This window comes from Streptomyces sp. NPDC051180, from assembly GCF_040689545.1.
Lineage (GTDB): Bacteria > Actinomycetota > Actinomycetes > Streptomycetales > Streptomycetaceae > Streptomyces.
Genome location: NZ_JBFBBC010000026.1, coordinates 1 through 41,651 on the forward strand (window position 1 = coordinate 1; position 41,651 = coordinate 41,651).

A 41,651-nucleotide genomic window follows, 5' to 3' on the forward strand; every position below is an offset into this window, starting at 1 on the left:
CGCCGAATACCTCGGCGCCGGCTTCGCCGACCTCGTCAACCTCTTCCAGCCCGAACGCATCCTCGTCGGCGGCTGGGCCGGCCTCCAGCTCGGCAGCCGCTTCCTCGACACCGTCAAGGGCTACGCCACCGAGTACGCCCTCGCGTATCCGGCGGCGCGGGTGAGCATCGGGATGGGCAGGCTGGGGCCCGACGCGGTCACGGTCGGCGCGGCGATCCTGCCGCTGGACGACTTCTTCTCCCGCGGCGGACGGCGGCCCGGGACCGAGGGGGAGGCCGTCGGCGAGCAGCCGGCCTGGGCCTCGAACGTGCGGGACCGGACGGCGCGCTGAGAGGCGCGCCGCCCGGTCCGTCACACGGTGCGGGTCACCGGGGAGCCGCGGTGCGGATCACCGGCGGGGACCACGGGTGGATCAGGGGTACGAGACCACGGTGGACGGCACCGTCGAGGTGCCCGAGGTCGGGGCGCCCACGTTGTTGATCACGTGCTCGTACTGGCCGTTGCCGCCGAGGGAGACGACCAGGAGGTCGTGGAACTTGACGCCGGGCTTCACCGGGGCCCGGAACCCGTGGTCCTGACGGATCGTCGGGTCCACGTTGTAGTAGCAGTAGCTGCCGAGTCCCCAGCCCTCGTGGGTGGTGACGGAGTCGTCGACGCGGTAGGCGGCGTAGCCCTTGTAGGGCCCGTCCTGGACGGCGGCCTGGTTCGGGGCGTCGTACGCCTTCTCGTTCTGGAAGAAGATCGTGCGTCCTCGGTCGCCGAACCACTCGACGTCGTACTTGTTGAAGTGCTCGACGAACAGGCCGGTGGCCAGGACGTCGTCGCCGTACACGCGCACGCCGTAGTCGGAGCGGTTGGTCTCCCAGCCGACGCCCTCGCCGTGGTCGGCGCGCCAGACCCAGGTGTGGTCGACGATCGTGTCGTCGCTGTGGACCGCCATGGCGACGGTGGCCTTGCCGGGGCCGGCACCGCCGACGCGGAGGTACACGTCCTGGACGGTGGTCGGGTTGGCGGCGTGGTCGGCGGCGGAGTTCGGCGCGCCGACCTCCAGCAGGACCGGGGAGTTGACCGGTCCGGCGTCGATGAGGAAGCCCGCGAGGCGGACGCCGTCGACGTCGGCGACCTTCATCGCCGTGACCCCGTTGTCGGGGATGATCGTGGCGAGGCCGAGGCCGAGGACGATCGTGTCGGCGCGGTCGACCTGGATCGGCTGGTCGACGTGGTAGACGCCCGGGGTGAAGAGCAGGTGGAGGCCCTGGCGCAGGGCCGCGTTCATGGTGGCGGCGGTGGTGCCGGGCTTGACCACGTAGAAGCGGCTCAGGGGGAGGGACTGTCCCTGCGTGGCGCCCGAAGCCCAGCTGGTGCCGCGGGCGTTGACCCGCTTGGCGGGGGCGAAGACCTTGAACTCGCCGCCCTCCCAGTAGATGAAGGGCTTCTCACGGGAGACGGGCGTGGTGTCGAGGGTGGTGTAGCGGGGCTCGGGGAAGCCCTGCGCCGGGGCGCCCTCGACGCCGGAGAAGACCTGGTTCCACACGCTGTTGGACCAGCCGCCGATGGCGCTGTCGCGGGTGTACCACTGCTGCTGCGAGTAGTTGCCGACCTGGCCGTCGATCTTGGAGTCGGCGATGTAGCCGCCGCTGGCCCAGCCGTACCCGTCGGGCGCGAGGTTCAGCCCGCCCTTGACGTGCATGCGGCGGAACGAGGACGCCTGTGAGACGGCCCAGCGGTCGGTGCCGCTGACCGGGTTGAGGGCGAGGTTCTCGGCGGCACGCCAGAAGTTCTGGGTGGCGTTGCCGTTGAACCAGCCGGCGTCGACGGTGACGTCGCCGTTGATGGTGGTGTCGTCGGGACGCAGTCCGAGACCGGCGATCTGGGTGTAGAAGCCGATCTGGGCGTTCAGGCCGTTGTACGTGCCGGGCTTGAAGAGGAAGGCGTGCCGGCCGGTGCCGAACTGGGCCGACTCCTGCTGGGTGAAGACCTCGTCGAGCTTGGCCTGGATGCCGGGCGTGGACGGGTCGAAGACGTGCACGTTCGGGCCGAGGTCGCCGCCGCCGGGCAGGACCGGGCCGCCGTCGGTGGAGCCGTACACCTGGAACTCCCAGAGCGAGTAGCCGTACCCGGTGGCCCGGGCGGTGCCGTACACGCGGACGTAGCGGGCGGTGCCGGTGACGGGCAGCGACTCGTTGCCGCCGGGGCTGTTCGCCGTGGTGTACGCGCTCGTCCAGGTGGTGCCGTCGGTGGAGAGCTCGATGCGGTACGCCTTGCCGTACGCGGTCTCCCAGCGGAGGTCGACCCTGCTGAGCGCGGCGGGGGCGCCCAGGTCGACCTGGATCCACTGGGGGTCGGCGAAGGCGCTGGACCAGCGGGTGCCCTGGTCGCCGTCGACGGCGGCACTGGCGGGGGTGCCTCCGTTCTCCTGGCTGGAGGCGGTAGCGGTCTTGCCCTGGGAGAGGAGGACGGGGGCGGCCGCGGCCGGGGGCGCCGCGACGAGGGCGAGGAGGCCCGCGAGGAGTGCGGTCACCAGGGCGGCCGCGGTGGCCCTGCGGGGAGCGGGGCGGGGAACGGGGTGGTGCGCGGGGCCTGGCGGCGGTGGGGCTGGCGCGACACGGGTGCCGGCTGCGGGCATGGGTCGATCTCCTCGGGGATGAGGGGGAGTTGGAGGAGGAGCGCGCTCTCCGCAGCAGATGGTTGCGGTTGGGCCCGGTGAGGGTCAAGGCATTCGACAAGACTTTTCTTTTGGCCTGCATTAAGTACCGAGAAACACAGGACGCGTGCGGACGACATGTTCCGGGCGTAACGGAGGGGGAAACGGGACCGGCCCCTCCCCCGCGACACGCGGGGTGGGGCCGGGAGGGACGGGACGGGATCAGGCGACGGAACCTATGCGCCCGGCGGGCTCGCGGGGGCCGTCGTGGTGGATCGGCGTGTGCGCCCCGGTGAGGGAGACACCACTGCCGCCTCGCCGGTTGGCGACGATCTCGGCGCCGATCGACAGGGCGGTCTCCTCCGGCGTACGGGCACCGAGGTCGAGCCCGATCGGCGAGCGCAGCCGGGCGAGTTCGAGCTCCGTCACCCCGACCTCGCGGAGCCGCTTGTTGCGGTCCTCGTGCGTGCGGCGGGAGCCCATGGCGCCGATGTACGCGACGGGCATCCTGAGGGCGGTGTGCAGCAGCGGCACGTCGAACTTGGCGTCGTGGGTGAGGACGCAGAGCACCGTACGGCCGTCCACCTGCGTGGACTCCAGGTAGCGGTGGGGCCACTCGACGACGATCTCGTCGGCCTCGGGGAAGCGGGCCGGCGTCGCGAAGACGGGCCGCGCGTCGCACACGGTGACGTGGTAGCCGAGGAACTTCCCGACCCGGACGAGGGCGGCGGCGAAGTCGATGGCGCCGAAGACGATCATGCGGGGGGCCGGGACCGAGGACTCGACCAGCAGCGTCAGCGGCTGTCCGCAGCGGCTGCCGTCCTCGCCGATCCCGACGGTGCCGGTACGGCCCGCGTCGAGCATCGCGCGGGCCTCGCCGGCCGCGGTGCGGTCCAGCTCGGGGTGACCGCCGAGCCGGCCCTCGTACGAACCGTCCGGGCGGACCAGGAGGGCCCTGCCCCGCAGCTCCTCGGGGCCGTCGACGATACGGGCCAGGGCCGCCGCCTTCCCCGTGGCGGCGGCCGCGACCGCGGCGGGGAAGACCCCGCCGCGGACCGGCGTGACGAGGATGTCGATGATGCCGCCGCAGGTCAGACCGACCGCGAAGGCGTCCTCGTCGCTGTATCCGAACCGCTCGACGACGGTCCTGCCGTCTTCGAGGGCCTGGACGCAGAGGTCGTAGACCGCGCCCTCCACACACCCGCCGGAGACCGAGCCGATCGCCGTGCCCTCGCTGTCGACGGCGAGGGCGGCGCCCGGCTGCCGGGGCGCGCTGCCGCCGACGGCCACCACGGTGGCGACGGCGAAGGCGCGTCCCTGCTCGACCCACCGGTGCAGCTCTTCGGCGATGTCCAGCATTTCGGTCTCCTTGGCTGTGTGGGGAGGGCGGCGGACCGGCGTCAGCTGACGCCGAGCCAGCCCTCGATCGGGTGAAGGGCGAAGAACACGATGAATATCGCGGTCAGGCACCACATGAACGCGCCGACCTCGCGGGCCTTGCCCTGCGCCACCTTGATGACGGTGAAGGCGATGACGCCGGCCGCGACGCCCGGGGTGATGCTGTAGGTGAACGGCATCAGCACGACGGTCAGGAAGACCGGGATGGCGACCGAGCTGTCGCCCCAGTTCACGTGCTTGGCGTTCATCATCATCATCGCGCCGATGACGACCAGGGCGGCGGAGCCGACCTCGCGGGGCACGATCTGGGTGATCGGGGTGAAGAAGAGGCAGGCCGCGAAGAACAGGCCGGTGATCACCGAGGAGAAGCCGGTACGGGCTCCCTCGCCGACGCCGGTGGCGGACTCCACGAAGACGGTCTGGCCGGAGGCACCGGAGACGCCGCCGATCGCACCGCCCGCGCCGTCGATGAACAGCGCCTTGGACAGGCCGGGCATGCGGCCCTTGTCGTCGGCGAGGTTGGCCTCGGTGCCGACGCCGATGATGGTGGCCATCGCGTCGAAGAAGCCGGCGAGGACCAGGGTGAAGACGATCACGCCGACCGTGATGTAGCCGACGTCGCCCCAGCCGCCGAAGTCGACGTCGCCCATGAGCGAGAAGTCGGGGGTGGAGACCGCGCTGCCCTTGAGCTCCGGGGCGCCGTTGGCCCAGGAGCCGGGACCCTTGGCGGGGACGTCCGCGACCGCGTTGACGATCAGGGAGATGATCGTGCCGCCGACGATGCCGATGAGGATCGCGCCGGGGATCTTGCGGGCCTGGAGGGCGAAGATGGCGAGCAGGGTGACCGCGAAGATCAGTACGGGCCAGCCGATGAGTTCACCGCCGGAGCCCATGGTGACGGGCGGGCCGAACTGCGGACCGGCGCCGACGAAGCCGGCCTTGTTGAAGCCGATCAGCGCGATGAAGAGGCCGATGCCGATGGTGATGCCGTGCTTCAGCGGAAGCGGGATGGCGTTCATGATCATCTCGCGGAGACCGGTGACCACCAGGAGGCAGATCACCAGACCGTAGACGACGCACATGGCCATGGCCTGCGGCCACGTCATCTGGGGCACGACCTGGGTCGCGAGGACACCGGAGACGCTGAGTCCCGCCGCGAGGACGAGCGGCACCTTGCCGACGAAGCCCATGAGCAGGGTCGTCACCGCGGCCGCGAAGGCGGTCGCCGTGATGACGGCGGAGGAGGCGAGGACGTGCTTGTCGACGTCGGGGCCGCCGAGGAGGATCGGGTTGAGCAGGAGAATGTACGCCATCGCCATGAAGGTGGTGACGCCGCCGCGGATCTCCGTCGCGACGGTGGATCCTCTCTCCGAGATGTGAAAGTACCGGTCGAGCCAAGAACGGCCGGCGGGGACGTTGGAGCCGGAGCCCGCGTCCTCCGATGCGGTCTTGGGCTCCACGGACGACTGGGTCATGGGGCCTACTCCCAAGGTTCAAAGGGGCACCCGCGTCAGACTTCGAAGGGCTTCTGATCTGGTGAAGCTGCGGGATTTGGGATGCTGCGTGGGCTGCACGACCCGGGGGACGGCCCGAGACGAACGGGATGAATCGCTACTGCGGGTACTGCCGGTACTGCCGGTACTGCGGTGCTACGGGTGTCGCTGGTACTGCGGTTACCACTGGTGTTGCTGGTACTGCGGGGGGGAAATACTCCGGGCGGTACGGGCGGGGAGGTGTGACGTTCCCTGGAGGCACGGACCGCCCGGAGAGTCCTACAGCGTGCCGGTGAGCGCCTCGGGGCGGACCGGCGTCTTGTTGAGCTCCAGGCCCGTCGCCGCCCGGATCGCCGCGAGGACGGCCGGGGTGGACGACAGGGTCGGGGCCTCTCCGATGCCCCGGACGCCGTACGGCGCGTTGGGGTCGGCCAGCTCGAGGTAGTCGACCGGGATGGTCGGCGTGTCGAGGATGGTCGGGATCAGGTAGTCCGTGAAGGAGGGGTTGCGCACCTTCGCGGTCTTCGGGTCGACGATGATCTCCTCCATCACCGCGACGCCCAGGCCCTGGGTGGTGCCACCCTGGATCTGGCCGATCACGGAGAGCGGGTTGAGCGCCTTGCCGACGTCCTGGGCGCAGGCCAGTTCGATGACCTTGACCAGGCCGAGCTCGGTGTCGACCTCCACCACCGCGCGGTGCGCGGCGAAGGCGTACTGGACGTGTCCATTGCCCTGGCCGGTGACGAGGTCGAAGGCTTGGGTCGGACGGTGCCGCCACTCCTCCTCGACCTCCACGGCCTGGTCCTCCAGGACGTCCGCGATGCTCGCGAGGGCCTCGCCGTTGTCCGTGACGACCTTGCCGCCCTCCAGGAGGAGTTCGGCGTTGGCCCACGCCGGGTGGTACGAGCCGAACTTGCGCCGGCCGATCTCCAGGACCTTCTCGCGGACGATCCCGCAGGAGTTCTTGATGGCGCCGCCGGTCATGTACGTCTGACGGCCCGCGGAGGTCGAACCGGCCGAACCCACCTGGGTGTCGGCGGGGTGGATGGTGACCTGCTGGACGCCGAGCTCGGTGCGGGCGATCTGCGCGTGGATCGTGACACCGCCCTGGCCGACCTCCGCCATGGCGGTGTGGACCAGCGCGACCGGCTCGCCGTTGATGACCTCAAGGCGGATCTTGGCGGTCGAGTAGTCGTCGAAGCCCTCGGAGAAGCCGACGTTCTTGATGCCGACGGCGTAGCCGACGCCCCGGACCACTCCCTCGCCGTGCGAGGTGTTGGACAGGCCGCCCGGCAGCGCGCGGACGTCCGCGCCCTCGCCGGCGGTCTCCCACTGGCGCTCCGGCGGCATCGGGCGGGCCTTGACCATGCGGAGCAGCTCGGCGACGGGCGCCGGGGAGTCCACGACCTGGCCGGTCGGCATGATCGTGCCCTGCTCCATGGCGTTCAGCTGCCGCAGCTCGACCGGGTCCATGCCCAGCTTGGCCGCGAGCTTGTCCATCTGCGCCTCGTAGGCGAAGCACGCCTGGACCGCGCCGAAGCCGCGCATGGCGCCGCAGGGCGGGTTGTTGGTGTAGAGGCCGATCGCCTCGATCTCGACGTCGTCGATGACGTACGGGCCGACCGAGAGGGAGGAGGCGTTGCCGACGACCGATGCCGTGGAGGACGCGTAGGCGCCTCCGTCCAGCACGATCTTGCACTTCATGTGCGTGAGCTTGCCGTCCTTGGTGGCGCCGTGCTCGTAGTAGAGCTTCGCCGGGTGCCGGTGGACGTGCCCGAAGAAGGACTCGTACCGGTTGTAGACCATCTTGACCGGCTTGTCGGTGCGCAGGGCGAGCAGCGAGGCGAGGATCTGCATCGAGATGTCCTCGCGGCCGCCGAACGCGCCGCCGACGCCGGCCATCGTCATGCGGATCTTCTCCTCGGGCAGGCCGAGGCAGGGGGCGATCTGCTTGAGGTCCGAGTGCAGCCACTGGGTGGCGACGTACAGGTCCACGCCGCCGTCCTCGGCCGGTACGGCGAGGCCGGACTCGGGGCCGAGGAATGCCTGGTCCTGCATGCCGAAGGTGTACTCGCCCTTGACGATGACGTCGGCGCGCTTGGCGGCCTCGTCGGCGTTGCCGCGGATGATGGGCTGGCGGTGCACGATGTTGGGGTGCGGGACGTGACCGGAGTGGTGGTCGTCGCGGCCCTCGTGGACCAGGATCGCGTCCGGGGCGGTGGCCGACGCCTCGTCCGTGATCACCGGGAGCTCCCGGTACTCGATCCGGATCTTGGCCGCGGCGCGGCGGGCGGTCTCCGGGTGGTCGGCGGCCACGAGGGCGACCGGCTCACCGTGGTGACGGACCTTGCCGTAGGCGAGGACCGGGGTGTCCTGGAACTCCATGCCGTAGTTCTTCGCGGCGGGCAGGTCCTCGTGCGTCATGACGGCGTAGACGCCGTCCATGGCGAGGGCCTCGGAGGTGTCGATGGACACGATCTCGGCGTGCGCGACGGTGGAGCGCAGGACCTGGCCCCAGAGCATGTCCTCGTGCCACATGTCCGAGGAGTAGGCGAACTCGCCGGTGACCTTGAGGGTGCCGTCGGGGCGGAGGGTGGACTCGCCGATGCCGCCCTTGACGTGGTTCTGGGTGACGTCGCGGGGGATGCCCGTGGTGGTTCCAGCCATGATCAGACCGCCTCTCCCTGACGGGCGGCCGCGAGGCGGACCGCGTCGAGGATCTTCTCGTAACCGGTGCAGCGGCAGAGGTTGCCGGAGAGCGCCTCGCGGATGTCCGCGTCCGTCGGGGACGGGTTGCGCTCCAGCATCTCGTCGGCCGCGACGAGCAGGCCGGGGGTGCAGAAGCCGCACTGCACGGCGCCTGCGTCGATGAACGCCTGCTGGATCGGGGAGAGTTCGACACCCTCGCCGGTCTGGGAGTCCTGGCCCGGCTTGGCCTGCCACTTCTTGGCGGCGTCCAGCGAGGTGCCGCAGGCGCCGGTGGCGCAACCGGAGTGCTCCGCGCGCTCCTTGGCGAAGTCGGCGAGACCTTCGACCGTGACGATGTCGCGGCCCTCCGCCTGGCCGGCGGCGACGAGACAGGAGCAGACCGGCACGCCGTCGAGGCGGACCGTGCAGGAGCCGCACTCGCCCTGCTCGCAGGCGTTCTTGGAGCCGGGCAGACCCAGGCGCTCACGCAGGACGTAGAGGAGGGACTCGCCCTCCCAGACGTCGTCGGCTTCCTGCGGACGACCGTTGACCGTGAAATTGACGCGCATGGTTATGCAGCTCCCTCAAGCGTGCGGCCGGTGCCGCGGTACTGCTCCCAGGTCCAGCCCAGCTGGCGGCGGGCCATGATGCCGACGGCGTGGCGGCGGTACTTGGCGGTGCCGCGGACGTCGTCGATCGGGTTGGCGGCGCCCGAGCAGAGGTCGGCGAACTGCTTCGCGATCGACGGGGTGATGATCTTGCCGTTGTCCCAGAAGCCGCCCTCCTCCAGAGCCGCGTTGAGGAAGTTCTCGGCTTCCTTGGCGCGGATCGGGGTCGGCGCGGCGGAGCCGATGCCGGTGCGGACGGTGCGGGTCTCCGGGTGGAGGGCCAGGCCGAAGGCGCAGACCGCGATGACCATCGCGTTGCGGGTGCCGACCTTGGAGTACTGCTGGGGGCCGTCCGCCTTCTTCACGTGGACGGTCTTGATGAGCTCGTCGGGCTGCAGCGCGTTGCGCTTCACGCCCGTGTAGAACGCGTCGATCGGGATGAACCGGCTGCCTCGCACGGACTCGACCTCGACCTCGGCGCCCGCGGCGAGCAGGGCGGGGTGGGCGTCACCGGCGGGCGAGGCGGTGCCGAGGTTGCCCCCGACGCCGCCGCGGTTGCGGATCTGCGGGGAGGCGACCGTGTGGGAGGCGAGCGCCAGACCCGGCAGCTCGGTCCGCAGGTTCTCCATGATGCGGGTGTACGGAACGGAGGCGCCGAGCCGGACGTTCTCCTCGCCGACCTCCCAGTCGCGCAGCAGCTCGATACGGTTCAGGTCCAGGAGGTACTCGGGCCGGCGGTGGTCGAAATTGATCTCGACCATGACGTCGGTGCCACCCGCAATGGGCACGGCCGTGGGGTGCTCGGCCTTGGCGGCGAGCGCCTCCTCCCAGCTGGCGGGGCGAAGGAAGTCCATGGTGGCTCTCTTCTAGTGATTCTGGTTCGGGGGTCGAACTGGTGGGTCCGGGGGGACGGCCGGCCCTCGACATCGTGTTCATGTGCTGTTCACGCGGTGTGTGGCCTAGTACACAAGCCACGATCGCCCCAGTGCAGTCACCGAAAACATGAAGGAGTTGGCTGGTGCCCTTCGTCGTCTTGTAGATTCGAACGAAAGGCGGGGAACGGAAACCTCGCTGTTTTCCCCTGGAAACGGTGGCACCACCCCACCGTCGACAACGCGACACTTCACCATCCCCGAACCAAAGAACGGCGGCGACACGATGCGGCTGCGCGCACTGCTGGAGAACGACGCGCTGGGCCTGCGGCTGCTCGGCGGCGAGGACGAGCTCGACCGCACCGTCCGCGGTGTGATGACGACGGACCTCAAGGATCCCAGCCGGTACCTCTCGGGCGGCGAGCTGGTCCTCACCGGCCTCGCCTGGCGGAACGACCCGGCCGACGCCGAGCCCTTCGTCCGGATCCTGGCCGCCGCCGGAGTGGCCGCCCTGGCGGCCGGCGAGGCCGAGCTGGGCGACATCCCGGACGATCTCGTAGCGGCGTGTTCACGCCATCGGCTGCCGCTCTTCGCGGTCAACGAGTCCGTTGCGTTCGCGACGATCACCGAGCACGTTGTTCGACAGGTCTCCGGCGAGCGGGCGGGCGACCTGGCGGCCGTCGTGGACCGGCACCGCCGGCTGATGACCTCCGGCCCGGCGGGCGGCGGCCCCGAGGTCGTCCTCGACCTGCTCGGCTCGGACCTCGATCTGCGGGCCTGGGTGCTCTCCCCCACCGGGCGCCAGATCGCGGGCGCCGGAGAGCCCCTGGAGGGCGGTCTGGCCGCCACGCTGGCCGGGGAGCACCTGGCCGCCACCCGGACGGGCCGGCGGGGCCCGCACCGGCTGAACACGGCCGGTTCGACGTACTCGCTCTTCCCGATCCGCAACAGCGGCCGCGGCGCCGCCCCGGCCTCCCGGGACGTGCGCGAGACGGTGCTGTCGGACTGGCTGCTCGCCGTCGAGGCGGACGCCGGGGAGTGGCCGGCCGCCCGGCTGGACCTGCTCCAGGGCGTCACGCAGCTGATCGCCGTCGAGCGGGACCGGCGCGACGCGGCCCGCACGGTGCGCCGCCGGCTGGCCCAGGAGGTCCTCGAACTGGTGCAGACGGGCGCGGCGCCGGCCGAGATCGCGGCCCGCCTGCGGGTCGCCGCCCCGGTGCTGCTGCCCGGGCTCGGCACCGCCCCGCACTGGCAGGTGGTCGTCGCCCGCGTGGAGTGGGAGCAGGAGGCCGGTCAGGGCGCCGCGGTGGAGACCGGGCCGGTCGCCCAGGCGCTCCTGGAGGAGATCCTCGTCGACCCGGCGACCGTGGGCGCCGAGTCCGCCGACCGGATCGCCGTCGCGCACAGCGGCGACGAGGCCATCGCCCTGGTCCCGCTGGCGGCGGGGCCGCTCCCGGACAGCGAGGACGAGGGCCCGGCGACCGCGCTGGGCCTGCACGCGGACGCCCTGCTCGCCGCCGTGCGGACCCCGCTCTCGGCCGGTCTCGCGGACGACGGGCGCCTCACGCTGGGCGTCAGCGCGGCCGTGCACTCGGCGGAGGGGCTCCGGGGGGCCCTGGAGGAGGCCCGGCACGCCCGTCGGGTCGCCGCCGCCCGCCCGGGCCGGGTCTGCGCGGCCGGCCACCACGAGCTGGCCTCGCACGTGCTGCTGCTGCCGTTCGTCCCGGACGACGTCCGCCGCGCGTTCACGGCCCGGCTGCTCGACCCGCTGCGCGACTACGACCGGCGGCACCGGGCGGAGCTCATCCCGACCCTGGAGGCGTTCCTCGACTGCGACGGCTCGTGGACGCGGTGCGCGACCAGGCTGCACCTGCACGTGAACACCCTGCGGTACCGGGTGGGCCGCATCGAGCAGCTCACCGGCCGCGACCTCTCCCGTCTGGAGGACAAGCTCGACTTCTTCCTGGCCCTGCGGATGAGCTGATTCCGCACGGTGCGGATTCACCCTTTCGATGGAGTCCGAAGGAGTGACGTCCGGGCTGGTGGGGGCCTGTCGGCGCGGTGTGCCGACGGGCCTCGCCGGGGCCCGATCCCGGGCCCGGCGGCGATCTGACGGCCTGTCCGCGGCCCCGGGGGCGGCGACGCCCGCACGGCGGGGACTCTTGTGAATTCTTTCACCTGACCCCTATGCCAGGTGCTGCCCATGTGCTGAGATGCGGGTCTACTCAACAGCTCAATGGCGCGCTCGGGGAGGGCAATGTGGCGGATACCGCCATGTCTGGTTCCGAATCAAGGGGTGGCGAAGATCCGTCCCTCGCCTATGGCAAGGAGACACCCGTGGAGACCGCCATATGGCGGCTCCGCTCCCGTGGCTGCTGGACGGACGCGGCCGCGCTGCTCGCGCCGCACGCGGCCGAACCCGCCGCCGCACTCGAACGGGCGGCGCTGCTGATCGAACGCTGCCTCTACACCGAACAGGGCTGGGCCGACGCCGAGGACGCGCTCCGGGCCGCCGAGGCGGTCGCCCGGACCGACGAGGAACGCGGGGCCGCGGCCTGTGAACGCGGTTATCTCGCCTACGCCTCAACCCTGTTGGGGGTGCGCGACCGAGCGGACGAGGCGCGGATGGCGCTGGGCCGGGCGGCGGCGCTGATCGCCCCCGACGCCCAGGGCCGGCCCCTGCTCGACTTCCGGCGCGGGCTGATCGCGCAGAACCTGGGCGACTCACCCCAGGCGGCCCGCGCCGCGTACAGCAGGGCACATGCCGGCGCGACCGCCCTGGGGGACTCGCTCCTGCTCTCCTTCACCTGGCGTCACCTCGCCGGACTGGCTTTACGCGAAGGGGAGTTGGCGGAGGCGCGACACGGCTTCGCCGAGTCGCTGCGGATCCGCGAGGAACTGGGCTATCTGGTCGGCACGGCCCCGGCGCTCACCGCCCTGGCCGACACCGAGACGGAGCCGGAGGCCGGCCGGCTGCGCGCCGAGGCCCGCCGCCTCTTCCACCTCCTGGGCGGGGTCCCCACCTGGCTCTCGGCCCAGCTGATGCCTCGACCGGCGACCTGAAGTCCGCCGCCATTGGCCGCCCCTGACGGATCGTCAACATTCTGACGGGGAAGCGGGGAAGCGGGGAACCGGTCCCGTGCCGCGTCCGACCGAGAGGTCAGGACGCAGCACGGGGCTACGCGTTCCGGTCGGCGGGTACGAGGCAGATCAGGCTCTCGTCGGTTCCGACGACCAGCGACCCCGCTCCGGTGACCGCGACCGCGCGGATCGGCGGGCCGGGACGGAAGGAGAGCGTCCGGCCTCCCTCGGGGCGGTGCAGCTCGACGAGGCCGTCGGCCCAGGCGGCGGCGACCAGGGGGCCGTACGGGGTCTCCGTCGCGTGCAGGGAGACGACCGGGGACGGACGCTCGGCGAGCGGTTCGGGGCGCGGGTCGCGGCCCGGGGTCCAGAGCCGCACCGTACCGTCCGCGCCGCCGGAGCAGACGAACGGCGTCTCGGAGTCGACCGCCGAGACCGCCGTGACCCGGCCGCTGTGCGAGGCCGCCTGGTGCAGTCCGGTGAGGCCGAAGGCGTGCACGGAGCCGAGCCGGTCCCCCACCACCACGGAGCCCGCGATCGCCGCGAGGGCCGTGCCGGGGTGCCGGGCCAGGGTCGCCGAGACGGCCTCCGTGAGGCGCTCCAGGTAGGGCGGGCGCGGCGTCGTGCCGCGGACGACGTGGAGCCGGCCCCGGTCGTCCAGGAGCAGCACCGTCCCGTCGGGCGCGGGCGCCAGCGCGGTCACCCGGCCGGGGACGGTGTGCGCGAGGCGCCCGCCGGGACTCGCGTCGGCCTCGTGGAGGAGCCGTACGGCGCCGGTGCGGTCGCCGACCAGCAGCGTGCCCTCCAGCGGTCCGCCGGCCGAGCCGAGGACGGTGACCGGGCCGGGCCAGGGCGGCGTCAGATCGCCGCGGTGGCGGGCCCACCGGAGGCGCCAGGGCGTGCGCCGGACGAGGTCGGCCAGCGCCGGGCGGAGGCGGGGGTCGGCCCCGTCGCCGAGGGCGGCGAGGAGCACCAGGGCCCTCTCCGAGGGGTCCTGTGCGCGGCAGAGCGACTGTCCGGCCCGCATCCAGGCGGCGCGCAGGCCGCCGTGGTCGTCGGCGCCGGCCTCGCCGGGATGCGCGGGGGCCTCGGGGCCGTCGAGCGTGCCGGGCACGCCGGCGGGGGCGGCGCCGGTGACGTACGCCGTGGTGACGAGGACCGGATCGGCCACGCAGACCGCCACCGGGTCGGAGAGGTCGGGCTCCGGCCGGGCGGGGGGCTCGGCGGGCGCCCGGCCGCCGGGCGCGGGGTCGCCGTCGAGGTCCACGACCGTCACGCGGCGTTCGGCGCGGAGCTGGCCCGGGGCCGGGCTGCCGCTGCGGGCCTCGACCACGAGGCGGATCCGTCCCACCCCCGCCAGCTCGCCGATCAGCCGGGTGATCCCGGCCGGTTCCGCCGCGGCGTGGAGATCGGTCAGGAGGAGCACGGCGCGGCCCGCGGGCCGCGCCTCGCTCGTCGCGAGGGCGTCGACGAGGTCTCCGGGGGACTTGGCCACCACCCCGAGCCGGTCGGCTATCGTCCACGCCGCTCCCAGCACGCTCTGTCCGGCCAGCGGCACCAGGACGCGTGCGGTGCGGCGGCGCGGCCGCCCGGCCCTGGGGCCGTACGCGGCGAACCAGCCGAGCAGCGCGGTCTTGCCGCTCCCCCGCTCGCCCGTCACCACGCAGAGCCGGGGCGCCTCGGGATCCGTGAGCCAGCCGAGCAGCGCCGCCGCCTCGGCTTCCGTGCCGATGGCGGGTCGGCGTCCGTCCCATGCCGGGGACGGGGTCGCGGACGGCATGGGGCACCTCACGGGCGACACGGTACGGGCGTGCTGACGCCCCCGACTTTAGTCGCCCCGGCGGCCGGTGGAGCCTTGTCGATCAGGCCGGATCGAGGAGGCTGCCGGAAGGGGCCCTGGGAGGCGTCAGGCCGTCCGACCCCGCGAAGTGCTCGCGCACGAGCGACCGGACGACCGTGAGGTCCTGGGCGACGAGGGCGTCGAGGAGGGCGGTGTGCTCGGCGGCGTCGGCGACGAGGTCGCCGTGGCGGAGGACGGGGGCGCTGATCAGGGGCCACTGGGAGCGGCGGTGGAGGTCGTCGGCGACGGCGAGGAGCTGTTCGTTCCCGGCGAGGGAGAGGACCGCGCGGTGGAAGGCGCGGTCGGTCTCGGCGTAGTGGGCGCGGTCTCCCCGGGCGGCGGCGGCCGCGGTGGCCTCGGCGAGCGGCCGCAGTTCGCTCCAGCGGGCGGCCGGCACCGTGCGGGCGAGCCGCAGCATGACGGGGACCTCGATGAGCGCGCGGACCTCGGCGAGTTCGGCGAGTTCGCGGGGGGTGCGCTCGGTGACGCGGAAGCCGCGGTTGGGCACGACCTCGACGGCTCCCTCGACGGCGAGGCGCTGCATGGCCTCGCGGACGGGCGTCGCCGAGACGCCGAAGCGCTCGCCGAGGGCGGGGGCGGAGTACACCTCGCCGGGCACGAGTTCGCCGCCGACGAGGGCCGTGCGCAGGGCGTCGAGGATCTGGCCGCGCACGGAGTGCCGCACCACGCGGGGCGCGGGGCGCGGGGGCCGGGGGACCGAGTCCTCGCCGTGGGTGTGCTCGCCGCGGGCGGGCGCGGCGGCGCCGGTCCGCGCGGGGCCCGGGGTGCGGGCCGTGGGGCGGGAGTCCTCCGCCGGGCGGGTGTACGCGGCGCGGGCCGCCTGGCCGGCGGCGGGGGTCCGGGCGCGGCCCTGCTCCGGGACGCGTGCGGAGTCGCCGGAGGGCGGGGACGGTCGGTCCGTCGCCCGCTCGCGCGCCGCGCCCTGCTCCACCCGGGTCCTCCTGGGGCCTCGTGCCGGGCCCGGCTCGCGTGACCCGGGTCCTCTGTGCACCATAGGCGAACGGACGGACACGGCGGGAGCGAGGGCTGCCCCGCAGGTGGCGGCGGCGACCGGTGGTGAGCACCGACCTCGAATCGGGTAAGGTAAGGCTAACCTGCCTACGAACGCGATTCGGTGGTCCGCATGACCGTCCCCGCCTTGCTGCCCGCTCCGCCCGCCTCGCCCGTCGCGGCCTCCTACGCGCGACTCGCCGAGGCCCTCTCCGGCCTGCGGATAGAGGAAGCGACCCCGGGTGAACGGCTGCCGCGCGGTGCCGGCTGGGTCGGCGCGGACGAGCTGGCCGCGGGCGGCCCCGCCCTCGACGCCTTCCTCGCCTGGGACAACGCGCAGGTGCTGCGGGACTACGGCACCCAGGCCCGCCCCGACGTCGTCGCGAGCTTCGGACTCCACCGCTACGCCTGGCCCGCCTGCCTCCTCGTCACCGTGCCGTGGTTCCTGCACCGCCGGGTGCCCCGGCTGCCCGCCCGCAACGTCGCCTTCCAGCGCGCCCTGGGGCGGATGTCGGTGCGGGTGGAGGAGTTCGCGTGCCTGCCGGACGACCCCGCGGCCGCCCTGCCCGGCGCCCGGGTCGTCGCCGACGAGGAGGCGCTGCGGGCAGAGGTCCGCGCCTCGCTCGCCGAGCACTTCGAGGCGATCCTCGGGGGCTTCGGGCCCCGCATGAAGCGCGGCCGCCGCGCCCTGTGGGGCATGGCGACGGACGAGATCGTCGAGGGCCTCTGGTACGTCGGCGCCCTGCTCGGCGAGGAGGGGCGGGCGATGACCGAGCTCGACCTGCTCATGCCGGGCACCGCCAAGCCGTACGCCGGCGCCGCGGGCTTCCGCGAGCTGCCCGGGGCCGAGGACGCCGAAGGCACCCCGCGCGCCACCCGCGACCGGGCGACCTGCTGCTTCTTCTACACCCTGCGCCCCGAGGACACCTGCCTCACCTGCCCGCGCACGTGCGACGCCGAGCGCGTCCGCCGGCTGACCGCGACCGCCTGAGGCTCCCGGACGATTACGCCACCCGCACGGGTGGCGTCGATCGAACTCGATTCCCCCTGACCGCATGCGCGTTCGACCAGATCGCACCTATTCGTATTCCCTGGGTCCCCGATGGCGTGCTCTTGCCCGGAAACCCCGTGAGCGCCGCACGGGGTCGGCCAGTATGGGCCGCCAAACGCCCTACTGCGATGCAAGGGACACCGCATGAGACTGACCGACATATCGCTGGACTGGCTGCTTCCGGGCGGCGTGATGGTGGCCGGAGTCCTGACGGCGGTGGCGGTGCTCGCGCGCGGGAAGCGCGCCGGTGACCAGGCCGCGGCCGAGGACTCCTGGGAACGCAGCGAGGAGCGTCGCAGACGCAAGGAGGCGGTCTACGGCACCGCGTCGTACGTCCTCCTCTTCTGCTGCGCCGCGGTCGCCGCGGCGCTCTCCTTCCACGGACTGGTCGGCTTCGGCCGGCAGAACCTCAACCTCGCCGGGGGCTGGGAGTACCTCGTCCCCTTCGGGCTCGACGGCGCGGCGATGTTCTGCTCCGTCCTCGCGGTGCGCGAGGCCAGCCACGGCGACGCGGCCCTCGGCTCGCGCCTCCTGGTCTGGCTCTTCGCCGGTGCGGCGGCCTGGTTCAACTGGGTCCACGCGCCGCGCGGTCTGGGCCACGACGGCGCCCCGCAGTTCTTCGCGGGCATGTCCCTCTCGGCCGCGGTCCTCTTCGACCGGGCGCTGAAGCAGACGCGCCGGGCGGCGCTGCGCGAGCAGGGCCTGGTGCCCAGGCCGCTGCCGCAGATCCGCATCGTCCGGTGGCTGCGGGCTCCCCGGGAGACCTTCGCCGCCTGGTCGCTGATGCTCCTGGAGGGCGTGCGGACGCTCGACGAGGCCGTCGACGAGGTGCGGGAGGACCGGAGGGAGAAGGAGCAGAACCGGATCCGCCGGCGCGACCAGGTCAAGCTCGACCGGGCGCGGCTCAAGGCGATCAACCGTCAGCACCGCGCGTTCGGGCGGGGCGGCGGCCGCCAGGTCGAGGTGGCGGCGCTCAACGCCGGCGCCGCCGCGGGCCCGGGTCCGGGCACCGGTGCGGGCTCCGCGACGGCCGCCGTGCAGGCCGCCGTCGCGGAGCCCGCCATAGCGGATCCCGGACAGCTGCCGCTTCGACCCCGGCCCTCCCTGCAAGCCGTGAGGGGCGCTGAGTCCCGCACGGCCGACTCCCGGACGGTGGACCTCACCGCCGAGGACGACACCCAGACGCTGCCCCGGCTCGACTCCCTGGAGCGCAAGCTCAAGGACCTGGAGCAGCAGTTCGGCTGAGCCCGCGTCCGCGGGAACCCCGTGAAACCGGTGGGGCCGCCTCTCAGGCGGCCCCACCGTTCAGTTCGAACCACACGACCTTGCCCACGCCGTTGTCCTCGACGCCCCAGGAGTCGGCCAGGGCCTGGACGAGGACGAGCCCTCTGCCGTGCGTACCGTCGTCGGCGGGCGGTGCGTCCGGCGTCTCCAGGCCGGGGACGAAGTCCCGTACCTCGACCCTGAGCTGCTCGGGGACGACCGTCGCGGTGACGACGGCGCCGTGGTCGGTGTGGACCAGGGCGTTGGTCACCAGTTCGCTGGTGAGCAGCTCGGCCACGTCGGAGGCGCCGGGCCCGCCCCACTTGCGCAGCATCTCGCGTAAGGCGCGCCGTACCTCCGGCACCGCGGTCAGATCCGCTCCCCCCACCTTCCTGAGCAGTTGAGTCGGCTGTCGCGCCTCCCCGGCCATATCCCCCACCAAGCGTCGTCGAACAGGCTCACGGGGATGCATGCCCCGCCGGGGCGCCCGCATTCCCTCAGGGGCGGGGCACGTTCCGCAGGTTGGAGCGGGCCATCTGGAGCATCCGTCCCACCCCGCCGTCGAGGACGATCTTGCCCGCCGAGAGGGCGAAGCCGGTGACCATCTCGGCGCTGATCCTGGGCGGGATGGAGAGCGCGTTCGGATCGGTGACGACGTCGACCAGGGCGGGCCCCTTGTGCCGGAAGGCGTCCCTGAGGGCGCCCGCGAGCTGCTTGGGCTTCTCGACCCGGACGCCGTAGGCGCCCGCGGCGCGGGCGATGGCCGCGAAGTCGGGGTTCTTGTTCGTCGTGCCGTAGGAGGGAATCCCGGAGACGAGCATCTCCAGCTCCACCATCCCGAGCGAGGAGTTGTCGAAGACGACGACCTTCACGGGCAGGTCGTACTGGACCAGGGTGAGGAAGTCGCCCATCAGCATGGAGAACCCGCCGTCGCCGGAGAGCGAGACGACCTGCCGGTTCCGGTCGACGAACTGGGCCCCGATGGCCTGCGGCAGCGCGTTCGCCATGGAGCCGTGGGTGAACGAACCGATGATCCTGCGCCGCCCGTTGGGCGTGAGGTAGCGCGCCGCCCAGACGTTGCACATGCCGGTGTCGACGGTGAACACGGCGTCGTCGTCGGCGAGTTCGTCGATGACGGAGGCCACGTACTCGGGGTGGACGGGGATGTGCTTCTCGACCTTGCGGGTGTACGCCCTGACCACGCCCTCCAGCGCGTCGGCGTGCTTCTTCAGCATCTTGTCGAGGAAGCGCCGGTCGGTCTTGGCCCGGACGCGGGGGGTGACGCAGCGCAGGGTCTCGCGCACGTCGCCCCAGACGGCGAGGTCGAGCCGGGAGCGGCGGCCGAGGCGCTCGGGCCGGACGTCCACCTGGACGATCCTGACGTCGTCGGGCAGGAAGGCGTTGTACGGGAAGTCGGTGCCGAGCAGGATCAGCAGGTCGCACTCGTGGGTGGCCTCGTAGGCGGCGCCGTAGCCGAGCAGCCCGCTCATGCCGACGTCGTACGGATTGTCGTACTGGATCCACTCCTTGCCGCGCAGCGCGTGGCCCACGGGCGACTTGAGCCGCTCGGCGAACTGCATCACCTCGGCGTGCGCCCCGGCGGTGCCGCTGCCGCAGAAGAGCGTCACCCGGTCGGCCTCGTCGATCATCCGGACCAGCGCCTCGATCTCGCCGTCCCCGGGCCGGACGGTGGGCCGGGTGGTGACGAGGGCGGACCCCGACGCCTTCTCCGGGGCCGGCTGGGAGGCGATGTCGCCGGGCAGCGAGACGACGCTGACGCCGCCCCGGCCGACCGCGTGCTGGATCGCCGTGTGGAGCAGCCGGGGCATCTGCTGCGGGCTGGAGATGAGCTCGCTGTAGTGGCTGCACTCGCGGAACAGCTGGTCCGGGTGGGTCTCCTGGAAGTAGCCGAGGCCGATCTCGCCGGACGGGATGTGCGAGGCGAGGGCGAGGACGGGGGCCATCGAGCGGTGGGCGTCGTACAGGCCGTTGATCAGATGCAGGTTGCCCGGTCCGCAGGAGCCCGCGCAGGCGGCGAGGCCGCCGGTGATCTGCGCCTCGGCACCGGCGGCGAAGGCCGCGACCTCCTCGTGCCGCACCTGGACCCAGTCGATGTCGGGGGTGCGGCGGATGGCGTCGACGACCGGGTTCAGGCTGTCGCCGACCACGCCGTACAGGCGGCGGACGCCCGCGCGCACGAGGATGTCGACGAACTGTTCCGCCACGTTCTGTTTGGCCATGGCTCCATCAACACACGGCCCGGCGCGTTACGCCTCCCAGACGGCGACCCCCGTGCGGTCGTCGGCGTAGCCGGTCACCCTCAGCTGGGTGTCGGCGAGGAAGGCGGCGAGGCCGGGCGCCTCCCGGCCCGCCCAGCGGTCCGCGAGCGCGTGCGCCAGGGCCGGTTCGCCGCGCATCGGCTCGGCCAGGCCCGGGGAGGCGAGGAGCAGGGTGTCGCCCGGGCGGGCCACGGAGGCGCGGAAGCGGAACGGCTCGGAGGGCGGCGGCACCGGGTCCTCGATCAGCGGACCGGGGGCGGTGGTGATGCCGAGGTCCATGGTGAGCCGGTCGCCCTCCTCGGTCGCCTCCGGAGCGGCCGGCGGCGGCGAGCCGAAGCCGACGACGGGGGCGCCGACGGCGGCGGGTTCGGGCAGGAGCGGTTCGAGGTCCTGCCACGAGCCGTCGCGGAGCCGGAAGAGTCCGCCGCCGCCGATGCCGAAGAAGACCCGGGTGCGGCACTCGGGGTCGGCGGGCAGCAGCAGGCACCGGAGGGTCGCGGTGTACTCGTCGGAGGCGAGGCCCCGCTCGGCGGCGCGGGTCCTGAGCTTGCCGTACGTGCGGTCGGTGAGCCGGTGCAGTCCGGACTTGAGGTCGCCGCGGCGGCCGGACCTGATGTCCTCGGAGAGCCGGGCGTGGCTGCGGCAGACGGCCTCGGCGATCCAGTGGCAGGCGTCGGCGGCGGCCAGGTGGGCGTCCTCGGCGGCGCGGGAGCCGGCGGCGACGGCGACGAGGACGAGCGCGGTCTCGTCGTGGCCGAAGCGGGCGGTGAGCAGGGCGTCCCGGCGGGGTTCGCCCCGGTAGCGGGCGGAGTCGCCGCGCGTGGAGGCGGCCCGGACGGTGCAGGTGCCGTAGCGGGCGCCGTCGAGGACGGTGTCGGCGACCAGCTCGGCGAGTTCGCCGGGGCGGGCGACGGGCAGGGCGGTGGGTTCGGGCTCGTAGGTGGGCGGTCTGCTGCCGACGAAGCCGGTGCGCGGCCGGGGCAGGTCCACCGGCACGACGACCTCGACGGTGAGGTCGGCGCCGTCCGGGGCGTCGGGCCCGGCGACGTCGTCGGACTCCGCTTCGGGCTCCGGGACCTCCCGGTCGTCCGGGTCGGGGGCCTGCGGGACCCGGACCTGGACCGTGGCCGCCTCGGCGGGCGGGGACGGCGGGGCCGGGAAGGTGCGGGGGCCCTCCTCGGGCACCTCCCAGGGTGCCCGTGGGGGCACGGAGTCCGCCGCGGGGGCGGGTGCCGGCGGCGGGGTGGTGGTGGTGGGGGCCGGCGGCGGTGGGAGGGGCGTCGGCGGCGGGTCCGACGGGCCGCCCGTGGCGCGTGTGGCCGTGTCGAAGTGGTCGTCGAGCGTGTCACCCGGGACCGTCGGGGCCGTGTCCGGCGCCGCGTCGTCGTAGAGCTTGTCCCACCAGTTGTCCCCCTGCTGAGTCATGCCCTTATTGTCCACCGCGTACGGCGCCCGAAAACGGGACATCGGGAAAACCGCTGCTGCAAACGGGTGGTCCACGGAGAAGTGGTCCGCCGGGCGGCCCCACCCCCCACGGGAAGGACGCCCGGCGGACCGGCGTGATCAGCGCACGTCGTAAGCGCGGACCACGGTCTGGGTGACGGAGTTGCCGTGGGCGTCCGTCAGTTCGGTCCTCAGCGTGACCTGCTTGCCGGTCGCGTCCGCGTGGTCCACGGTCGCGGTCCAGCCGCCGCCCTGCTGGGAGACCCGCGCTTCGGTCCAGGTCGTGCCCCCGTCGTAGGAGTACGAGAGCTTGGCCGAGGTGAGCGCAGCGGGTGTGTAGCCCGCGTGACCCGTCGCGGTGAGGCCGATCTGCTGGCCGTCGGTCGCGGCGAGGGTCTTGAGTCCGTCCTCCGGAAGGTCGTACCGGGGGAAGAGAATCGGGATGCCCTGAGAATAGACGCTCTCGTCAGCCTGGGAGGTGAATTTCCATACCGAATTGACGGCGGTGGAGCGCGCCCACACCCTGCTGCCGATCTTCATGGTGTTCTGTTCGAGCGTGTACGTCCCGGCTTCGGCCGGTACCTCGAAGACGCCGAACGGCCATCCGGTCTCGCCGAGGACCTCGCCGTCGCGGCTGAGCCGCAGGTTGCCGATGTCCCCGAAGGAGCCGGGTACGGCGTGGTGGGTGCTGTCGCCCCACATGGCGTTCGCGAAGCCGATGAGGTTGCCCTGGCGTTCGGCGACGAGGACGGGCTTGCCGGCTCCGTCGCGCGGGGCGGTGGGGGCGATGACGCCGTCGTACCAGTTCTCGGTGCGCTTCTCGCCGGGGGTGTAGGCGTGCGGGGTGGCGACCATGATCTCGCCGAAGGGGAAGCTGCTGCCGACCATCGGCTCCCAGACCGTGTCGCCGGCCGAGTAGAACTCGGTGCGGGCGCCGGGGGCGGGGACCGTCTCCAGCGAGCCGAAGCCGATCCGCAGCCCGTCGGGGCGGCGCGCGGCCGGGAAGTCGACGAAGTCGGTGGCGATGCCCGCGGAGCCGTAGGTGGCGTCGGTGCGGCCGAGGCGGGCGTCGCGGACCCGGTAGGTCCGGTCGTCGTGGAGCGCCCCGGTCTCGGGGAACGCGAGGTTGTAGACGTACGGGCTCTTGGCGGTGGCCTTCCAGGCGAGGGTGACCTCGCCGGCCGCGAGCCGGCCGCGGAGGGCGGTGGCCTCGTCCGCGGGGACGGAGAGGACCGGCAGGCCGAGGCTGGTGAAACCGCCACCGGGGTACCAGCGGCCGGGGGTCTCGTGGTAGGTCACGACGGCGACGGCGCCCGCCGTCCGGGCGTTGCGGGCGAGCGTGCCGGCGTTGGTGGTGTCGTCCGGCAGCCGGACGAGGGCGATGCGGCCCCGGACGCCGGCGGCGTCGAGCTCCGCGGGCGTGCCGGTGCCGGCGTCGACGAGTCGCGCGGAGCCGGTGCCGTCGAGGTTGTCGGAGGCGACGGAGGCGGTGAGCGGGTGCAGGGTCAGGCCGTCGGCGGTCCGCAGCGAGGTGATCTGCGGGGCGGCGGCGCGCCAGTAGCTGCCGAACTCGAAGTCGCCCTCGTCGGCGCGGCCTTCGACCGAGGCGTAGTAGCCGCGGATGGTGCGCGGGCCGGCGGCGGTGCCGGCGTGCAGCCAGACGTCGTCCCAGGAGCGCGCGAACGCGAGGGTGGCACCGCGGAGTTCGGAGGGCCGGTCGGTCCGGACGGACAGCTCGTGGGCCTTGCGGGCGTCGAGGACGACCGTGGTGTCCTTCTTCAGCTCCAGCTGCGGGCGGCCGAGGTAGCTGAGCGAGTCGGTGAGCCGGGCGCCCTCGCCCGCGTCGGGCGTGGTGACGAAGGAGGAGAGGAAGTAGCTGCCGGGGCGCAGGCGGTAGACCTGGTCGGCCGCTCCCTCGTTGAAGCGGCGCTCGCCGCTGGCGTCGTCGGTGCCGATGACGTCGAGGGAGGAGGCGCCGGTCGCCGGGTTGCCCTGACGGTCGATCAGCTTGACGCGCAGGGTGACCGTCTCGGGCTCGACGTAGAGGGAGAACGGGGTGGAGACGTGGACGCCGCCTGGGCCGGTGGCGAGGACGCGGCCGGTGACGTCGCCGTACTGGGCGCGCTCCAGGCGGGCGTCGGGGGCGATGTCCAGCGGGACGCGCACGGTGGCGCCGGCGGGGACGGTGACGGTGCGGGCGCCGAGGCGGGCGACGGTGGAGCGGACGGCGGAGCCGTCGTTGCCGGTGACCTTGTCGACGGCGAGCCGCAGGGTGACGGGGGCGCCGGAGGTGTTGGTGTACGGCACGGAGACCGTGGTGCGGTCGCTCCGGTCCTGGGGCCAGGCGTAGGTGCCGGCCTGGACGGCGGGGGCGCCGAGGACCGTCTGGTCGATCGCGGCCTTGACGTCGAGCCGGCCGCCGCCGACCTCGCGGACGTCGCCGGGGAGGTCGCTCTCGGCGGAGGAGACGAGGGCGGCCTTGATCTGCTGGGCGGTCCAGTCGGGGTGGCGCTGCTTGACGATGGCGGCGGCGCCCGCGACGTGCGGGGTGGCCATCGAGGTGCCGGACATGGACCGGTAGGCGTAGACGCCGCGGCCGCCGGCCGCGGCGGCGGAGATGCCGACGCCGGGCGCGGCTATCTCGGGCTTGAGGGTGTGGTTGACGATCGTCGGGCCGCGGCTGGAGAAGTACGCGGTGGAGTCGTCGCGGTCGGTGGCGCCGACGGTGAGCACGCCGGGCGCGCAGCCGGGCGAGGAGACCGTGTTGAGCGTGGGGCCCGAGTTGCCGGCGGCGATGACGAACAACGTGCCCTTGTTCCGGGCGAGTTCCTCGGCGGCGACGCTCATCGGATCGGTGCAGTCGGTGGGGACGGGGCTGCCGAGGCTCATGGAGACGACGTCGGCGCCCTGGGCGACGGCCCACTCCATGCCGGCGATGATCCAGGAGGCGGCGCCGGAGCCGGAGTCGTTGAGGACCTTGCCGTTGAGGAGGCTCGTGCCGGGCGCGACGCCCTTCTTCTTCCCGTCGCTCGCGGCGCCGGAGCCGCCGACGGTGGAGAGGGTGTGGGTGCCGTGGCCCTGGCGGTCACCGGTGGTCTCGGAGTCGGTGAAGTTCTCCGAGGCGGCGATGCGTCCCTTGAGGTCGGGGTGGTCGGCGTCGGCGCCGGTGTCGAGGACGGCGACCTTGGTGCCGGTGCCGTCGTAGCCGGCGGCCCATGCCTCGGGGGCGTGGACCTGCTTCGTCGACTGCTCCAGGGTGGCCTGGACCTTGCGGTCGAGCCAGAGCTTCTTGAGGCCGGAGGCGGAGCGGGCGGCGGGGGCGGTGACCTCGGCCCAGAAGGTGCCGGCCTGCTTCTTGTCGGCCTTGAGGGCGACGCCGTCGACGGCCTTGAGGACCTGGCCGCGGCGGGCGCCGCGCGGGGCGGCGGGGACCGAGCGGGCGAGGTCGGCGCCGTAGACCGCGATGAGGGGCAGCGTGGTGGTGGCCGCGTCGTCGTAGCCCTGGCGGACGAGTCCGGTGACGTTGAAGAGCTCCTCGTCGACGCGTCCGGCGGCGAGCGCGTCGGTGGCGTCCTCGGGGTAGACGTACAGGTCCTGCCCGGAGCGACGGGTCTGGACGAGGGGGACGTTGCCGTCCTCGCGCGGCAGGACCGTGGCCGCCGGTTCGCCCGCGGCGTCGCGGGTGACCAGGACGCGGTCGCCGGTGACCAGGGTCACCGTGGCGGCCCGGCCGGCCCCCTCCCCGGCGCGGGCCGAGGCCCCGCTGCCGACCAGCGGTCGCTTGGCGGTGACGCTGTCCTGCGGCTCATTCGCCATGGACGGCGCGACCGCGGTGACGGCCAGGACGGCGGCGGTCGCCGCCCCCAGGGCCGTACGCGAAATCGGGCGCATCGCTCTCCCCATCTGAATCCGGAAAAAGGCCGCAAAAAGCCCTTCTCCGAAGGCTGTTGGTGCTGCGGTGGCGCCACATTGGCAGAGGTGAGGGCGGTACAGGGATGATGGGCGCGGCGGGAATGCGCCGTGGCCGTTTCCCGCCAGGTCACCAACGGAACGAATGCCTCCGGCGCACGCCCCGGGAAGATCCGGAGCGCCCGCCGGAGGTACGGCGAGGGGTGGGTCATCCATGCTGGGAGCGATAGGACTCGACGAGCGCCAGGAGTCCGCCTACCGCGCGCTCGTCGCACTGGGCGCGGCAGAGGTCGCCGATCTCGCCCACCGGCTCGCGCTGCCCGAGCAGGAGACCGAGCGGGCCCTGCGCCGGCTGGAGTCCCAGGGCCTGGCCGCCCAGTCCTCGGCCCGCACCGGACGGTGGGTGGCGGCGCCGCCCGGTGTGGCGCTGGGGGCGCTGCTGACCCAGCAGCGCCACGAGCTGGAGCAGGCGGAACTGGCGGCGGCGCTGCTCGCCGAGGAGTACCGGGCGGAGGCCGCGGCCGTCGCCGTGCACGACCTGGTGGAGGTGGTGACCGGCGCGAGCGCGGTCACCCACCGCTTCCTCCAGCTCCAGCTGGGCGCCACCGAGGAGGTCTGCGCGCTGGTCACCGGGAAGCCGATCGCGGTCACCGGCCTCGAGAACGACGCCGAGGAGCAGGCGGCCGGACGCGGGGTGCGCTACCGGGTGGTGATCGAGCGCGAGGTCCTCACCCTCCCCTCCGGGCTGCTGGAGCTCTCGGCGGCGCTGAGCCGCGACGAGCTCATCCGGGTCGCCGACCGCGTCCCCACCAAGCTGGTGGTCGCCGACCGCTCGCTGGCCATGGTCCCGCTGACCGGGCGCGGCGCCGAGCCGGCGGCGATCGTCGTGCACGCCAGCGGACTCCTGGAGTCGCTGATGGGGCTCTTCGAGTCGGTCTGGCGCGAGGCGCTGCCGCTGCGGCTGGGGGCGGGCGCGCAGATCACCGAGGACGAGGCGCCGGGTCCGGACGTCATGGACCTGGAGATCCTCTCGCTGCTGCTCGCGGGGATGACCGACGCGAGCGTGGCCAAGCAGCTGGACCTGGGGCTGCGGACCGTCCAGCGGCGGGTGAAGGGGCTGATGGAGCTGAGCGGCGTGACGACCCGGCTGCAGCTGGGCTGGCACGCGTACGAGAAGGGGTGGGTGGCCCGGAGCTGACGCCGGGTCGTATGACAGGGTGAGCGGCTGGTTCCGCATTCCGGCCCCGGCGCCCCTCACCGTCCGGCGCCCCTTCGCCACCCAGGAGTTCCCCCGATGAACGGAAGGCGCCGTCGCGCCCTGCTCGCCACCGTCCAGCCCCTCCTCGAAGCCGGGGAGCGGGTGGAGGTCACGACCGTCGTGAACCTGAGCAGCGTCTCCGTGCGGCGCACGGCGGCGTTCGCCGTGGCCTCCGCGATCGCGTCCGGTGGTGCGATGGCGGTCATACCGACGCCGACGCCGATGTACCTGACGATGACCGACCGCCGGATCATCGTCCACCGGGCGGACCCCGTCTTCGCCAAGCCGGTGGAGCTCGCCTTCACGATCCGCCGCGCGGGCCTGGTCCGCTCGGAGATCCGGGAGCGGTTCGTCAACTCGTCCTTCGTCGTCTCCCCGTCCGGCGGCGGGGACGGTCTGAGGATCGTCTTCCCGCTGATCGGGCGCAAGGAGCGCGACCTGGTGGCCGCGGCGCTGCCCGTCGCCGACTGACGGGGCTCGCCCCCGTACCCCGTCCGCCCTTCGCGACCTGCGAGAACCCGCGCGGTGCTGCACCCTGGGCTTCGTGGGTGTGTGGCAGCTCCTGATGATCGCGACGGTGATGCTGCTCGGTCTGTTCGGGGTCCTGGCCCCCGGCGTGCCGGGGACGTGGCTGGTGTGGGCGGCGGTGCTCTGGTGGTCGCTGCACGAGCGGACCGACCTCGCGTGGATCCTGCTCGTCTCCTCGACCGGCCTGCTGCTCCTGAGCCAGGTCGTGGTGTGGCAGCTGCCGCCGCGGCGGTTCCGTGGGGTCGGCATCACCCGGCGGATCGTGGTGTTCGCCGGGGCCGGGGCCCTGCTGGGCTTCGTCCTGATCCCCGTCCTCGGCGCGATCCCCGGCTTCGTCGGGGGCGTCTACCTGGCCGAACGGCTCCGCCTCGGCGGCCACGGCCAGGCCCGGGCGGCGACCCGGACCATCATGCGCGCGGCCGGCACGAGCGTGCTCGTCGAGCTCTTCGCCTGCCTGCTGATCGTGGGCGCCTGGGCAGGCGCGGTCCTCTGGGGCTGAGCCGGAGGCCGCGCCCCTCCGCCCCGGAGGGTCAGGACCGGACGCCCGGCGGGCCGGACCGGACGGCACCGGCCGCGGCCGGTCCGTCGAGGTAGCGGGTCGCGTACGACCGCCAGGGGCGCCACTCCTCCGTGTCCGGCCCGTCCGGCGGGGGGACGTCGGGGTCACCGAGGGCACGCATGCGGATGAGGGCGGCGTCCCGGGCCGTGACGCCCGGGACGGCGAGCAGGCCGCGCTCGGCGTCGTCACGGTCGGCCCCCGGGTCGAGGCGTACGGTGCCCTCGGCGAGGGCGCGGGCCAGCGGCCCCGCGACGGGATGGCCGACGAGGTCGGCCGGCGCCGGGAAGACATGGGTGAGCGTGCCGCAGGCCACGGCCAGCGGGGTGCCGTGGGCCCCGGCGACCCGGGCCGACTCCTCGGGCCCCAGGACCGTACGCAGGGCGAACTCCTCGGGTGCGGCCGTCCCCGGCGAGCGCACTCCGGGCCGTGCGGCCACCTCCGCGGCGAGCCGGGGCGCGGCCCCGAGGCGCTCGGCGATCGCGTACGGGTCGGCGTCCAGGTCGAAGAGGCGGCGCAGCCGGTGCACGGCGGTGGTGAGGTCCCGCAGCTCCGTGAGGTGGATGCGGGCGTCGAGCCACCGTCCGGCCGAGCGCTCGTCGACGGAGACGACGCCGGTGCCGTACGGCAGGCGGAGCGTACGCCGGTAGGTGCGCCTGCCACGGGCGCCGACGACCTCCTCCACGCGGGGCACGGCCTCCGCGGCGAGCAGGTCGAAGACCTCGCCGGCCGCGTAAGGCCCCCGGTGGGCGAGCCGCAGCGGCACCCCGGCGGCGAGGGCCGTACGGGCTCCCGCACCGCTTCCCGCCTCCGCGCGGAGGGCGGTGGGGGTGCGGGCGTACACGCCGCGGATGGTCTCGTTGAACTGGCGGACGCTGGCGAAGCCGGCCGCGAAGGCGATCTCGGTGACCGGCAAGCCCGTGGTCTGGAGCAGGAGCCGGGCGGTGTGCGCGCGCTGGGCGCGGGCGAGGGCGACGGGCCCCGCGCCGAGTTCGGCGGTGAGCTGGCGCTGCACCTGCCGGGTGCTGTAGCCGAGGCGCCCGGCGAGGCCGGGCACGCCCTCGCGGTCGACGACGCCGTCGCCGATCATCCGCATGGCGCGCCCGACGACATCGGCCCGGACGTCCCACTCGGCGGAGCCCGGAACGGCGTCGGGCCGGCAGCGGCGGCAGGCCCGGAAGCCGTGTCCCTGGGCGGCCGCCGCCGTCGGGAAGAAGGAGACGTTCTGCCGTTTGGGGGTGACGGCGGGGCAGCTGGGACGGCAGTAGATCCCGGTGGTCCGGACGGCGAAGAAGAACTCTCCGTCGAACCGCGCGTCCCTGCTGCTGACCGCCTCGTAGCGGGTGTCGTCGTCCCTCATGCCTCCCAGTGTGCGGTCCCTCGCCGCCCCGGGCTCGCGGGTTTCGGACACGACGGTCCCGCCCTGCGCACCGGCTACCGGGCCCGGCCCCCGCGCTTGAGCTCCCCGGCGGCCCGCCCCTCCCGGCCGATGCGCTTCCAGTCCTTGAGGATCTCGGAGCGCAGCCGGGCGTCGGTCTTGGCCACGATCCGCTGGTTCTCGCGGATCAGCTTGCGGTAGCTCTCCAGACGGCGCACCGGCAGCGAACCGTCCTCGATCGCCGCCGCGACCGCGCAGCCGGGCTCCGACTCGTGAGCGCAGTCGTGGAAGCGGCACTCCCCCGCCAGCTCCTCGATCTCGGCGAAGACCTGGCCGACGCCGGCCTCGGCGTCCCAGAGCCCGACGCCTCGGAGTCCGGGGGTGTCGATGAGGACGCCGCCGCCCGGCAGGACGAAGAGGTTGCGGGTGGTGGTGGTGTGGCGGCCCTTGCCGTCGATGTCGCGGGCGGCCTGGACGCCCATGACCTCCTCGCCGACGAGCGCGTTGGCCAGGGTCGACTTCCCGGCGCCGGAGACGCCGAGGAGCACGGTGGTGCCGCCCGCGATCGTCGCGGCCAGCACGTCGAGGCCCTCGCCGGTCTCGGAGCTGAGCGGGAGCACCTGGACGCCGGGCGCGACGGTCTCGACGTCCTCCACGAGGTAGGAGAGCCCGACGGGGTCGGGGACGAGGTCGGCCTTGCTGAGGACGACGGTCGGCTGGGCGCCGGACTCCCAGGCCAGGGCCAGGAAGCGTTCGATCCGGCCGAGGTCGAGCTCGACGGCGAGCGAGACGGTGATGACCGCGTGGTCGACGTTGGCGGCGAGGATCTGGCCCTCGGACCGCTTGGAGGAGGTGGAGCGCGCGAACGCCGTACGGCGCGGCAGGCAGGCGCGCACGTACCGGGGGTCGCTCGCCCCGGCGGGGTCGACGGCGGCCCAGTCGCCGGTGCAGACGACCCGGAGCGGGTCGTGCGGGGTCACGAACGCCGTGTCGGCGCGGACGATCCCCTCGGCGGTGGCGACGTCGCACTGGCCGCGGTCCACGCGGACGACGCGGCCCGGGACGAGCCCCTGGGCGGCGTAGGGCGCGAAGGCGGTGGCCCAGCCGGAGTCCCAGCCGTGGGAGTCGAGCGGGGAGGAGGTGGAGGTGGAGAAGGAGGAAGCGAGCGGGAGAGACAAGGGGGACCCTTCACAGGGCGGCCCCGGCGCTGCGGTGCAGAGAGTGTGAGGTCAGCCGGTGGCCGCGGAGGTGGTGTGGATGAACATCCGCGTGTGGGCGAAGCCCTTCGTGACGACAGCCATCGGTCACACCTCCTGTGTCTCTGCGCGATCCGCGCGTTCGCGTGATCTCGTACGGGTTGCACCGTAGCCGGAGCCCTCCGGCGTCCGCCACCGGTTTTTTCCGGCCACGCGACGGACCGGGTCCGTGTCCGATTCGTACAAGACGGGGCGGCGGCGGGCGCCTAGCGTGCGGGGCATGGACACAGCACCCCGGGTCACCCCCCGTCTCGACCTCGTCGGCCTCGTCGTCTCGGACATGGCCGCCTCGCTCGCCTTCTACCGCCGTCTCGGCCTGGACGTCCCGGCCGGGGCCGAGTCGGCCCCGCACGTGGAGGCGGAGCTGCCCGGCGGACTGCGGATCGCCTGGGACACCGAGGAGGTCGTCCGGTCCTTCGACCCGGGCTGGACCCGGCCCACGGGCGGGAACCGGATCGAGCTCGCCTTCCGGTGCGGGGCGCCGGCGGAGGTGGACGCGGTGTACGAGGAGCTCGTCGCCGCCGGTTACCGGGGACACCTGAAGCCCTGGGACGCCGTGTGGGGCCAGCGCTACGCAGTGGTGCTCGACCCGGACGGGTGCGGGGTCTCTCTCTTCGCGGACGCCGCGGCCCCGCGCGCGTAGGCGCCGAGGGTGGTGCCGGCCAGGGCCCTGGTCTCGCGGGCGAGATGGGCCTGGTCGGCGCAGCCCGCCCGGAGGGCCGCCTCCGCGAACGGCACGCCGGACCGGACCAGGGCCAGGGCCCGCTGGAGGCGCAGCACGCGCGCGAGGGTCTTGGGCCCGTAGCCGAAGGAGTCCAGGGAGAGCCGGTGCAGCCGGCGGGCGCCGAGGCCGACCGCGTCGGCGGTCTCGGCGACCGGGCGGCCGGCGGCCAGGCGCGCGACGACGGCCCGCAGCAGCGGATCGGGCGCGGGGGCCGCGGCGGCCCGGCGCAGGACGAACGCGTCCAGGGCCCCGGCCGGATCGACGGCCTCCGTGAGCCGTTCGGCGAGCTCACGCGCCTCGGCACCGTCCCAGAGCGCCCCGAGGGGGACCCGGCGGTCGCGCAGCTCGTGGGCCGGGACGCCGAGGAACGCCGGCGCCCCGCCGGGGGCGAAGCGGATCCCGGCGTACCGGGCGGCGGTCTCCGCCGGTACGTACGCGCGGGTGTCGGGTCCGGCGACGATCAGGCCGCCGTCCGCCCAGATCAGGTCCATGCAGCCGTCGGGCAGGACGGGCCGCGCCTCCCGCGGGGCGGAGGCGGCGGTCCGGGTCCACAGGACGGCTCCGTCGAGCAGGGCGGGGCGCTCCTCGTACATCCTTCGAGGCTACGGCCGGGGCGGCGGCCGCGGAGGTCAGTCCTTCTCCCAGCCCGAGTGGAGGCGGGACTTCACGTCGTCCGGGGGCAGGAAGCGGGACCAGCGCTCGGGGAACTCGGAGGGCATGTCGGGGTCGTCCTCGTCGACGTCCTCCGCTTCGGCGCGGACCCGGGCGACGAGCTCGGCGGCCTGGATGGCGCGGGCGCGTTCGTTGGCCTCGCGGGCGGCGGCGGTGGCGACGGAGGGCCAGACGCGGTCGATGGCGGCGTTCACGGCGGCGCCGACGAGCACGGCGAAGGCCGAGATGCCGATCCAGAGGAGGACGGCGATGGGGGCGGCCAGGGAGCCGTAGATGGTGGGGCCCTCGACCTGGCTCGTGAGGTAGATCCGCAGCAGGAAGCTCCCCAGGGCCCACATGGCGAGCGCGACGAGGGCGCCGGGGATGTCCTCGATCCACGGCGACCGGACGGGCACGGAGACGTGGTAGAGCGTGGTGAGGAAGGCGATCGAGAGCAGGATGACGGCCGGCCAGTACAGGACGGCGACGACCTCGGTGCCCCAGGGGACGAGTTCGACGACGCGGTCGGGGCCGACGACGGCGAGGGGGAGCACGACGGCGCCGATGACGAGGGCCACGATGTACAGGAGGAAGGCGAGGAGCCGGGTCTTCACGATGCCGCGGTGACCGTCGAGTCCGTACATGACCGTGATGGTGTCGATGAAGACGTTCACCGCGCGCGATCCGGACCAGAGGGCGATCGCGAAGCCGAGGGAGACCAGTTCGGGCCGTTTGCCCTGGGTGACGTCGTCCAGGAGGGGCTTGGCGATGTCGTGGACGCCCCGGTCGGAGAGAACCGTTCCGGCGGCGCGCAGGATGTTCTCCTCGATGCTGGCGACGGTGTCGGTGTTCGTCCAGTCGTCGGCGTATCCGAGGAGGGCGATGAGGCCGAGGAGCAGCGGCGGCAGGGACAGCAGGGTGAAGAACGCGGCCTCGGCGGCCAGGCCGAGGATCCGGTACTCGATGCACGAGTTGACGGTGTCCTTGAGGAGCAGCCAGACCATCTTCCGCTTCGAGACGTTGCGGTAGAGGACGCGCGCGCGGTGGAGCCTGCTCCAGGGCCGCCGCTCGGGCCGTTCGGGTGTTTCGCTTGCTGCCTGCACCTGCTTACCGTATCGGCATGTCAGGGACCACCCACACAGTGACCAACCAGGCTCCGCCCCTGGTGGGATATGACGTCTTCTCGTGCGACCGGGCGCTGACGGAGGCCGTCGAGCGGCACCTCGCGCCGGAGCTCCTCGACGGGGCGCGCGAGGAGCTGGCCCTGCTGGGCCGGGCCTCCGGTTCGGCGCAGGTGAGGGAGTGGGGAGAGCAGGCCGACGCCTTCCCGCCGCGGCTGCGGACCCACGACCGCTACGGCAACCGGATCGACGAGGTGGAGTTCCATCCGGCCTGGCACCGGCTCCTCGGCCGGTCCGTGGGCGCCGGGCTGACGGACGCGTGGGGCCGTCCGGGTGGTCATGTGCGGCGGGCCGCCGGGTTCCTGGTGGCCTCCCAGCCGGAGGCGGGCCACGGCTGTCCGGTGTCGATGACGCACGCGGCGGTGCCCGCGCTGCGCGTCGAGCCGGAGCTGGCGGCGGTCTGGGAGCCGGCGGCCACCTCGCACGTGTACGAGCGGGACCTCGCTCCGGTCGCGGAGAAGCCGGGCGTGCTGATCGGCATGGCGATGACGGAGAAACAGGGCGGCAGCGACGTCCGGGCGAACACGACGGAGGCGAAGGCGTCGGCGGCCGACGGGGAGTACGTCCTGACGGGGCACAAGTGGTTCTGCTCGGCCCCGATGTCGGACGCCTTCCTGGTCCTCGCGCAGGCTCCGGCCGGGCTGACGTGCTTCCTCGTGCCGCGGGTCCTGGCCGACGGCTCGCGCAACGCGTTCGCGATCCAGCGGCTGAAGGACAAGCTGGGCAACCGGTCGAACGCCTCCGCCGAGGTGGAGTTCGACGGGACGACCTGGGCGCGGCGGGTCGGCGAGGAGGGCCGCGGCGTCCGCACGATCATGGACACGGTGGCCGCGACCCGGCTGGACTGCGCCCTCGGCTCGGCGGCGCTGATGCGGCAGGCGGTGGCCCAGGCCGTGCACCACTGCACGTACCGCGAGGCGTTCGGCGGCCCGCTGGCCGAGAAGCCGCTGATGCGCAACGTGCTGGCGGATCTCGCCCTGGAGTCGGAGGCGGCGACGGTCCTGGGGATGCGGCTCGCGGCGGCCTACGACGCCGTCGACGCCGGCGGCCCGGGAGCGGAGCGGGAGCGGGCGCTGCTGCGGATCGCCGTGCCGGCGGCGAAGTACTGGGTCACGAAGCGGTGCACGCCGGTGGTGGCCGAGGCGCTGGAGTGCCTGGGCGGCAACGGGTACGTGGAGGAGTCCGGGATGCCGAGGCTGCTGCGCGAGTCGCCGCTCAACTCCGTGTGGGAGGGGTCGGGCAACGTCCAGGCGCTCGACGTGGTGCGGGTGCTGCGGACCGCGCCCGAGGCGCTCGACGCCTTCCTGCGGGAGGTCGGGGAGGCGCGGGGCGCGGACCACCGGCTCGACCGGGCGATCCGGGGGGTCCTCGTCGAACTCGCCGACCTGGAGGGCGTCGAGGCGCGGGCCCGCCGGCTGGCGGAGCGGATGGCGCTGGTGCTCCAGGGTTCGCTGCTCGTGCGGTGGGCGCCCCCGGAGGTGGCGGACGCGTTCTGCGCGGGGCGGCTGGGCGGTGACGGCGGGTCGGCGTTCGGGACGCTGCCGCACACGCTGGACCTGCGGGCGCTGGTGGAGCGGGCGCGGCCGACGGTCTGACGTTCCGGTGCCGGTCCCGGGGCTGCCGCGCCTGCGGCCGCGCACGGGCGGGGTCACGGGCTCCGCACGGGCGGGTTCCGGGGCCGTGTCCGGGACGGCCGTCCGGTCTCCCTCACGTTGAGCCGCGCGCACCAGGGGTGGACCCGAGGGGTCGGCACGCGCGGAAAAGCGGGGGTGGTGCTGCGCCGACACGGCACCACCCGCCGCTCACGCCAGCCTCGCCCAGGGGGGTGGGCGGTCGCCAGAGTTGCAAAGGGTTGCAGGATTACCCGAACCGGGCCTCGCGGAGTGGTCCAGGACGGCACGATGGGCACCGACACTCCGGACATCTGCCCCGTGCAGAACCGATACAGCACCCCGGGTGGCTGGGAGAGACCGATGAAGAACACGCAGCTCGACATGAGGCGGCTGGCCTCCATGGACGCCGCCCAGGCCACCCGGCTGCTGCACCGGGTGCGCGAGGAGACGCTGGCGGGCCGTACTCCCCCGATCGCCCCCCGCCCGGTGATCGACGCGTCCTGGCAGCGCATGGCCCGGCTCGGTCTCGACCCCGACCGGGGCACCCGCACCGTCCTCCTGCGGCGGGACGAGCTGGAGGAGCGGCGCAGGACGACCCTGCTCTCCGAGGTGATGCAGACGCTGAGCGGCGGGCTCGCCGGCATCGCCGACACCTCCCTCCAGATCATGGTGGTCACCGACGAGCACGGCCGGGTGCTCTGGCGCCAGGGCCACCCCGCGGTGCTGCGGCAGGCGAACGGCATCTGCCTGGAGGAGGGCGCGGCCTGGACCGAGCACACCACCGGCACGAACGCGGTGGGCACGGCGCTCGCCCTGGGCCGGGCGGTGCAGGTGCACTCCGCCGAGCACTACGTGCAGGCGCTGCACAACTGGACCTGCTCCGCCGCGCCGGTGCACGACCCGCGCGACCAGCGGCTCCTGGGCATCGTGGACGTCAGCGGTCCTGCGTCCAGCTTCCATCCGGCGATGCTGGCCCTGGTCGGCTCGGTGGCCCGGCTCGCCGAGGCCGAGATGCGGGAGAAGCACCGGGGGGCGATCGAGCGGCTGCGGGCGGTGGCGGCGCCGATCCTGTGCCGGGTGGGCGGCCGGGCGGTCGCGGTGGACGTCCACGGCTGGACGGCGGCGGTGACCGGGCTCGCGCCGGTGGACCGGATCGCGCTCCCGAAGTCCTTCCGGGCCGGCCGGGTGTGGCTGCCCTCGCTCGGGGTGTGCGCGGTGGAGCCGCTGCCGGGCGGCTGGCTGCTGCGGGTCGAGGAGGAGCCGCGGGGGGCGGAGCCGGGCGCGGAGGCGGCGAGCCGGGTGGTCCTCGACCTGAGCCGGCCGCGCCGCTGGACGGTGGCCGTCTCGGGGGCGGCGGGCAGCTGGCAGCAGGAGCTCAGCCCCCGGCACGCGGAGCTCCTCTACGTCCTGGCCCTCCACCGCGACGGGCGCACGGCGGCGGAGCTGGCGGGCGACGTCTTCGGGGACCGGACCCGGACGGTGACCGTGCGGGCCGAGATGTCCCGGGTGCGCCGCAACCTCGCGGGGGTCCTGGCCCACCGCCCGTACCGTTTCCGCGAGGAGGTGGCGGTGGAGGTCCTGCGGCCGCAGCGGCCGGCGGACCTGCTGCCCCATTCGACGGCCCCGGCGGTCCGCGCCGGTGTCCCGGGGTAGGCGCGTCCGAAGGTGTCCAGCATGCGGACCGGTGTGCTCCGGGAGACCGCCGGGAGCAGGGCCGGTATGGGAATCCGACGCTCCGCATGATGCGATGGGCCTATGAGCATCACTCTCACCACCTGGTCCCTCGAACAGACCTCGCCGTCCGATCTTCGCCCCGCGACCCCGCCCGAGGGCGACGACGTCGCGATCCGGCGGGCCGAGGTGCCGTCGGCCGAGTTCAGCCGGTTCCTCTACACCGCCGTCGGCGGCGACATCCGCTGGTCCGACCGGCTGTCGCTGACGTACCGGCAGTGGCAGGAGATCGTCGAGAAGCCGGGCGCCGAGATCTGGGTGGCGTACGACAAGGGCACCCCGGCCGGCTACGTGGAGCTGGACCCGCAGGACGACGGCGTGGTGGAGATCGTCTACTTCGGCCTGATCCCGGCCTTCCGGGGCCGCCGCATCGGCGGGCACCTGCTGTCGCACGGGGTGGCGCGGGCCTGGGACCTGGCGGACCGCTGGCCCGACCGGGAGGCGACGAAGCGGGTGTGGCTGCACACCTGCTCGCTGGACGGTCCGCACGCCATGGCCAACTACGAGCGGCGCGGCTTCCGGCTCTTCGACACCAAGGTCGAGGAGGCCGAGGAGGCGGAGACGCCCGGTCCGTGGCCCGGCGCGTACGCCTGAGGCACCCGGAGGAACCGCCGAAGCGCCGCAAAGGGGCCCTGATCAGGGCCCCTTTCGCGTGACCCAGAGCACACTGTCTCGCCAAGCGAGACCACTTTGTCCAAATCCTGGACGATGCTGGACTGGGTCCAAAGTCCCGTGACACGCTTCCGTCATGTCTGGAACTGGAATTGCCTTGGTGAGTCGGCGGCACGTCGACCTAGGCCGCATGTCCAGCGCCATCTGTCCGGCGCGCTGAGAGAACCAGCACCGCCGCGATCTCCTTTCAGTCCGACTCTGCCCCACCCTGCTGCGCACTGACGCGCCACCCTCTGACCTGAGTGTGAGTGTGCAGGTCAGAGCCGCCCTCTCGCAGTCCCGAAGGACAAGACGCCATGGCCGCCACCCCGGAAAACCCCACTCCCGCCGCCGCCCGCCGCAAGGCCGGGCGCCACCGTGGCGAGGGTCAGTGGGCCGTGGGGCACTTCACCCCGCTGAACGGCAATGAGCAGTTCAAGAAGGACGACGACGGTCTCAATGTGCGGACACGCATTGAGACGGTCTACTCGAAGCGCGGCTTCGACTCCATCGACCCCAACGACCTGCGCGGACGCATGCGCTGGTGGGGCCTCTACACCCAGCGCAAGCAGGGCCTGGACGGCACCAAGACGGGCGTGCTGGAGCCGGAGGAGCTGGACGACGAGTACTTCATGCTCCGCGTCCGCATCGACGGCGGCCGGCTGACCACCGAGCAGCTCCGCGTCATCGGCGAGATCTCCGAGGAGTTCGCGCGCGGCACGGCCGACATCACCGACCGGCAGAACGTCCAGTACCACTGGATCCGCATCGAGGACGTCCCCGAGATCTGGAACCGCCTGGAGGCGGTCGGCCTCTCGACCACCGAGGCGTGCGGCGACACTCCGCGCGTCATCCTGGGCTCGCCGGTGGCCGGCATCGCCGAGGACGAGATCATCGACGGCACGCCCGCCATCGACGAGATCTACCGCCGCATCGTCGGCAACAAGGACTTCTCCAACCTGCCCCGCAAGTTCAAGTCCGCGATCTCCGGCTCGCCGCTGCTCGACGTGGCCCACGAGATCAACGACATCGCCTTCGTCGGCGTGCGCCACCCCGAGCACGGCCCCGGCTTCGACGTGTGGGTCGGCGGCGGTCTCTCCACCAACCCCAAGCTCGGCGTCCGCCTCGGCACCTGGGTCTCCCTCGACGAGGTCCCGGACGTCTACGAGGGCGTCATCTCGATCTTCCGCGACTACGGCTACCGCCGGCTGCGCAACCGCGCCCGTCTGAAGTTCCTCGTCGCCGACTGGGGCCCGGAGAAGTTCCGCCGGGTCCTGGAGGACGAGTACCTGAAGCGGAAGCTGACCGACGGCCCCGCCCCCGAGCAGCCCGCCGGCCAGTGGCGCGACCACGTCGGCGTCCACCGCCAGCAGGACGGCCGCTTCTACGTCGGCTTCGCACCCCGCGTCGGCCGCGTCGACGGGGCCACCCTGACGAAGATCGCCGCCGTCGCCGAGGCACACGGCTCCGGCCGCCTGCGCACCACCGCCGAGCAGAAGATGCTCGTCCTCGACGTCGAGGAGGCGCAGGTCGAGGGCATCGTCTCCGCCCTGGAGGCGCTGGACCTGCGGGTCACCCCCTCGCCGTTCCGGCGCGGCACGATGGCCTGCACCGGCATCGAGTTCTGCAAGCTCGCGATCGTCGAGACGAAGGGCCGCGGCTCCTCGCTCATCGACGAACTGGAGCGCCGCCTGCCGGAGTTCGACGAGCCGCTGACGATCAACATCAACGGCTGCCCGAACGCCTGCGCCCGCATCCAGGTCGCCGACATCGGACTCAAGGGCCAGCTGGTCCTGGACGACGAGGGCAACCGCGTCGAGGGCTACCAGGTGCACCTGGGCGGCGCCCTCGGGCTGGAGGCCGGCTTCGGCCGCAAGGTCCGCGGCCTCAAGGTCACGGCCGCCGAGCTCCCCGACTACGTGGAGCGCGTCCTCACCCGCTTCCAGGCGGAGCGCGAGGACGGCGAGCGCTTCGCGACGTGGACGGCCCGCGCCTCCGAGGAGTCGCTGTCATGAGCGAGCGTGCGGCCCCGTTCTTCTGCCCCTACTGCGGGGACGAGGACCTGCGCCCCAACGAGCAGGGTCACGGCGCGTGGGAATGCGCCGCGTGCAGCCGGGCCTTCCAGTTGAAGTTCCTGGGGCTGCTCGCCCCGGCGACTTCGAGCGGTACCACTGGAGGGGAAGACATATGACGATCACTCAGGAAGCCACCGCGGCCGACCTCAGGGCACTCGCCGAGCAGGCCGGCCGCGATCTGGAGGACGCCCCCGCGCTGGAGATCCTCCGGTGGGCGGTCGACACCTTCGGCGACCGGTTCTGCGTCACCTCCTCCATGGAGGACGCGGTCGTCGCCCACCTGGCCTCGCGGGTCCGGCCCGGCGTGGACGTCGTCTTCCTCGACACGGGCTACCACTTCGAGGAGACCATCGGCACCCGCGACGCCGTGGACGCCGTGATGGACGTCAACGTCATCACGCTGACCCCGCGGCAGACCGTGGCGGAGCAGGACGCCGAGCACGGCCCCCGCCTCCACGACCGCAACCCCGACCTGTGCTGCGCGCTGCGCAAGGTCAAGCCGCTGGAGGAGGGCCTGACCTCCTACCGCGCGTGGGCCACCGGCCTGCGCCGCGACGAGTCCCCGACCCGGGCGAACACCCCGGTCGTCGGCTGGGACGAGAAGCGGCGGAAGGTCAAGGTCTCCCCCATCGCCCGCTGGACGCAGGACGACGTCGACGCCTACGTCATGGAGCACGGTGTCCTCACCAACCCGCTCCTGATGGACGGCTACCCCTCCGTGGGCTGCGCCCCCTGCACCCGCCGCGTCCTGGAGGGCGAGGACGCCCGCGCCGGACGCTGGGCGGGCCGCGCGAAGACCGAATGCGGGATCCACGGCTGATGACCACCACCCCTCAGACCTCCCCCACCTCCCAGGAGAACCACGTGACCGGTGCCACCATCTGGCTCACCGGCCTGCCGAGCGCCGGCAAGACGACCATCGCGTACGAGCTGGCCGGCCGGCTCCGCGACGAGGGCCACGCCGTCGAGATCCTCGACGGCGACGAGATCCGCGAGTTCCTCTCCGCGGGCCTCGGCTTCACCCGCGAGGACCGGCACACCAACGTGCAGCGCATCGGCTTCGTCGCCGAGCTCCTCGCCTCGCACGGCGTGAAGGTCCTGGTCCCGGTCATCGCCCCGTACGCCGACAGCCGCGAGGCCGTCCGCAAGCGCCACCAGGCCGAGGGCACCGCCTTCGTCGAGGTCCACGTGGCCACGCCGGTCGACGTCTGCTCGGTCCGCGACGTGAAGGGCCTGTACGCCAAGCAGGCCGCGGGCGAGATCTCCGGCCTCACCGGGGTCGACGACCCCTACGAGGCGCCCGAGAACCCCGATCTGCGGATCGAGTCCCAGAACCAGACCGTGCAGGAGTCCGCGGCGCAGCTCCACGCGCTGCTCACCGAGAGGGGTCTGCTGTGACCACCGTCGTCAGCGTCCACGAGACGACCGGCAGCCCGTTCGCGCTGTCGCACCTGGACTCCCTGGAGTCCGAGGCCGTCCACATCTTCCGCGAGGTGGCGGGCGAGTTCGAGCGGCCGGTGATCCTCTTCTCCGGCGGCAAGGACTCGATCGTCATGCTGCACCTGGCGCTCAAGGCGTTCGCGCCGGCGCCGATCCCCTTCACGCTGCTGCACGTCGACACCGGGCACAACTTCCCCGAGGTCCTCGCCTACCGCGACCGCGTGGTGGCCGAGCACGGACTGCGGCTGCACGTCGCCTCCGTCCAGGAGTACATCGACGCCGGCAAGCTGCGCGAACGCCCCGACGGCACCCGCAACCCGCTGCAGACCGTCCCGCTGACCGAGGCGATCCAGCAGCACCGCTTCGACGCCGTCTTCGGCGGCGGCCGCCGCGACGAGGAGAAGGCCCGCGCCAAGGAGCGGGTCTTCTCGCTGCGCGACGAGTTCTCGCAGTGGGACCCGCGCCGCCAGCGCCCCGAGCTGTGGCAGCTCTACAACGGCCGCCACGCCCCCGGCGAGCACGTCCGCGTCTTCCCGCTCTCCAACTGGACCGAGCTGGACGTCTGGCAGTACATCGCCCGCGAGGGCATCGAGCTGCCGGAGATCTACTTCGCCCACGAGCGCGAGGTCTTCGCCCGCAACGGCATGTGGCTGACGGCCGGCGAGTGGGGCGGTCCGAAGGAGACCGAGACGGTGGAGAAGCGGCTCATCCGCTACCGCACGGTCGGTGACATGTCCTGCACCGGCGCCGTCGACTCCGACGCCACCACGCTCGACGCCGTCATCGCCGAGATCGCCGCCTCCCGCCTCACCGAGCGGGGCGCCACCCGCGCCGACGACAAGATGTCCGAGGCCGCGATGGAAGACCGCAAGCGCGAAGGGTACTTCTAATGAGCACGTCCACCGAGCAGTTCGCCGACGTCTCGGCCACCACCCTGCTGCGCTTCGCCACCGCCGGCTCCGTCGACGACGGCAAGTCCACCCTCGTGGGCCGGCTCCTGCACGACTCCAAGTCGGTCCTCACCGACCA

Annotated in this window: 34 protein-coding genes; 18 read left to right on the top strand and 16 right to left on the bottom strand. The window is 73.3% G+C overall.

Annotation, left to right across the window (positions count from 1 at the left end):
- The coding region (locus AB0424_RS29670; protein WP_366309775.1) for an ROK family protein at positions 1-331 on the top strand (331 nt) is incomplete at its 5' end.
- An 81-nt stretch (positions 332-412) separates the two neighbouring features.
- Here the strand turns inward: AB0424_RS29670 and AB0424_RS29675 are convergent.
- The 6 genes from AB0424_RS29675 to AB0424_RS29700 all read right to left on the bottom strand — a co-directional run bounded on the left by AB0424_RS29675 (position 413) and on the right by AB0424_RS29700 (position 9,685).
- Entirely contained in the window at positions 413-2,626 is a 2,214-nt protein-coding gene (locus AB0424_RS29675; RefSeq protein WP_366309777.1) for a discoidin domain-containing protein, read from the bottom strand.
- Between the two features lie 240 nt (positions 2,627-2,866).
- On the bottom strand, positions 2,867-4,003 hold the full coding sequence (locus AB0424_RS29680) for an XdhC/CoxI family protein (RefSeq protein ID WP_366309779.1): 1,137 nt from the start codon (positions 4,001-4,003) through the stop codon (positions 2,867-2,869).
- Between the two features lie 41 nt (positions 4,004-4,044).
- Positions 4,045-5,517, bottom strand: coding sequence for an NCS2 family permease (locus tag AB0424_RS29685; RefSeq protein WP_366309781.1), 1,473 nt, complete (start codon positions 5,515-5,517; stop codon positions 4,045-4,047).
- Between the two features lie 297 nt (positions 5,518-5,814).
- Positions 5,815-8,202: a molybdopterin cofactor-binding domain-containing protein gene (locus tag AB0424_RS29690; RefSeq protein WP_366309783.1), complete on the bottom strand. Its 2,388-nt coding sequence runs from the start codon at positions 8,200-8,202 to the stop codon at positions 5,815-5,817.
- Between the two features lie 2 nt (positions 8,203-8,204).
- Positions 8,205-8,792, bottom strand: coding sequence for a (2Fe-2S)-binding protein (locus tag AB0424_RS29695; RefSeq protein ID WP_366309785.1), 588 nt, complete (start codon positions 8,790-8,792; stop codon positions 8,205-8,207).
- 2 nt (positions 8,793-8,794) lie between these two features.
- Positions 8,795-9,685 (bottom strand): xanthine dehydrogenase family protein subunit M, encoded by an 891-nt coding sequence (locus AB0424_RS29700; protein ID WP_366309787.1) that lies wholly within the window; start codon positions 9,683-9,685, stop codon positions 8,795-8,797.
- A 304-nt stretch (positions 9,686-9,989) separates the two neighbouring features.
- Between AB0424_RS29700 and AB0424_RS29705 the strand changes: the two genes are divergently transcribed.
- Complete coding sequence (locus tag AB0424_RS29705; RefSeq protein WP_366309789.1) at positions 9,990-11,687, top strand: PucR family transcriptional regulator ligand-binding domain-containing protein; 1,698 nt, start codon at positions 9,990-9,992, stop codon at positions 11,685-11,687.
- A 290-nt stretch (positions 11,688-11,977) separates the two neighbouring features.
- Complete coding sequence (locus tag AB0424_RS29710; protein ID WP_366309791.1) at positions 11,978-12,766, top strand: hypothetical protein; 789 nt, start codon at positions 11,978-11,980, stop codon at positions 12,764-12,766.
- A gap of 115 nt (positions 12,767-12,881) precedes the next feature.
- Here the strand turns inward: AB0424_RS29710 and AB0424_RS29715 are convergent, their stop codons facing one another.
- Both AB0424_RS29715 and AB0424_RS29720 read right to left on the bottom strand, forming a co-directional pair.
- Positions 12,882-14,564, bottom strand: a complete 1,683-nt coding sequence (locus AB0424_RS29715) for a WD40 repeat domain-containing protein (RefSeq protein WP_366309793.1) — start codon at positions 14,562-14,564, stop codon at positions 12,882-12,884.
- A gap of 82 nt (positions 14,565-14,646) precedes the next feature.
- Positions 14,647-15,576 carry a GntR family transcriptional regulator gene (locus AB0424_RS29720; protein WP_366309795.1) on the bottom strand — a complete coding sequence of 310 codons (930 nt, stop codon included), beginning with the start codon at positions 15,574-15,576 and terminating at the stop codon, positions 14,647-14,649.
- A 192-nt stretch (positions 15,577-15,768) separates the two neighbouring features.
- Between AB0424_RS29720 and AB0424_RS29725 the strand changes: the two genes are divergently transcribed.
- Together AB0424_RS29725 and AB0424_RS29730 are read left to right on the top strand one after the other, a co-directional pair.
- Positions 15,769-16,626: a (2Fe-2S)-binding protein gene (locus tag AB0424_RS29725; protein WP_366309797.1), complete on the top strand. Its 858-nt coding sequence runs from the start codon at positions 15,769-15,771 to the stop codon at positions 16,624-16,626.
- Between the two features lie 204 nt (positions 16,627-16,830).
- Positions 16,831-17,931: a DUF2637 domain-containing protein gene (locus AB0424_RS29730; protein WP_366309798.1), complete on the top strand. Its 1,101-nt coding sequence runs from the start codon at positions 16,831-16,833 to the stop codon at positions 17,929-17,931.
- Positions 17,932-17,974: 43 nt separating this feature from the next.
- On the opposite strand, the gene AB0424_RS29735 is transcribed toward AB0424_RS29730, so the two are convergent.
- From AB0424_RS29735 to AB0424_RS29750, 4 genes are all read right to left on the bottom strand, one after another.
- A complete protein-coding gene (locus AB0424_RS29735; RefSeq protein WP_366309800.1) occupies positions 17,975-18,379 on the bottom strand; it encodes an ATP-binding protein in 405 nt (134 codons plus the stop codon).
- Positions 18,380-18,446: 67 nt separating this feature from the next.
- Positions 18,447-20,189 carry a pyruvate dehydrogenase gene (locus AB0424_RS29740; protein WP_366309801.1) on the bottom strand — a complete coding sequence of 581 codons (1,743 nt, stop codon included), beginning with the start codon at positions 20,187-20,189 and terminating at the stop codon, positions 18,447-18,449.
- Positions 20,190-20,216: 27 nt separating this feature from the next.
- The gene (locus tag AB0424_RS29745; protein ID WP_366309803.1) at positions 20,217-21,653 is read right to left on the bottom strand and encodes a protein phosphatase 2C domain-containing protein; all 1,437 of its coding nucleotides are present in this window, start codon (positions 21,651-21,653) and stop codon (positions 20,217-20,219) included.
- 138 nt (positions 21,654-21,791) lie between these two features.
- Positions 21,792-25,562, bottom strand: a complete 3,771-nt coding sequence (locus tag AB0424_RS29750; protein WP_366309805.1) for a S8 family serine peptidase — start codon at positions 25,560-25,562, stop codon at positions 21,792-21,794.
- Positions 25,563-25,794: 232 nt separating this feature from the next.
- Between AB0424_RS29750 and AB0424_RS29755 the strand changes: the two genes are divergently transcribed.
- The 3 genes from AB0424_RS29755 to AB0424_RS29765 all read left to right on the top strand — a co-directional run bounded on the left by AB0424_RS29755 (position 25,795) and on the right by AB0424_RS29765 (position 27,865).
- Entirely contained in the window at positions 25,795-26,778 is a 984-nt protein-coding gene (locus AB0424_RS29755) for a helix-turn-helix domain-containing protein (RefSeq protein WP_366309807.1), read from the top strand.
- A gap of 96 nt (positions 26,779-26,874) precedes the next feature.
- Complete coding sequence (locus tag AB0424_RS29760) at positions 26,875-27,309, top strand: hypothetical protein (RefSeq protein ID WP_366309809.1); 435 nt, start codon at positions 26,875-26,877, stop codon at positions 27,307-27,309.
- Positions 27,310-27,382: 73 nt separating this feature from the next.
- On the top strand, positions 27,383-27,865 hold the full coding sequence (locus AB0424_RS29765; RefSeq protein WP_366309811.1) for a DUF456 domain-containing protein: 483 nt from the start codon (positions 27,383-27,385) through the stop codon (positions 27,863-27,865).
- Positions 27,866-27,896: 31 nt separating this feature from the next.
- On the opposite strand, the gene AB0424_RS29770 is transcribed toward AB0424_RS29765, so the two are convergent.
- The gene (locus AB0424_RS29770; protein ID WP_366309813.1) at positions 27,897-29,282 is read right to left on the bottom strand and encodes an AlkA N-terminal domain-containing protein; all 1,386 of its coding nucleotides are present in this window, start codon (positions 29,280-29,282) and stop codon (positions 27,897-27,899) included.
- A 74-nt stretch (positions 29,283-29,356) separates the two neighbouring features.
- The gene (rsgA, locus tag AB0424_RS29775) at positions 29,357-30,478 is read right to left on the bottom strand and encodes a ribosome small subunit-dependent GTPase A (protein WP_366309815.1); all 1,122 of its coding nucleotides are present in this window, start codon (positions 30,476-30,478) and stop codon (positions 29,357-29,359) included.
- A gap of 298 nt (positions 30,479-30,776) precedes the next feature.
- On the opposite strand from rsgA, the gene AB0424_RS29780 reads away from it, so the two are divergent.
- The gene (locus tag AB0424_RS29780) at positions 30,777-31,199 is read left to right on the top strand and encodes a VOC family protein (RefSeq protein WP_366309817.1); all 423 of its coding nucleotides are present in this window, start codon (positions 30,777-30,779) and stop codon (positions 31,197-31,199) included.
- On the opposite strand, the gene AB0424_RS29785 is transcribed toward AB0424_RS29780, so the two are convergent.
- Both AB0424_RS29785 and AB0424_RS29790 read right to left on the bottom strand, forming a co-directional pair.
- Positions 31,127-31,873 (bottom strand): DUF6597 domain-containing transcriptional factor, encoded by a 747-nt coding sequence (locus AB0424_RS29785; RefSeq protein WP_366309819.1) that lies wholly within the window; start codon positions 31,871-31,873, stop codon positions 31,127-31,129. The two genes, AB0424_RS29780 and AB0424_RS29785, sit on opposite strands and share 73 nt — an antisense overlap.
- A 36-nt stretch (positions 31,874-31,909) precedes the next feature.
- Positions 31,910-33,034 (bottom strand): YihY/virulence factor BrkB family protein, encoded by a 1,125-nt coding sequence (locus tag AB0424_RS29790; protein ID WP_366309821.1) that lies wholly within the window; start codon positions 33,032-33,034, stop codon positions 31,910-31,912.
- A 17-nt stretch (positions 33,035-33,051) separates the two neighbouring features.
- Here AB0424_RS29790 and AB0424_RS29795 point away from each other — a divergent pair, with 17 nt between their 5' ends.
- The 9 genes from AB0424_RS29795 to cysD all read left to right on the top strand — a co-directional run bounded on the left by AB0424_RS29795 (position 33,052) and on the right by cysD (position 41,512).
- Positions 33,052-34,707, top strand: a complete 1,656-nt coding sequence (locus AB0424_RS29795) for an acyl-CoA dehydrogenase family protein (RefSeq protein WP_366309823.1) — start codon at positions 33,052-33,054, stop codon at positions 34,705-34,707.
- Positions 34,708-35,085: 378 nt separating this feature from the next.
- Entirely contained in the window at positions 35,086-36,378 is a 1,293-nt protein-coding gene (locus tag AB0424_RS29800) for a GAF domain-containing protein (RefSeq protein ID WP_366309825.1), read from the top strand.
- A gap of 102 nt (positions 36,379-36,480) precedes the next feature.
- Positions 36,481-37,050, top strand: a complete 570-nt coding sequence (locus AB0424_RS29805; protein WP_366309827.1) for a GNAT family N-acetyltransferase — start codon at positions 36,481-36,483, stop codon at positions 37,048-37,050.
- A gap of 154 nt (positions 37,051-37,204) precedes the next feature.
- Entirely contained in the window at positions 37,205-37,288 is an 84-nt protein-coding gene (locus AB0424_RS29810; protein ID WP_310591794.1) for a putative leader peptide, read from the top strand.
- A gap of 136 nt (positions 37,289-37,424) precedes the next feature.
- Positions 37,425-39,122, top strand: coding sequence for a nitrite/sulfite reductase (locus AB0424_RS29815; protein WP_366309829.1), 1,698 nt, complete (start codon positions 37,425-37,427; stop codon positions 39,120-39,122).
- Positions 39,119-39,298 (top strand): hypothetical protein, encoded by a 180-nt coding sequence (locus AB0424_RS29820; protein ID WP_366309831.1) that lies wholly within the window; start codon positions 39,119-39,121, stop codon positions 39,296-39,298. The genes AB0424_RS29815 and AB0424_RS29820 overlap by 4 nt, the downstream gene beginning before the upstream one ends.
- Positions 39,295-40,002: a phosphoadenylyl-sulfate reductase gene (locus AB0424_RS29825; RefSeq protein ID WP_366309833.1), complete on the top strand. Its 708-nt coding sequence runs from the start codon at positions 39,295-39,297 to the stop codon at positions 40,000-40,002. Before AB0424_RS29820 ends, AB0424_RS29825 begins: the two co-directional genes overlap by 4 nt.
- Positions 40,002-40,580 carry an adenylyl-sulfate kinase gene (gene cysC / locus AB0424_RS29830; protein ID WP_366309835.1) on the top strand — a complete coding sequence of 193 codons (579 nt, stop codon included), beginning with the start codon at positions 40,002-40,004 and terminating at the stop codon, positions 40,578-40,580. The genes AB0424_RS29825 and cysC overlap by 1 nt, the downstream gene beginning before the upstream one ends.
- Complete coding sequence (gene cysD / locus AB0424_RS29835) at positions 40,577-41,512, top strand: sulfate adenylyltransferase subunit CysD (RefSeq protein WP_366309837.1); 936 nt, start codon at positions 40,577-40,579, stop codon at positions 41,510-41,512. Before cysC ends, cysD begins: the two co-directional genes overlap by 4 nt.
- The last annotated feature ends 139 nt before the right edge of the window (positions 41,513-41,651 follow it).

Excerpts from the sequence above, each read along its gene's own strand:
- AB0424_RS29680 (WP_366309779.1), bottom strand. The coding sequence starts at position 4,003 with ATGCTGGACATCGCCGAAGAGCTGCACCGGTGGGTCGAGCAGGGACGC.
- AB0424_RS29805 (WP_366309827.1), top strand. The coding sequence starts at position 36,481 with ATGAGCATCACTCTCACCACCTGGTCCCTCGAACAGACCTCGCCGTCC.
- AB0424_RS29810 (WP_310591794.1), top strand. The coding sequence starts at position 37,205 with ATGTCTGGAACTGGAATTGCCTTGGTGAGTCGGCGGCACGTCGACCTA.
- AB0424_RS29780 (WP_366309817.1), top strand. The coding sequence starts at position 30,777 with ATGGACACAGCACCCCGGGTCACCCCCCGTCTCGACCTCGTCGGCCTC.
- AB0424_RS29700 (WP_366309787.1), bottom strand. The coding sequence starts at position 9,685 with ATGGACTTCCTTCGCCCCGCCAGCTGGGAGGAGGCGCTCGCCGCCAAG.
- AB0424_RS29730 (WP_366309798.1), top strand. The coding sequence starts at position 16,831 with ATGAGACTGACCGACATATCGCTGGACTGGCTGCTTCCGGGCGGCGTG.
- AB0424_RS29770 (WP_366309813.1), bottom strand. The coding sequence starts at position 29,282 with ATGAGGGACGACGACACCCGCTACGAGGCGGTCAGCAGCAGGGACGCG.
- AB0424_RS29735 (WP_366309800.1), bottom strand. The coding sequence starts at position 18,379 with ATGGCCGGGGAGGCGCGACAGCCGACTCAACTGCTCAGGAAGGTGGGG.
- AB0424_RS29695 (WP_366309785.1), bottom strand. The coding sequence starts at position 8,792 with ATGCGCGTCAATTTCACGGTCAACGGTCGTCCGCAGGAAGCCGACGAC.
- AB0424_RS29715 (WP_366309793.1), bottom strand. The coding sequence starts at position 14,564 with ATGCCGTCCGCGACCCCGTCCCCGGCATGGGACGGACGCCGACCCGCC.
- AB0424_RS29725 (WP_366309797.1), top strand. The coding sequence starts at position 15,769 with ATGACCGTCCCCGCCTTGCTGCCCGCTCCGCCCGCCTCGCCCGTCGCG.
- AB0424_RS29760 (WP_366309809.1), top strand. The coding sequence starts at position 26,875 with ATGAACGGAAGGCGCCGTCGCGCCCTGCTCGCCACCGTCCAGCCCCTC.
- AB0424_RS29685 (WP_366309781.1), bottom strand. The coding sequence starts at position 5,517 with ATGACCCAGTCGTCCGTGGAGCCCAAGACCGCATCGGAGGACGCGGGC.
- AB0424_RS29825 (WP_366309833.1), top strand. The coding sequence starts at position 39,295 with ATGACGATCACTCAGGAAGCCACCGCGGCCGACCTCAGGGCACTCGCC.
- AB0424_RS29815 (WP_366309829.1), top strand. The coding sequence starts at position 37,425 with ATGGCCGCCACCCCGGAAAACCCCACTCCCGCCGCCGCCCGCCGCAAG.
- cysC (WP_366309835.1), top strand. The coding sequence starts at position 40,002 with ATGACCACCACCCCTCAGACCTCCCCCACCTCCCAGGAGAACCACGTG.
- AB0424_RS29740 (WP_366309801.1), bottom strand. The coding sequence starts at position 20,189 with ATGGCCAAACAGAACGTGGCGGAACAGTTCGTCGACATCCTCGTGCGC.
- AB0424_RS29745 (WP_366309803.1), bottom strand. The coding sequence starts at position 21,653 with ATGACTCAGCAGGGGGACAACTGGTGGGACAAGCTCTACGACGACGCG.
- AB0424_RS29690 (WP_366309783.1), bottom strand. The coding sequence starts at position 8,202 with ATGGCTGGAACCACCACGGGCATCCCCCGCGACGTCACCCAGAACCAC.
- AB0424_RS29795 (WP_366309823.1), top strand. The coding sequence starts at position 33,052 with ATGTCAGGGACCACCCACACAGTGACCAACCAGGCTCCGCCCCTGGTG.
- AB0424_RS29675 (WP_366309777.1), bottom strand. The coding sequence starts at position 2,626 with ATGCCCGCAGCCGGCACCCGTGTCGCGCCAGCCCCACCGCCGCCAGGC.
- AB0424_RS29750 (WP_366309805.1), bottom strand. The coding sequence starts at position 25,562 with ATGCGCCCGATTTCGCGTACGGCCCTGGGGGCGGCGACCGCCGCCGTC.
- AB0424_RS29710 (WP_366309791.1), top strand. The coding sequence starts at position 11,978 with ATGTCTGGTTCCGAATCAAGGGGTGGCGAAGATCCGTCCCTCGCCTAT.
- AB0424_RS29785 (WP_366309819.1), bottom strand. The coding sequence starts at position 31,873 with ATGTACGAGGAGCGCCCCGCCCTGCTCGACGGAGCCGTCCTGTGGACC.
- AB0424_RS29800 (WP_366309825.1), top strand. The coding sequence starts at position 35,086 with ATGAAGAACACGCAGCTCGACATGAGGCGGCTGGCCTCCATGGACGCC.
- AB0424_RS29705 (WP_366309789.1), top strand. The coding sequence starts at position 9,990 with ATGCGGCTGCGCGCACTGCTGGAGAACGACGCGCTGGGCCTGCGGCTG.
- AB0424_RS29820 (WP_366309831.1), top strand. The coding sequence starts at position 39,119 with ATGAGCGAGCGTGCGGCCCCGTTCTTCTGCCCCTACTGCGGGGACGAG.
- AB0424_RS29755 (WP_366309807.1), top strand. The coding sequence starts at position 25,795 with ATGCTGGGAGCGATAGGACTCGACGAGCGCCAGGAGTCCGCCTACCGC.